We start from the raw sequence: 57,671 nt of genomic DNA, 5'->3' as shown, positions 1-57,671 counted from the left end.
GGCATCTGCGCACAGACCAGCAGCGTGTAGTGCCGCGTGGGCAGGCGGATGCCGAACTTGAAGGACAGGATGTCCAGCACATCGTCCCAATGCTTGAAGAGCTTCAGGTAGTTCAGCGGGTTCCAGGGGTTGCGCCGCAAGTCGTTCAGCACGCTGCCGACGCGTTCGCGCCGGCTGTCGCGGTAGTAGGTGGCGGCGGGCCTGAGCTGGAAGGAGACATGCATGCCACCGCGCTTGGCGACGAAAGGCAGGCGCAGGTTGCCGTCGGTACCGGGTACCCGGTAGTTCCACAGCCGATACAGCGGCACCGTCACCTCCACCTCGCCGACGAAGCCCATCGGATGGTCCTCGTAGTGGCGGCCCGCGTGCTGCAGGGCGGGCAGCGGCAGGTGCGACGCCAGTTTTTGCAGCAGCACGGGCGAGCCCAGGCCGCCAGCCGCCAGCACGAACTGGTCGCCCTGGATCTGCCGCTGCTGGCCGCCTTCCGCGACAGTGACGGCGGTGATCGCGCCGCCGGCATCCGTGAGGAAGTCCACCACATCACCCTGCACGACGTTCACACGCCCCTGCAGCTTCAGCGACTCCCAGACGTTGCGCGGCCACTGCGGGTAGTACAGCCCCTGCAGCAGCCCGTCGGGCAGGCCGAGCTCGACATAGCGCCGGCGCAGCGTGTCGACAGCTTCACGCACGCGTGCGATCGGCACGTCCGACAGCAGCGGGAATGCCTGCTCGTAGAACGGGTCCAGCTCGGCCTTGGAAATCGGCCACTGGGTGGCGAAGATCTCCTCGTCGATCTCGATCAGCCCGTTGTGCCAGAGCTGGGTGGAGCCACCCAGGCCGGCGCCGAAATGCGGCTCGGTGACCGCCGGGCGGCCGACGTCGACGACCGGGTAGCGAGGGTCGACGACCTCCGCACCCCGCTCGACGAGCGTGACCTCGTGTGTTTTCGACAAGGCGTGGGCCAGCATGCAGCCGCCCAGCCCCGCACCGACGATGACGACATGGGGCTTGTTCATCGCGCCAGCAGCCCTTCCTCGCGCAGCCACTGCGCGCACAGCACCACGCCCTGGGCGAAATCCACCTGCGGAGCCCAACCGAGCAGGCGCTTGGCCTTGTCGTTGGCAAAGGTGATGGGGAAGGTTTCGCGCATGACCCGGCCCAGCGGCGGCCATGGCGCCACGGGCGGCCGCCAGCCGGCCAGGGTCTTGAGCTTCAGCGCGACCCGTGGCAACAGGCCTCGAACCTGCAGCGGCGGATGCGCCGCCCAGTAGCGCGAAGCCTCGGCCGAGGACAGATCGACATAGCGCGGCGCCGGCTCGACCAGGCTGGCGAAGGCGCGGATGAACTCGCCCCAGGACACCGGCTCGTCCGCGTTGATGAACATCGCCTGGCCGAGCGCTTCGTCGCGGGTCAGGGCCGCATCGATAGCGGCGCAGACGTCATCGATGTAGACGGCGTTGCAGATGCCGCGGCCCTGGTCGAACAAGCTCACCTCGCCGGCGCGCGCCTGCTCGACAACCTGGCGCACGAAATGCCCGCCAGGCCCGTAGACGACAGTGGGCCGCAGGATGACGACCGGCAGATCGCCGCGGTCGGAAGCCGCCTGGACGATCTCCTCCTGTTCCGCCTTGGAATCGGAGTAGTCGTGGTCATAGCGGCCGATGCGTGCGGTTTCCTCGCGGGCCGCCTCGGGGCCCGGCACCGGGCCGTGGACAGACATGCTGCTGATGTGCACGAAACGGCGCACGCCCTGTGCGATGGCGGCATCGACCAGCACCTTCGTGGCCTGCGGCCCACGGTCGCCATGGGCGAGGTGGATGACCGCATCGCAGCCCTGCAAGGCCTGTGCAACCTGGGCTGGCTGTAGCAGATCGGCAACCACCGCCGGGCGCCCGCTCGCCTCCAGCGCAGCCGCCGCGGCCTGGCTGCGCACCATGCGCACATGGCCCTGAGCCGCCCCGGCGGTGAAGCGTTCGCACAGGCGGGCGCCGATGAAGCCCGACGCTCCGGTGATCAGGCATCGCGCAGGGCGCGGGTGGGGAGTGGGCATGCTGTGGCTGCAGGGTGGCAAGGACGCTTGGGGCACGACGACGACAGGGATCGCATGCAGACGGCAAAGCGGCGCGCATGATAGTTGAGGCACATCGCACGGCCCCTGTGCCACTGCCCAATCGTGGGGTGAGCGCCGGGGGCCGGGGCACTACACTGCGCCGCCCCCTGAGCGCTGGCTGCCAAGCCGTTTTGACCGAGCCGCAACAGGGGCCGCAGGGCGCTCTCCGGCCCCAGAACAACAGCCGTGCCCGGCAAGCGCCTGCCAACCGCGTCAGTCATGCCCGTCCACATTGCCGTCATCATCTGCACTTGGAACCGCGCTGACATGTTGTCGATCACGCTGGACAGCCTTTCCCGCGTTCCGGGCGGGGCAAGCCGGGTCGACGTGCTGATCGTCGACAACAACTCCAGCGACGACACGGCGGCCCGCGTCCGCGCACGGCAGGCCGCCTGGCCGCTCGGCCGGCTGCACTTGCTGACCGAACCGAGGCAAGGCAAGCAGTTTGCGTTGAACACCGGCATCGCTCAGGCGCGGGGCCTGGGCTGTGAAGTGCTGGCCTTCACGGACGACGACATCCTGTTCCCCACTGATTGGCTGGCGCACATCGAAGCCACGTTCCGCAGCGCCGACGTCGCGCTGGTGGGAGGCCGGACCGAACTCGAATGGCCGGCAACGGGCCGCGCCGACTGGTACGACGACTCCATGGCCGCAATCGTCGGCGGCCTGGACCTGGGGCCTGAGCGCCTGGCACCGCCCCCGCCCGGCTATGCGCCAGCAGGCGCCAACATGGTGGCGCGCGCCGACCTGTTCGACCGCGTAGGTGGCTTCTCCGAAGCGCATTTCCGGCACATGGACTTCGAGTTCGGCAAGCGCTGCCTTGCGCGCGGCGAGGTCGTGGCCTACGAACCGCAGCTGTGCGTGACGGCGCCCATCGATCCGGCCATGCTCACCAAGCGCTACTTCCGCCGCTGGTCGCTGAAGGCCGGCTTCTCGCACTGGCAACGCATGCAGCCTGGCGAGCGCCATCTGGCCTGGGTGCCGGTGTGGCTGTACCGCCAGCTGCTGCAGGACATGCTGCTGTGGCTGATCGCGCCGCTGCTGTGCGAGCCGCCGGCGGTGCGCTTCGTGCGCGAGCTGCGCATCTGGCGCGCCTGGGGCACGTTCGCGAGCCGCTGGATGTCGCGGCTGCGACCGGCCGCCTACCCTGCCTGGGTGGAGAAGCGCTCACGGAAGAGGAACCTCTACTGATGAGCACGGTGCGCCGCTCGCTTGGGTTCGCCTTCCTGGAGCGCTATCTGCTCATCGGGCTGCAACTGCTGTCGTTCACGCTGCTGGCGCGGTTGCTGACGCCGCAGCAGATCGGCCTGTACTCGGTGTCCATGGCCCTCGTCAGCATGGCCCAGGTCGTGCGCGACTTCGGCCTCGCGAACTACCTGATCCAGCGCAAGGAGCTCGGCACCGAGGACGTCGGCAGCGCCCTGGGCCTGTCGCTGCTGCTGGGCGGCGGCTTGTTCATCGGCATCAACGCGGCAGCGCCCTGGATCGCCGAGTTCTACCGCGACGACAGCCTGACCGGCATCGTGCGTGTCATCTCGCTCAATTTCCTCATCCTGCCCTTCAACTCCATCTCCATCGCGCTGCTGCGGCGCGACATGCGCTTCGACGCCCTGATGCGCATCAACGTGTCCGCCGCCGCGGTCGGCACGTTCACGACGCTGGGCCTGGCATGGCACGGCACCGGCTCGGCAAGCCTGGCCTGGGGCGACATCGCCAGCAGCCTGACCATCGCCACCGGTGTGAGCCTCACAGGCGCCTGGGGGCGGCTGGCACGGCCTCAGCTGCGACGCTGGCGTGCAATCCTGGGCTTTGGCGGCCCGGTCACCGCAGCCAACGTCGTGACTTCGGTTTCCATGGACATCAATGACCTGGCGGTGGGCAAGCTGCTGGACTTCAGCCAGGTCGCCATCGCCAGTCGCGCCCAGGGGCTGATGAATCTTTTCGCGCGCGACCTCATGGGCACGGTGCGCTCGGTGGCCTACCCGGCCTTCTCCAGGATCCACCGCGAGGGCGGCGCGCTGGAGCAGCGGCATGTGCAGAGCCTCGCCGCGGTCAGCGCCGTGGCCTGGCCGTTCTACGGCTTCGTCGGCCTGTTCGCGCTGGAGGTGCTGCGCCTCCTGTTCGGCCCGCAGTGGGACGCCTCGGCACCCTTGGTGCCCATCTACTGCGCGGCCGGCGCGGTCAGCGTGCTCAACAGCCTCGTGCCCACGGTCATGCTGGCCGCCGGCCATGCCAAGCTCGTCGCGCTGGCCGATCTCATCATCCAGCCCGTCAAGGCCCTGCTGCTGGTGGGCGTGCTGTGGTGGTGGCGGGCGCTGGAGCCGCTGGCGCTGGGGTTTCTCGCCATGGCCATCATTGCGGTGCCCTATTTCTACGCCTTCAAGCAGCGCTGCCTGCCGAGCGACTTCCCGGCGATCGCCCGCGAGCTGGGGCGCAACGTGCTGCTGGCGCTGATCTGCCTGCTGCCTTCGGCCCTTGCCGCGGCCTGGCTGAGGCCCTTGGGCGGCGCGCTGGCGCTGCCGCTGTGGCTCGGCCTAGCCGCGCTGACCAGCCTGTTGTGGCTGGCCGGCCTCAGGCTGCTCGGCCACCCGCTCTACGTTGAACTCGTCGCCCTGCTGCGCAGGCGCAGGACCGCCCCATGAAGATCCACGCCGTCATCGTGACCTACAACGGCGCCGCCTGGATTGCCAGTGCGCTGCAGTCGCTGCGTGACAGCAGCCACCCCTGCGCGGCCATCGTTGTCGACAACGCCTCCACCGACGACACGGTGGCCATCGTGCAGCGCGACTTTCCCGAGGCGCAGCTCATCAAGTCCGGTGCGAACCTCGGCTTCGGCCGTGGCAACAACCTGGGCATTGCCGCGGCGCTGCGCGCCGGTGCCGACGCCGTCTTCCTGCTGAATCAGGACGCCTGGGTGACGCAGGACGCGATCGGCCGGATGGCGGAATTCCTCTCCACCGAGCCCGGATTCGACATCGTCAGCCCGCTGCACTGCAGCCCCGACCTCGGCCGCGTGGACCCCAACACGCAGAGCGCCTACCTGCAGCGCCATGCGCCGGCCTATCTGTCGGACGCCTGCCTGGGCCAGGTTCAACCGCACTACGCCATCCGCGGCATCAACGCGGCGGCCTGGGTGCTGCGCGCCGACGTGTTCCGCCGCGTGGGCGGCTTCGACCCGCTGTTCTTCATGTACGGCGAAGACGACGATCTCATCGAGCGTTTCGCCCATCACGGCCTGCGTACCGCGCTGCTGCCGACCGCGCGCATCGTCCACCTGCGCGCCAAGGCGCCCAGCCCACCGCGAAGCTGGATGCAGCAGCTCGTCGGCCGCAGCGAGCGCAAGCGCTCCGCCCTGCTGCTGGACCTCAAACGCCCCGACGGCCGCTTGCCCGGACAATTGCTGCGTCTGGCGTCGGCAGGCTTCGTGCAGCCGCTGGCGGAACTGCTCGCCAATCACGACCTGCAAACCTTCCTGGCCAGCCTGCTCGCCAGCCTGCGCCTGCTGGGGGACATCGCGCCCGCACGCCGCCATGCCCGCCTTTGCGCCCGACCCGGCGCACATTTTCTGGATCTCGACACGCGATGAACTCTGGCCTGGACTGGCAACTCCACCCGCTGGCACCGGCGCAAGGCTTGGGCCCGCACCGCGATGCCTGGGACAGCCTCAACCAACGGCTGATGAGCGGCCACGGCATGCTGGACGGTGTGTTCGTCGATGCGCTGCTGCGTCATTTCGGCGAAGACGGCGCCCTCCTGGCCATCGCCCGCAGCAATGGCGAGACGGTGGCCATGCTGCTGCTCAGCGCCCGCACGCGCGGCCTGGGCGTGTGGTCCAGCTTTCTGCCCTCGCAGACCCAGATCGGCCCCAGCCTGATTCCGGCCGGGCTGGACTTGCGCGGTTTGTTCGCCGTGCTCCCCGGCTATGCCAGCGAGCTGGACCTGCTTTGCGACGACCCCCGCTTCGGTGACCTGCGCGAGCTGCCCGGCAAACCCGTCAACAGCGTGCCGCATGCGTTGACCATGAACGTCAACCTCAAGGACAGCTTCGACGACTACTGGGCCCAGCGGCCGCGCAAGCTCATCCAGAACATGCGCCGCTATCTGCGGCGCCTGCAGTCGGAGGCCGGCGAGGAACGGTTGGACGTCATCACCGACCCCGAGGCCATCAGCGCCGCCGTGGAGCGCTATGCGGTGCTGGAAAGCAGTGGCTGGAAGGGCCGCGAAGGCACGGCCATCAGCCCCGACAACCCGCAGGGCCGCTTCTATGTGGAAGTCATGCGCGGTTTCGCGGCGCGAGGCGAGGCCCTGGTCTACGAGCTGTGGCTGGGCGACAGCCTGCTCGCGTCGCGCATGCTGCTGCTGCACGGTGGCATGGCCGTCATGCTGAAGACGGCCTTCGACGAGAAATTCGAGCGCTTCGCGCCCGGCCGCATCCTGTTGCTGCGCACGCTGGAAGACCTGTTCAAGCGGGCGCCCGGCAGCGTCGTCGAGTTCTACACCAACGCAGACGCCGACCTGCTGGCCTGGTCGACCTCGCAGCGCTGGATCAATCACGTCAGCGTCTACCGCCACCGCGGCCTGCCGGCCCTGTACAGCCTGCTCAGGCGCGGCGCGCGCGGCTGGCTGCGGCGCGGCAAACAGCCGGTGGACACCGAGGTGATGTTCAACCGCAGCGGCGCCAGCGTCGAGACCTATGCGCACGCTCGCGAACTACCCGATGACGTGCTGGCCCTGATGCGCCGCGGTGAGCAGGCCTACGTCGAATTCAGCGCAGACTGGTTCGGCCTGTTGAGCGATACCGTGTTCCGCGAAAAGTCGCAGACGATCTTCTACGTGCTGCGCCGCCAGGGCCGGGCACTGGCCGTGCTGCCCATCGGCAAGCAACCAGGCGAGAAGGGCATCGAGGTCGGCGCGCTGGCCAACTACTACACGACGCTGTACTCGCCGCTGCTGCAAGACGATCTCACGCCGGAGGATCTCGTACCGCTGGTTCAGGCCTTGCGCCGCGGCCACCGCGCACCCGCCTACCGCTTCTGGCCCATGGACCCGCAATCGAACGAGTTCCGCCTTCTGCGCGGCGCACTGCGCCTGGCAGGCCTGCGGCCGCACGAGTATTTCGCGTTCGGCAACTGGTACCTGAAGGTCGAAGGCGACTGGGTTTCGTACCTCCAGAACCGCAGCGGCCAGTTGCGCAGCACCATCAAGCGGATGACCAAGCGGCTGGCAACCGAGCAGGGCCACCTGGAAATCATCCGTGACGAAGCCGACGCCGAGCGCGGCATAGCCGCCTACCTCGCGGTGTACAGCGCGAGCTGGAAAGTGCCCGAGCCCTACGTCGACTTCATCCCCGGGCTCATCCGGCTTTGCGCCCGCCGCGGCTGGCTGCGTCTGGGCCTGGCCTGGATAGGCGACAAACCCATCGCCGCCCAGCTCTGGATTACCAACGCCGGGCGCTCCCACATCTACAAGGTGGCCTACGACGAAGCCTTCAAGGCCATCGCGCCTGGCACGCTGGTCACGGCCCTGCTGCTGGAGGACGCCATCGACCGGGACAAGGCCCACGAAGTGGACTACCTGATCGGCGACGACGCCTACAAGAAGACCTGGATGAGCCACCGCCGCGAACGCTTCGGCATCGTGGCCTACGACCCCATGACGCCGCGTGGCCTGCTGGGCTTGGTGTACCAGGATCTGGGCAACGTCATGCGGCGCCTGCGCGCCCTCAGAAAAGCCACGCTTCCCGCAGACAATTCGGCCACCGAATTCAAAGAATCGAACAATGCAAGCCAAAGCCCTGCCGCCTGACACGCCTTTTGCCTCCGGCGCCCCCGGCTTCGCCGCGCCCAGCACGGACGCACTGGGCGCTTGGCAGCAGGCCTATGCCGAGCGAGGCGCCGGCTGCGCGGTCGACGTGGGCGGCGAGTTTGCCGTGGCGCTGGCCCTTCCTGGCGGTGGCACCTACCTTGCAGTGGACCGCTTCGCCGTGCACAGCCTGTGCTTTGCCGTTCAGGGCGGCCGCCTGCACTTCGCCACCCGCGCCGACGAACTCGCCCGCCAGCTCGGCATCCGCGAGCTGGACCCGCAGGCCCTCTTCAGCTATCTCTTCCATCACTGCATCCCGTCGCCGCGCACCATCTACGTGGGCATCCAGCGCCTGCCGGCAGCCCACTACGCGCTGTTCGAGAACGGCCAGCTGACCGTCGCGCCCTACTGGGTCGCACGCTTCGACGAGCAGAAGAGCCCGAGCTTCGACGCCCTGCGCGAGGAATTCCGCGGCATCCTGCGCACTGCCGTGCGCGAGCGACTGAGCGCCGACGGCAAAACCGCCTGCTTCCTCTCCGGCGGCACCGACAGCTCCACCGTCGCCGGCCTGCTCGGCGAGGTCACGGGCCGGCCCCCCGCCAGCTATTCCATCGGCTTCGATTCCGAAGGCTATGACGAGATGGAGTACGCCCGTATCGCCGCCAAGGCCTACGGCGCCGACCACCACGAGTACTACGTGACGCCGGCCGACCTCGTGAAGGCCATTCCCGACGTCGCCGCCCACTACGACCAGCCCTTCGGCAACTCCTCGGCTGTGCCGGCCTTCTACTGCGCGCGCAAGGCGCATGACGACGGCTACACCCGCATCCTGGCCGGCGACGGCGGCGACGAACTCTTCGGCGGCAACACGCGCTATGCCAAGGAGCGCGTCTTCCACGTGTACAGCCAGATCCCGTCGCCCCTGCGTGCCGGCCTGCTGAACCCGCTCTTCGTCAACCCGGTCACCGGCAACATCCCGCTGCTGAAGAAGGGCACGAGCTACATCCGCCAGGCCCGCGTGCCCATGCCCGACCGCATGCAGAGCTACAACCTGCTGGACCGCCTCGGCATAGCCGAGGTGCTGACGCCAGCCTTCCTGGCGGCCGTGGACACCAGCGGCCCGCGCGAGCACCAGCGCGCCACCTGGGCGGCCGGCCCGCACGAGGCCAGCCTCGTCAACCAGATGCTCGCCTTCGACTGGCGCTACACGCTGGCCGAGAACGACCTGCCCAAGGTCGTCGGCACGACGGCGCTGGCGGGCGTCGAGGTCGGCTTCCCGCTGCTGGACACGCGGTTGCTGGACTTCTCGCTCAAGCTGCCCACCAGCTACAAGCTCAAGGGCCTGAAGCTGCGCTGGTTCTTCAAGGAGGCGTTGCGCGGCTTCCTGCCCGACGAGATCCTGACCAAGAAGAAGCACGGCTTCGGCCTGCCCTTCGGCCCCTGGGCCGTCAAGGACGCGGCGTTGAACGCGCTAGCCGCCGAGTCACTGCGCGGCGTGGCGGCCCGCGGCATCGTGCGCTCCGAGTTCGTCGAGAGCTTGTTGACCCGACGCCTCAAGGAACACGCCGGCTACTACGGCGAGATGGTCTGGATCCTGATGATGCTGGAGCAGTGGCTGCGCCGGCATGCGCCGGACTACCGGCTGGCCTGAGCGCTTTGCCCTGCGGGGCAAGTGCGGCGAGCGGCCGACTGGCCCTCGTTGAACTTGCTTGCTCGCCGCCGGCAACCTCGTCCAGCTGAAAGCCGCATTCACCGGCCAGCGAATGTCTACTTCGCGGGGTGCTTGCGGAACACCCACAACCGGCCGAGGGCGAAGTTGCTGGCCAGCACGCCAACGGTGGCGATCAGCTGACTCACCACGGGGTGCAGGCCCAACGCCAATGCAACCCGCAGCAGGCCGGCATTGAGCGCGCAGCCCAGGCCAACCATCAGGATGAAGCGCAGCTGTTGCTGGCGATTGCTTACCGAGCTGGCTTGCGCGGCAAAAGTGAAGCGAGCGTTGGCCCAGTAGTTGAATATGGCGCTGAGCAGAAACCCCAGCGTTGACGCCGGCACCATGGGCAGCCAGCCGCCAAGCACCATCAACGCCGTGATGGCGTATTGCAACAGCGTCGCCAGCGCGCCGATGGACAGGAAGGACAGCAATTGGGCCATGAGGTTCAGCTAGGCACGCAAAATGCCAGGTAGCGGGCTGATCAATATCAGGGTGTCGCCGGTCGCCAAAGTACAACGTCCCAATCCCTGGGTGCATCTGGCCGCCAATCATAAGGGGCACGTACTTTGACATTGGCAGCCACCTGATGGGAATCCACCCGCCCCAGGCGCTGCGCCAGTATTTCTCGCCAGTTGCGAATTGCGCGTGGATTGTTTTCTGAAGTGACGAGCCAGGCCTTTTCCAAAACACCTTTGTCGATGCCGTTGAGCAGCTTTGTTGCCGCCGCGTCAGTGCCGGGGTAGCCGCCGCCCATCCATGCAGTTGCCACCGGCCGGCCGCCAACAATAAAAACAAGACCGGCACCATCGCCGGTGAAGTCTTGCACGGCCGTTCCGGGCGTGAATCCAGCATTTGCGGCGGCGCTTTGAAGTGCCCGGATGGAAGCACCGGTTTCTTCATCTACCAAAAGCCGCGAGGGCTTGGCGCCCACGCTGACCTCCACCGCCTGTGCACCGAGAGGGAAACGCTGCCGGTAATTGGCATCCAGGTCCGTGCTGATGCGCCATTGAGCAATGAGCGCAGGACAGGCCAGCAGCAGCAGGCAAACGGCCACGCCCGCCTGAGCGATTGGCCCCTTTTGCCCGTTTTGCCCCTTTTGCAACTGCTCCATGACGAGCAGGCAAATCCCCAACACCGCTGGCGCCGCGGAAGCCGCGCTGTGTTCCAGCACCCGCCCATTGGTTCCAAAGGAAAAGGCGAGCGGCAGGCTCATCAGCAGGAGGGCCAGCAGCTTGATCCCACTCAGTCGCGCTTTGAACTTGGCCTCGCCTCCCGCTTGCCCGACAGCCGCGAACGACCACAGCCAGCACAACACGGCCAACAGCAGCCAGACGTGCGCCCAGGCGCGAACGCTCAGTGCTGCCGCGCAGCCAAGCAAGGCCATGCCAAAAACGACTCCATGTATCCGCGCCGCGAGGGATGCAGACAACCAACGCAAACCAACGGCCAGCGCCAACAGCCCAACCGTGACGAACCAGTAATCCCTCAGTTGGCGCTGAATATCCCAGCGGAGCAAGTTGACAAGGCTCAAAGGCCCATAGCGCTCGTCGATGGTGCGAGATATGGACAGGCCTGTACTCAAGATCGCCACGGCTTTGGGCTGCAGCGCCAGCATCACGCCGCCCACAAGCGCCAAACCCAGCAAGGTGCCGAGGACCGCTTTCGAAATCGGCAACAGCCTCGGTGGCCGAACTGAAAGGCAGAAGAATGCGACGTGGAAAAAGGCAAGCAGCAGTGCGGTAGAAACCTTGGCGGTGGCACAAATACCAAGAACGACGCCGTACACCACCGAGCGAACGAAATATGCCTCACCGGCGCGTTGCGCCAGCAGCATACCCAGCATGACGCCAGTCGCTACCATCAGCGAACATACCGCGAGCAGGTTGTATGACGGTATGCGCAGGGTGCTGAAGACAGCGTAATACTGCATCGCCGAACAAGTGACAACCAGCGTGATCAGGCCCTGATATTGGGGGGCGAGGCCGCCTTCCGTTGCCGCAAACCGAACGGCTGCGCGTGCCATATACGCGCTTGAGCCCAAGAGGGCCAGCATGCCCACGACTCGAAAAACGACGATATCTTGCCCAACGACATCAAACAACCCACCGAGCGCCACGCCAAACAACGTGAATGACGAGGTGATCTCGCGCCACCAAACGATGCTCAAGAGGTAAAACGACTCATCGGTATATTCAAAACCGCGCCGCGCAAGCCACAGGAAAATAGCAACGGTGGCCAGCAGAAAACTGCCCGCCACCGCATTCCAAGTCAGCCAATACCTTCGTTCGATCGATTTCATCTCGGGCTTATATTGACGATCAGCTCTTCAACTGCAACACCGGTTGGAGGCGACGCAGCACTCATGAGGCACGGTGTTGCGCGTGGAAAGCGGCGACACGCTCCGCCTCCAGAACCTGATGGATGCCGATCTGCAGGGTGCGGCCGCTCGCGTGAGGCTGGCCGACGGGCTCCTCTGAACGGAAGCGGATGCAGCGCACGTACAGCGGCGACAGGCTGTTGACCGACGTGACCAGGCGGACAGGCCGGCGCGACACGCGCTTGAACAGGCCCACGAGCTGCGCAATGCTGGTGGCCTGCTCGGCCGCAATGATCTTGAGGACGGATTCACCTGAGCGCCCCTGCAACCCCTGCAGGGCGTCCAGCGTGCGGTCGGCGGCGTCATCCGCAAAGATGTAGTCGCGAATGGTGTCCAGCGGCACGTAGATGTGGATCACCTGGTTGGCAACGATGCGGCGCGCCAGCTGGGTGATGAGCCCCTGGGCCTTGTCGCGCGATTGGCCGACGCCGTAGAGCGTCGAGTACCTGGCGATCAACGCTGACCACCCCGGCTGCCCGTCGACCATCCTGCGGAACATCGCCTCCTGCCGGAGCTTGTGCTCGGCATAGGCCGAACCGGGTGCGACGGCGCTGGATTCGCTGACGGTCTCATCGCGCGACTGCCCGTACAAGGCGCCGGCGGAACTGGCAAGCACAAAGCTGCCCGGCAACTGCCGAAACACCGGCTGGGCGGCGAACCGCTCGAACAGCAGTTCGACGGCTTGGGCCTCCGTGCCGAGCGTCGCGGCATCACTGGACATCGCGCCCACACCCGCCGCCCAGATCACGAACCAACGCTCGGCCTTCTCGGCAACACGCGCAAATTCGGCAACCTCGCGATCCAGTTGCACCGCCAGGACATCGTTGCGACCCCAGGCGAGGCGCTGTTGCACGTCATGCACAGCGACATCGCGACGCTGACGCAGTGCCCGCACCAGCGCACTGCCCAGCAGCCCTCCCGCACCGATGACCCAGGCGGCCTCGCGCATCATTCAATGCTTGGGCGTGTCGGCTTGCTGCTGACCACGTAGAGCGGTCGTCCCATTGCGATCCCCATCGTCACGGCCAAGTACTCGGCGATCACGCCGAGGGCCATCAGCATGGTGCCGCTGAAGAAGGACACCACGATGACGAGCGACGCCCAACCCTGCACCGGGATGTCACCCATGAGCTTGCTGATGACCACCCACAGGGTCAACGCCACGGCAACGAGCACCGACAGGCCGCCGGCGAGTGTGATGAGCCGCAACGGGCGGGTACCGCTCGTCAGGACAAGCGCCCAGAAATGGGCAATGAGCCTGATCAGCGAATAGCCCGAAGGCCGCCCCGACTCCTCACGCACGACCACCGGGCAATGGCCCACGCGCGTCGTCAGCCAGGACAGGCCGACGTCCAGATACACGCCGTAGCCGCAATAGGCGGCCAGCGAGCGGCCGATCTCGCCGTCGATCAGCCTGAAGCTGTTGAAACGCCCCATCGCCTGGTTGCCCAGAAGGCGCACGCTGACGGACTTCGCGAGGCGGCTTGCCGCATTGCGCAGGGCGCCATGCGGCGGCGGATTGGTGGGCTGCGCGTAGACCAGCTGGTGCCGCCCGGTCAGCGCCACGTCCAGCATCCGGGGCAGGTCTGCCGGGTTTTGCTGACCATCCTCGTCCATCGTCACGATCCAGTCGCCGACGGCGCCTGCAATGCCGGCGAGCGTGGCGGCGTGTTGGCCGAAATTGCGCGAGAGCCAGACCGCCCGCACCACGGGATGCTCGCTCGACAAGGCCTCGATGGCCAGGTCCGAACGGTCTGGCCCGCAGTCATGCACCAGCAGGATCTCGCAGACGCGGTAAGCCACGCCCGATGGCGTCACACCGCCCTGCGCAAACGGCAGCAGCTCGTTGATCAAAGCCGGCAGGCTGTCGGCTCCACGGTAGACCGGGATCACCACCGAGATGCGCTGCGCATCCCGCACCACGACCGCTTCACTCATACAGATTCTCCGGCTTGTTCATGCAATGGCTTTGCCAGTGGGCGCCGCAGCCGCCTTGAGTTGCTGGACCGGCCGTTGGCATCATGGGCTCCTGATGGATGGGTCAGGCGATGGCAGCCGCCAGTGCGCTGACCACTTGGTCCTGCTGCGCTTCGGTGAGGTCGGCGCTCATGGGCAGGCTCATCACGCGCGCCGCGGCAGCCACGCTGTGCGGGCAGGCGTCGGCGGTGGCGTACTTGGCATAGGCCGGCTGCAGGTGCAGCGGGCGCGGATAGTGGACCGCCGTCGGCACACCGGCGGCCTTGAGCTTGGCCTGCACGGCGTCTCGGTCGTCCACGAAGACGGTGTACTGCGCCCACACGCAGTCGCGGTCCGGCCGCACGGCCAGCAACTGCAGGCTTGGGATCGCAGCCTTGAGCTTGCGTTCGTACTCGGCGCCGAGTTCAAGCCGCCGACGGACCTCCCACTCGAAGCGATCCAGCTTGCCCAGCACCACGGCGCATTGCAGCGTGTCCATGCGGCCGCCCACGCCCACGCGGGTGTGCAGATAGCGCTGGCTCTGGCCATGGATGCGGATCTCGCGGCAGGCCTGGGCCAGCGCATCGTCGTTTGTGAAGATGGCACCACCGTCGCCATAGCAGCCCAGCGGCTTGCTCGGGAAGAAGCTGGTGCAACCGAAGGTGGAGGTGTTGCAGCTCTTGTTGCCGCGGTAGGTGGCGCCGAAGCTCTGGGCGGCATCCTCGATGACGGCCAGACCGTGGCGCTGGGCGATGACGTTGATGGAGTCCATGTCGGCCACCTGGCCGTACAGGCTCACCGGCATGATGGCCTTGGTACGCGGCGTGATCGCGTCTTCGATGAGGTTGACATCGATGTTGGCCGTGTCGGGCTCGATGTCGACGAAGACGGGCACGCCGCCGGCCAGCACGATCATCTCGGCGGTGGCCGCGAAGGTGAAGGGGCTGGTGATGACTTCGTCGCCGGGCTGCAGGTCCAACGCCATCAGGCAGATCAGCAAGGCCTCGGTGCCGCTGGCGACGCTGATGCAGTGCTTGGCGCCGGTATAGGCGGTCAGCGCGGCCTCCATCTCCTTGACCTCGGGGCCGAGGATGTACTGGCCGTGGTCCAGCACCTTCTGGATGCGGGCGTTGATGTTGTCGCGCAGCGCCGCGTACTGGCTCTTGAGGTCGATGAAGTCCATTAGCTCTTCTCGATGAGTTGGAGTTGCTGGCCGGCGAGGCGATAGCGGTCGCCGGTGTGGGGGCAGGTGGTGTCGATGGGCTCGGGGCTGGCCAGGGGCAGCTCCAGGCGCTCGCCGAAGCGGCTCATCCAGCCGATCTGCCGGGCTGGCACGCCAACCATCAGCGCGAAGTCAGGCACGTCGCGGTTGATGACGGCACCGGCGCCGATGAAGGCGTAGCGGCCCACGGTGGTGCCGCAGACGATGGTTGAGTTGGCGCCCAGGGTGGCGCCCTGCTTCACGAGAGTGCGGCGGTACTCTTCCTTGCGCGTGACGGCCGAGCGCGGGTTGTAGACGTTGGTGAAGACCATGCTGGGGCCGCAGAACACGTCGTCCTCCAGCGTCACGGCGTCGTAGACGGAGACGTTGTTCTGGATCTTGACGTTGTTGCCGATGAGCACGTCATTGCCCACGTAGACGTTCTGGCCGAAGGAGCATTTGGCGCCGATGCGGGCACCCGCGCTGATGTGCACGAAGTGCCAGACGCGGCAATCCGCGCCGAGCTGGGCGCCATCGTCGACGATGGCCGAGGAATGAACGGTCGTCGCCATATCAATAGGCCAGCGGCAGGTTGATGCGTTTGCCGTCGCGGGCGCTCATGTAGAGCGCGATGAGCAGCTCGAGCGACTTCAGGCCCTCGCGGCCATCGGTCTCGGGATGGGCTTCGCCGCGCAGCGTCTTGATGACGTTGTCGTAGTACAGCGGGTGGCCGAAACCGTAGACGGAGGTGGTCTGGTAGCTGGCGTCCTTGATGAGCGCGTCCATGTCGTGGGGTGCGTCGAACTCCCAGTGCTGGATCTCGTTGACGGCCAGGCCGCCCACGCGCACCGAGCCTTTCTCGCCCAGGATGGTGATGGAGCCTTCGAGGTTCTTCGGGTAGGTCAGCATGCTGACGTTGACGGTGCCCATGGCGCCGTTGCGCCACTTCAGCGCGGCCGCACCGCTGTCCTCGACCTCGATGTTGCGGGCCAGCGTGCCGGTGTAGGCCATGACGCTTTCGACGGGGCCGCAGATCCAGTCGAGCAGGTCGATGTAGTGGCTGGCCTGGTTCATGAAGGCGCCGCCGTCGAATTCCCAGGTGCCACGCCATTCCGCGCTGTCGTAGTAGCTCTGCGGGCGGGTCCAGAAGACGTTGACGGCGATGTTGTACAGGCGCCCGAAGCGGTTCTCGGCCACGGCGCGCTTGAGCAGCTGCAGCGTGGGGTTGCGGCGGTTCTGCTTGACGACGAAGAGGCGCACGCCAGCGTCATCGCAGGCCTTGACCATGGCCAGGCCGTCCTGCCAGCGTGTGGCCATGGGCTTTTCGGTCATCACATCGATGCCGGCGCCGGCGACCTCGATGGCCTGGCGCGGGTGCAGGCCACTGGGGGTGGTGAGCACGACGCAGTCGATGTTCAGCTCCGCCCTGGCGGCGAGCAGCTCGGTGAGGCTGGCAAAACCGCGCGCGCCGGTCTTGGCGACGGCGGCAGCCAGCGCGGCGGGGTCGGTGTCGCAGACGGCCGCGAGTTCAGCGCGCTCGCCATGCTTCTTGATCGCCTCGATGTGGTTCTGGGCGATGCGGCCGCAGCCGATCAGGGCGAAGCGGACCAGGCGGCCGGTGACGGGGGGGCGGGACTGTTGCATTCGGTTCACCTGTAAGTTATTTGTCCTGGGCGGCATTGTCGGCAGGTCGCCGCGGCCAGCGCATCAAGCGCGTCAGTCTTGCAAAGGCCGGGTCGGCGGCCAACGGGTGGCGGCACCAGCTCAATGCCAGCACCCACGACACGCAGCAGCTAAGGATAGCCAGCAGGAACCAGGGGGTGGTCTGCGGCTGGCCAGCCTCGCGCGGGTGCAGCCACAGCAGCAGCGCGGGCAACGCCAGCGCCAGCAAGGCCACGGCAACGCTGCGCAGGAGCTGGCGGCGCAGCGCCAGCCAGTCATTGGGCAGGAACTTGCCCTTGACGGCGTAGACCAGCGGCAATTGCAGCAGCATGGCCAGCGCCAGCGCGGCAGCGCACGCCCAGGGCTCGCGCCAGTAGGCGGCCGCCGCCACGATGACGGCCGCACGCGCCGGCTGAAAGACGACCTCCATTCGCGTGAGCAGGTCCATGCGGCCCATGGCCACCATCAGGTTGCCGATCAGGCTGCCCGCCGCGGCCAGGGCGCCGGCCAGGCAGAAGATCGGCACCAATGGCGCAGCCGCGTCCCACTGCGGGCCGAACAGCAGCCGCAAGGTCTCCAGCGCGTACAAGGAAACAAAACCGTAGAAAGGCCAGGCCACCACGCTGACATAGGTAACGCTGGCGACGTACAGCGGCTCCATGGCCTGCTGCTCGCGCTGGGCCTTGGCATAGGCCGGGTAGGCGACGTTGCGCACCGCACCCATCAGGTCACGGTGGAAGAGGTTCATCAACCCTTGCGCGCGGCTCAGCAGCGCGACGGGCGTGAAACCCATCAACTTGCCGACGGCCAGGTCGTTGATGTCCATGGACACGGAAGTCACGACGCCGATGACCGAGCTCTGCGCACCGAACTTGAACAGGCTGCGCCACTGCGACAGGCCGGGCCGCAGCAAGCGCCGCTCACCCTGCGCCCACCAGGCCGCGAAGCCCGTCGTCGCGCTGACGACGAGCGTGCCGGCAACAAGCCCGATGGGGCCGAAACCAGCCCAGGACAAGCCCACGCTCGCGATGGCACCGGCCAATGTCGCGACGAGGTTCACCACGGCCAGGGCCTTGAAGGCCAGGCGCCGGCGCAGCAGGGCCAGCGAGATCGTCGAGAACGGCAGCAGCAGGAAGTTGAAGGCGGCCAGCCACAGCAGATCGCGCATGCGCGGTTCGCGGTAGAACTCGGCCACCCACGGCGCCACGCCGAAGACAACAAGCCCCAGGCCCACGCCGATGACCAACGTGACGCCCAGCGCCGTGCGGATATGGTCGTCGGTGAGGTCCTTCTCCTGGATCAGATAGCTCGCAACGCCGAAGTCGCGCAGCACCTGGGCGATGCTCATGACGGCCAGCGTCACCGAATAGACGCCGATCTCGGTGGGCGTCAGCAGCCGGGCGATCAGCAGGTTGCTGGCCAGGCTGATGATGATCAGCGCATACCGCTCGGCGAAGGAGAACAGCAGCGCGCTGCGCACGTTGTTCATCGGACAGCGCTCATCGCAGCGGCACCTGGGGCCGCCCGTCGGCCGCGGCGTCCAGCACCGAGGCCAGGCGCTGCGCATTCGCGGCACGGCTGTAGCGTTCGATGCCATTCGGCGGGGCGACGCGCGCCTCGCCGCGCAGCCAGCCGAGCAGTGTCTCGGCCAGGCCGGCCACATCGCCCGGCTCCACGCGCACGCCGCCACCCACCTCGTTCAGCACGTAAGAAACCTCGCTGTCTTCCGGTACGACGGCCAGGATGGGCCGGCCGCAGCCCAGATATTCGAAGAGCTTGCCCGGCAGCGAGGCCTTGGCGTAGAAGCCCGTGGGCACCGGCAGGTAGAGCAGGTCCGACTGCTTCATGAGCTCGACAGCCCGGGCATGCGAGACGGGGCCCAGCTCGCTGACCCATTCACTGACGCCCGCCTTCGCAGCAGCGCCGGGTTCGAAGCCTGCCGTCTGCACGCGCAGCCGCGCCAGCTCGGGCTGACCCTGGGCCTTGAGCAGCGCAATCGCCGCGTAAAGGTCATCCAACCCGTAGCCCGTGCGCCAGACGCCGGTGTAGCAAATGCGCAGCAGGCCATCATCGATGGCAGGCACGTCGTCGGCAAAGTCGGCCGGCTCGAAGCCGTTCGTGATCAGGTGCAGGTCGTCGCGACCGCAATCGCGGCCGATGCTGTGCACGAGGGTTCGGGTCACCGTGACGATGGCCGCCGCATCGCGGGCCGCCAGCTTCTCCAGCGCCGGGTTTTCGCGCAGCTGCTGCGGCGACGCGTGCTCCCAGGCCATGTCGCCGCTGGGGGTCCACTGGTCGCGGTAGTCGATGACGTAGGGCTTGCCGGTGCGCCGCGACACCTCCCGGGCGATAAGGAAGGCGGTCCAGGGCCAGCCGCTGGCGTAGATGGCGTCGAAGCCCACTTCATCGTGCAACTGCACGGCGCGCTCGACCGCCAGGGGCAGCCAGCCGGCGGCAAGATCCGGGACGGTGGCGCGCTCTCGCAGCCGCCAGGCCAGCGCCTCCACGCCGCGTTCGCGCCAGCGCTGCGGCAGCCAGCCCATCCAGCGCCGTGCACGGTCGCGACTCAGCAGCGGCACGCGCTCGACACGCGTACCGGGGCGCAACTCCGCCGACAGCTCAGGCTCCAGCCGCACATGCGGATCGGCCTCCCAGCTCAGCACCAGCGGCTCCCAGCCGAGGTCGGGCAGATGGTTGGCGAAGGTCAGGCTGCGCCGAGTGCCCGAATTGGGGATGGGCGGGAACAGATAGGCAATGAAGAGGACTCGGCGCATCAGTTCGACAGGTTGCGAAGCAGGCGCAGGCCGAATTTCGCCCGGCCGCGATCCCAGGGCGTGAAACGCGGGATCTGGAAGACATCGTCGCCGCGCCGGGCCGCGGCCCAACGGGTGGACACCGCAGCGTCGAAACCAAGCTCGCGCACGATGGCGGGGTGCACGTCGGGCAGGTAGTCGTTGCCGGGCTTGCCGTTGGGGTAGGCAAACATGCCCACCTTTTCACCCAGCAACGACTGCAACACGTCGCGGCTGCTGCCGATCTCGTCGGCAGCCTGGTTCGCGTCGAGCTTGGCCAGGATGGGATGGCTGACCGTGTGGGCGCCGATCTGCATGCCAGCACGGCGCAGCGCCCTCACCTGCTCGCTGCCCATCATCAGGTCGTCTGGCGGGCTGACCTCGGCGCGCGCGGCGATGGCATTCACGCAGGCCAGCCGCGGCTCGGGTGGCAGGTACTTCACGCGCTCGATGAGCCGACCCAACGCAGCGCGACGGCCGGCTGTATCGCCCAGCGCGTGCTGGCCCAGGTCCTCGCCGCGGACGTCCTGCAGGCCACGCAGATCCAGCGTGGGCCGGGCGGTGCGGCGCACGGCCTCGATCAGCGTGTCATTCCACATGCGGCCGCCGTCCAGGAAGCCGGTGGCGACGAAGAAACTGCACGGCAGGCCATGCTTCTTCAGCAGCGGCAGCGCGACGTCGTGGTTGTCGGCATAGCCGTCATCAAAGCTCAGCGCCGCGGCGCGCGCAGGCAGGCTGCCTTCCTGCAGGCGGCGGGCCGCCTCGTCCAGCGGCAGCACGTTGAACCAGGACCTGACCCAACCCAGCAGCTCGTCGAAGCGCGCCGCATCGACTTCATCGGGGAACAGCGGGTCGACCTGAGGCAGGACGCGATGAAAGATCAGCACGTTCAGGCGTGCACTGATGCCCCCCGGTGACAGCAGGCTGAACAGGGGCTTCATGGCAGCGGCACCGATTTGGACTTCTTCTTGAACCAGTTCTGCACGAACGGTGGCAGCACCAACAGCGGCTCGGGCTTTTCCTTCAGCCATTCCTTGCGCGCCAACCAGCGCCGCCCCACGACGGCCATGACCATCATGTTGTAAGGCAGGTCCCAGTAGGACAGGCTCAAAAAGGCGCCGCCCACCGCATACCCGACGAAACCCACCTGCAGCATGCCGCCCAGGTCTGACAGCCACTGGGTCTCCGGTTGCCGGCGGCCTTGCACCCGCAAATAGTTGGCAGAGCCCCAGGCGAAGCCGAACAGGGTCAGGAAAATGAACAAGCCGACGAACCCTTGTTCTCCCAGCACCATGAAGTAGATGCTGTGCGCCGCGTGAACGTCGTTGGGGTCGGGGGCGTAGATCGCGAAGATCGTGCCCGACCAGATGAAAAAGCCGCCCCCAAAGAAGTTCGACTTGGCCACGTTGAAGGCCAGCCACCAGGCATTGATGCGGCCCATCGCCGACTCATCCTGCTGGTAGGTCTTGATGGTGTTCATCCGGTCCCACCATTCGGCCGGCATGAGGGACAGCAGCGCAGCGCCAACGAGCACCATGCCGACGGCGCCGATCATCTTGTTCTTGCCTCGCCACCACAGCACCAGCGCCATGGCAGCGATGGCCAGCAAGGCCCCGCGAGAATGGCTGCCCAGCGATGCCGCCGCCATCATGACCATGCAGAAGGTCATCGTCGTCTTGGCCCACTTGGTCTGCATCTGCATCTGCAGGAAGCGCATCAGCGGAATGACCATGACGATGGCCAGGGCGACCTCGTTGTTGCCTTCGATGTAGGTGTTCTCCGGCCCCCAGATCTTGTAGCTGCCTCCGGTGAGCACCGTGAAGATGCCGCCTTTCACGCCGTAGAAGGCGATGGAAAGAACATTGACCCAGACGAAGATCAGCAAGTGCCGTTTGGAGTGCAGCAGCGCCAACGTCACGAGCACCATGAAGTCGATCTTCATGACCCGCTTGTAGAGCCCGAAGCTCTCATCCCAGATCATCGAGAACGGCAGCGTGATGCAGAACCAGATCATGAAGATCATCAGCGTGATGTTCTCGCGGTTGAGCGAGTAGTCGCGCCGGTCCTTGGACATGAACAGGCCAATCAGCGTGGCACCGCCGATGGCCGCAGCGAAAGGCATGTCGCGCAGATTCCAGCTGAGCTGGTGCGGGTTCATGATGCTGAGCCAGGTCCAGCACATGATGCCGACCCACGGCCGCTTGAAGGCGTGCAGGAAGCACCAGCCGATGATGACGACCAGGACAAGGTCACGCATGGCTGCTGCCTCCTGCGATGGTCTGGAAGAGGTTCAGCTGGCCCTGCGTGGTCTCCTGCCAACCGAAACGGCGCGCATGGCCGCACACGGCCTCACGTGCCGGCAGCGACTGCCAAAGGTTGCAAGCCGCGTCGGCCAGGCTTTGCGCCGTGCGTTCCTTGACGATGCGCCCGGTCAGCGGCGGCTCGACGATCTCCGGAATGCCGCCCACCGACGTCGCGACGACGGGCGTGCCGCAGGCCATGCTTTCCAGCAGCACATTGGGCCAGCCCTCGCGCTCGGAGGCCAGCACCAGCATGTCGGCCGCGCCATACCAGCCGGACAACTCCTCCTGCGGCAGGCCGCCCAGGAAGCGCACCTGAGAAGACAGGCCCAGACGCTCGCTCAAGGCCTCCAGCGCGGGCCGCAGCGGGCCTGTGCCGATGATGCACAGCTTGGCATCCAGCCCCTGCTGGCGCAGCAGTGCCAGGGCTTCGATGACGAGGTCATGCCCCTTGAGCGGCACCAGGTTGCCCACCGAAATGAGCAACGGACTGCCGTTGACACCCAGCCGCGCGCGTAGCGCCGCAGGGTCGGTGTCGGCTCGAAACCGTGTCAAGTCCACACCGTTGCGCAACGTCAGCTGCAGCGGGCTCGTCATGCCCAGCTCGCGCATGCGCTCGACCAGTGCCTGGCTAACGCCGATGGACGCACTCGCAACGCGCGAGGCCCAGCGCATGAAGCGCAGCGGCAGCGCATGGCGGCCAATCAGGTTGACGTCGCTGCCTCGCGCCGTCACGGCCAGCGGCTTGCCGAACCAGCGTGCCAGCAGCGCGGCGGCAACGCCGTCGGGGTAGTAGTAGTGGGCGTCGATGACATCGAAGTCGAAGCCTTCGTCGATGAGCTTGCGCACGGCGGCGCGGGCGCCCAGCGCCAGCGTCAGCGGCGCGGTCGTCATGCCCACCTTGGGGAGCAGCAGATAGCGCGGATGCAGCACGTCCAGCCCATTGCGCTGCTCGCGCGCTGGCGTGGCGGCGAACTTGGCGTAGTCGCCCCAGCGTGAGTCCGTCGACGGGAACCAGGGCACGGGCGCGATGACGCGCGACTCGACCTGGCCGCTCTTCATAAGCTCTCGCAGTCGCGTCTCGACAAAGATGCCGTGGCCGGGCCGCACGCTGCTGGGGAACAGCGTCGAGAAGGTCAGCACCTTCAGCTTCTTCACGCGGCAGCCTCCACGGCTTCGAATGCTTCCACGAGGATGCGGCCGAACACGTCGGCGGCGACACGGTGGCCAAAGCGGTCCTCCACCAGCGCACGCGCGGCACGCGACAGCTTCAGGCGCAGCGCGTCGTCGGCAATGAGCTTCAACGTCGCTTCGGCCAGGGCCTCGGCGCCGTCGGCGCGCAGGAAGTGGGTGCCATGGTCGACATCCAGCCCTTCGATGCCAATGGTCGTCGACACGACCGGCAGGCCCATGGCCATGGCCTCGAAGGCCTTGATCCGGGTACCGCCGCCGACGCGCAGCGGAATGACGAAAGCCTGGGCGTCGCGCACATGGTCACGCACGTCGTCCACGAAGCCGGTGAAGGTCACGCCCGGCACGTTGCGCTGCGTCAGCGAGGCCGGCGGATGGCGGCCGACGACGCGCAGCTGCGCGTTGGGCACCTTGGTGCGCACGCGCGGCCAGACCTCGTCGATGTAGAAGCGGATGCCGTCGACATTGGCTTCCCAGTCCATGGAACCGGTGAAGACGACGGTCGGGCTGCCGTCTGCCGGGGCCTGCCAGGAAAAGAAGTCCAGATCCACGCCTGTGGGAATGGCACGCGCCGTCTTCAGGCCGTCATTCTTCTCGAACATCTTGGCGTCGCGCTCCGACACGGCGACGACGCGCGTGAAGCGGGCCAGCGCCTCGCGCTCGAAGCGGCGCATCTTGCCCGCCTGCGAGGCCCACAGCCAGCGCAGCGGTGCGCTCGCGACCGTCTTGGCATGACGCTCGAAGATCTCGGCCTCGACGTTGTGCGTGAAGCAGACCGTCGCGCCCTTGAGGTTGTCCGGCCTCAGCACAGCGGCGTGCACGAAGTCGAAGACGACCACATCGAACGCTTCAGCAGCCAGCGCCTTCTCGACGGCGGCGACGGCCGCCGTCGTGCGGTCGTTCACCACGTTGATCGGCAGCGAGGACAGCAGGTCCGGCGCACGGCGCCAGCGTGGCTGCGGTGCGCTCGGCGCCCAGCCGATGAAGCGCTCGCACTGCTTGTCCAGCTCGCCCTGCCATTCGCGCTGCTGCTCGGGCGTGGCCGGCGACAACAGCGTCACATCGAACTGACCACTCTCCTTGAGCCCGCGCAGGATGTTGCCCGTGCGTATCTTGCCGCCGGCATCGGCCGGGAACAGGAAGACCGGCGAGACGAAGGCAACCTTCAGGGGACGGTGCAGAGCCGCGCCCTGAGCGTCCGTCGTGACAACGCCAGGCGTGGAAGCCAGGTCCATCACCAGCAAATGCCCTCGTACTGCGCAAAGCCAGCGTCGCGCAGGTCGGCATAACCATTCAGGTCCACGACACGCGCGCCCTTGCCCAGCGCGATGATGCGCTGGCGGGTCTCGGCGTCGGCGTGGCCCACGACGATGATCTCGGCGCGAGCCAGCACGGCGTCCGGCGTTTCCTGCAGCAGCTTGTCGAGGTGGGGAATCTCGCGGTCGATGTATTCCTTGTTCTTGCCCAGCAGGCGCGCGATCTTGACGAACTTGTCGTAGATCGTGAGGTCGAAGCCCTTGCCCAGCAGCTTCTCGGCCAGCACGACCAGCGGCGAGTCGCGCAGGTCGTCGGTGCCGGGCTTGAAGGCCAGGCCGAACAGGGCCACGGGCTTGCGGCCGTTGGCGGCAATCAGCTCATAGGCACGGCCGATGTGGGCGTCGTTGCTGTCCAGCAGCGCACCCAGCACGGGAATGTCCACGCCGCGCTCACGGGCGATGGTCAGGAAGCCCTTGACCTCCTTGGGCAGGCAGGAGCCGCCGAAGGCGAAACCTGGCCGCAGATAGGCCTTGGAGATGTTGAGTTGGGTGTCGCGGCAGAACAGTTCGAGCACGTCGCGCGAGTCCAGGCCCGTCTCCTTCAGCACGGCGCCAGCCTCGTTGGCGAAGACGATCTTCAGCGCGTGGAAGACGTTGCAGAGGTACTTGACCGACTCCGCCACGCCGACGTCGGCCGCCACGAAGTTGCCAGGCACGCCCGCGTACAAACGCTTCATGACCTCCACGCCAGCCTCGTCCAGGCTACCGACGATAGTCTGCGGCGGGTTGTGGAAGTCGGAAACCGATGAGCCTTCGCGCAGAAACTCGGGGTTGAAGACCAAAGACAGGCGGTCGCCGATCTTGCGGCCGGCGGCCTTCTCCAGCAACGGAGCGATGCGCGCGCGCGTGGTGCCGGGCGCCACCGTGCTGCGGATGACCAGCGTGTGCTGGCCATCTTTCTTGGCGATCTCCGCACCGATCTGGCCAACCACGGCGTCCAGCGCCGTCAGGTCAGGCATGTAGTTGGGCAGCGACGGCGTGGCCACCGAGATCAGCGAGATCTCGGTATCGCGCACCGCAGCGGCGACGTCGCGCGTGGCCGTCAGCTTGCCGGCCTTGACGGCAGCGCCGATCAGCTCCTCGATGCCCTCCTCCACCACCGGCGACTGCCCGGAGGCGATCAGCTCGACCTTGAGCGGGTTGATGTCGACACCGACAACGTCGTGGCCCAACTCCGGGAGGCAGGCACAGGAGACCGCGCCGACATAACCGAGACCGAAAACGGAAACCTTCATCTTTGTCCTTTGGAAATCAGGCGGCAGCCTGCGCCGGGGCCTGGGTCTGGGCCAGGCCGGCATTGCGCAGGAAAGCATCGAACATCAGCAGCGCCCACAGCGGCTGGGCATGGTCGAGCGCGCCACGCTCGTGCTGGTCCAGCAGGCGGGCGATGGTGGCGGGGTTGAACCAGCCCGTCTGGGCCAGGGCACCATGCTGCAGCGCCTGGCGCGTGGCCTGGCGCAGCGGGCCGCGCAGCCAGCGCGCCAGCGGCACGGCAAAGCCCATCTTGGGCCGGTACAGCACATCGTGCGGGAGCATGGGCTCCAGGGCCTTCTTGAAGATGTACTTGCCCTCCTGTCCACGCAGCTTGAGGGCCGAGGGCAGCGTGGCCACCCATTCGACGAGCTTGTGGTCCATCAGCGGCTCGCGCACTTCCAGGCTGTGCGCCATGCTGGCGCGGTCGACCTTGGTGTTGATGTCGCCGGGCAGATAGGTGTGGATGTCCAGGTACTGAACCAGCGCCAGCGGGTCGTCCGTGTTCGCGCGCTGCGCATGCTCATGGAACACCTCGCTGGCGTGCCAGCCCTGCAGCTCGCGCTTGAAGGCATCGCTGAACAGTTCCTGGCGCAGCGGGTCTCGCACCAGGCCCATGGTGTTGAAGTAGGCATCGACCGAGGTGCGGGCGATGGCCTGGAAGGTCGTCTTGGCGCGGAAGACGCGCGGCGCCCAGTCGGCCTTCGGGTACAGCTTGGCCAGCGGGCCGAAGACGCCCTTGCGCAGCGCCAGCGGGAAGGCGCTGCGCATGCGCTCTTCCATCATGTGCATCTTGTAGCGGCGGTAGCCGCCCAGGCTCTCGTCGCCACCATCGCCGCTCAGCGCCACGGTGACGTGCTTGCGCGCGAGTTCGCAGACGCGGTAGGTCGGGATGGCCGACGAATCCGCGTAAGGCTCGTCGTACAGATGCGCCAGCAGGTCGACGAGGCCGAAGTCGTCGCTGCTGACGGTCTCGACGCGATGGTTGGTGCGGTAGCGGTCCGCCACCATCTGCGCAAACTCGGTCTCGTTGAACTTGGGGTCGTCGAAGCCGATGGAGCAGGTGTTGACGGGTTGGTCGTCCAGTTGGGCCATCGCCGCGACGACAGCGCTCGAATCAACACCGCCTGACAGGAAAGCCCCCAAAGGCACTTCGGCCTTCAGACGCAGCTTGACCGACTCGGACAGCTGCCGGCGCAGTTCCTCGGCGGCTTCCTCTTCGCCGATCTTCGCGTCCAGCGTGAACTTGACGTCCCAGTAGCGCTGCGGCGTGCCCAAGGCCTGGCCGCGCTTGACGAGCAGGCGGTGGCCGGGCGCCAGCTTCTTGGCGTGCTTGTAGATGGTGCCCGGGTCAGGGACGTAGCCCAGCGAGAAGTAAGCCTCGACGGCGCGCGGGTCGATCTCCTGCCGCAGGCCGCCATGGGCCATCAGGCTCTTGAGCTCGGAGCCGAACAGCAGCCAGCCGTCCTCGGTCATCGCGTAGTGCAGCGGCTTCACGCCCAGGCGGTCGCGTGCCATGAAGAGGCAGTCGCGACGGCGGTCGTGGATCATGAAGGCGAACATGCCGCGCAGGTGGTGCACGCAGTCCTCGCCCCAGTGCTCCCAGGCGCGCACGATGGCCTCGGAGTCGCTCTTGGTGCGGAACACATAGCCGTGGCCGCGCAGCTCGTCCATCAGCTCCAGGTAGTTGTAGACCTCACCGTTGAAGACCAGAGCCACCGACTTGTCGTCGTTGAAGATGGGCTGCTGGCCGGTCGCGATATCGATGACCGACAGGCGCCGGTGGCCGAAGCCCACGCCGGGCTCGATGTGCAGGTCACCCTCATCTGGCCCGCGGTGATGCTGGGACTCGTTCATCCGGTGCAGGCGCTCGCGCTCGGGGAAGCGTTGGCCGCGGGTATCGAACAGACCGGTGATGCCGCACATGGGGTTAGGCCTGAAGGTGCATTGTTGAGACACAAGGCGCACGCGAAGGCGCACGGAAAGACGGATTCTTACCGAGGCGGCCGCCCTCACCCTGCCACCCACCCTAGGTTTGTGATTTCGCACACGATTTCTACCCTTGAACGGGGGGTACCGATAGCAGGCTCCACAATCGTCTTCCGCGATGATCCGCGGCGCATAAAAAGCCGGCCATCCAAGAGCCGCGCGCATGCGCCCCTCCCACTGACCCACGCTTCGTTCATGACGTCATCACGCCTCACGGCCCAGGATGCCAACGGCTCCACCTCACCTGTGCTGGTGTGGGTCGTCTACGGCCTGCTGGCCCTGGGCCTGCTGCTGCTGCAGTGGCAATTCTTCGTCGGCTACCAGGCCAGCGACGACGCCAACTACCTGCAGGGCGCGATGGGTTGGCTGGCGCACAGCCCCTATGTTGGCAATACCCACTGGACGCTGCGCCACACGCTGACCCTGCCGAGTGCGCTGGCCATCTCGACGCTGGGCCTGAGCCTGCTGTCCGTCGCCCTTCCCACGCTGCTCTATTTCATCGGCTTCGTCGCCGTCCAGATGTGGGCCCTGCACCGCCATCTCGGCTTTGCCGGTGCCGCCTGGTTTGGCCTGTTCGCGATCACGACGGCGGGCATGGTGGTCAACTCGACGTACCTCGCCCCCGACGTCTCCGAGCTCTTCTTCGTCGGCACCACGTTCTGGGTGCTGGTGATGGCGCTGGAGCCTGCCGATGACGGCAAGCGCGGCTCGGCCGGGATCTGGCTGCTGGCCGGCTTGATGGCGGGCCTGGCCTGGAGCAACCGCCAGACGGCCGCTGGTGCACTGTTGGCCTGCGCCATCACGGCCTGGTTGGCCGGTCGGCCGGCGCGCGCCCGCATGCCCTGGGCCGTGCTGGGCTTCGTGCTGGTGGTGGGCGCGGAGTGGGCCTACCTGACCCTGATGACCGGTGACCCGATGTACCGGATCGGCCTGGACCTGCACCACGATCCGGTGGACCGGCTGGCCGAGGTGCGGCGGGTTGCGGCCAGCGGCGCCTGGATCGACAAGGAAGGCAACCTGAGCGTGAACGTCGTGCTGGATCCGATCCTCGCGCTGTTCGTGTCCCAGAAATACGGCCTGCTGTTCTGGACCGGGCTGGCGGCGGCCTGGCAGGCCTGGCGCCTGCCCCGCGGGCGCGAACGCCAGCTCCTGATGCGCCTGCTGGGCCTGGGCACCGTGGCCTTCGTCTTCGTGGCGGCCAACCCCAAGCTTTACCTGGTGCCGCGCTACCTGCTGGTGCCCGCCTGGGTAGCCGCGGCGCTGACGGCCTGGTGGGTGGCCCGGCTGTGGGCCGCGCAGCGCCGCACGCTGGCGGGCATCGTGGCGGCAGCCGTGCTTGGTACTAACCTGCTCTGCCTGGCCGTCGAGAACACGCAACCCCGTGCCGTCGAGCAAGCCTTGGTGAGCTGGGTGCGCGAGCATCCGGCGCACGCCATCCACACGGACATCGAAACCTTCGAGCGCGCCAAGACCTTCTTCCAGATCGCAGGGCTGCCCACCCAGACGGTCAGCAGCGAACCGGCCGCCGCTGGCGACCTGGTGTTCTACAGCGCTGTGCGCGTCGAGCAATGCGCCTCGCAAAAGCGCTGCAGTGACCGAGTCGCCGCATTCCGGCCGCAGCCGGGCTGGGTTGAAACCGGCAAGTTGACGGGGCCGGAGAAGCCCGTTGGGCAGTTGCTGAAAGCCTTGCACATCGCGCAGCTGCTGCCGCCCGACATTGCCCGGCGGATTCTGGCGCCCAGCTACGAAGTCACTCTCTATCAAGTGCGCTAAGGAAAACAACATGATCGACGCCCTGGACCCCAAGCTGCGCGTGGCGGTACTCATCCCTTGCTACAACGAAGAAGTCGCCATCGCCCAGGTGGTCAAGGACTTCCGCGCAGCCATGCCCCAGGCCGGCATCTACGTCTACGACAACAACTCGAAGGACCGCACCACCGAGGTGGCCCGGGAGCACGGCGCGATCGTGCGCATCGAGCGCCGCCAGGGCAAGGGCAACGTCGTGCGGCGCATGTTTGCGGACATCGAGGCCGACGTGTACGTGCTGGTCGACGGCGACGCCACCTATGACGCCGCCAGCTCACCGAAGATGGTGAGGACGTTGCTGGACGAACAGCTCGACATGGTCGTGGGCTGCCGCGTTCACACGCAGACCGAGGCTTACCGGCCGGGCCACGTCTTCGGCAACGCGATGCTGACGGGCTTCGTCGCCAAGCTGTTCGGCCGCAGTTTCACGGACATTCTGTCGGGCTACCGCGTCTTCTCGCGTCGCTTCGTCAAGTCCTTCCCGGCGCTGTCCAAGGGCTTCGAGACCGAGACGGAGCTGACCGTGCACGCGCTGGAACTGCGCATGCCCGTAACCGAAATCGACACGCCCTACGGCGCGCGGCCCGAGGGCTCCGCCAGCAAGCTGTCGACCTACCGCGACGGCACGCGCATCCTGCGGCTGATCCTGCAGCTCTACAAGCACGAGCGCCCGCTGATGTACTTCTCCACGCTGGCCGGCCTGCTGGCCTTGCTGTCCGCCGGCCTGGCTGTGCCCATCATCCTGGAATTCTTGAACACCGGGCTCGTGCCGCGCTTCCCGACGGCGATTCTGTCCACGGGCATCATGATCCTGGCCTTCCTCTTCTTCATCGCCGGCGTGATCCTGGAGACGGTGACGCGCGGGCGCCAGGAAATCAAGCGGCTGCTCTACCTGCAGACGCCGCGATGGGAGCCCTGAGCGGCCTGCGGGCTGCCCTGATGCGCTCGCAGCTGCTGCGCTTCGGCCTGGTCGGCTGCGTGGGGTTCGTGACCGATGCCGGCCTGACGCTGCTGTTCCACAGCGTGCTCGGGCTGGGTGAGGCGACGGCGCGGGTGCTGGGCTTCATCGTGGCCGCCACCGTCACGTGGTGGCTGAATCACCAGTTCACCTTCCAGGTGCAGGGCAGCGCGTCGAGCTGGCTGCGCTACGTCGTGATCACGAGCGCAGGTGCGGCCATCAACATCGCCTGCTACCTGGGCGTGCTGCGGGTGCTGGGCACCCAGCCTCAGCACCTGCTGGCCGGCGTGGCGGTGGGCTCCATCGTGGCGATGGGCTTCAACTTCTGGGTGTCGCGCCGCTGGGTCTTCGTCGCCCGCTAATGGCTACGCAGCCAGGCGCTTTCTGTAGAAGAAAGCAACGACCAACAGCGTCATCAATGGGTCGATCATGTAGCGGGCGCGGTTGTTCTCCCAGACATCCAGCACGTTGGTGACCAGCATGGCGTAGGCCACCGTCACCGCCAGGCAGACGAGGAAGCACTCCACCGCCGCCAGCGGCCGACGGCGCACGTTCAGCGCCTGCCAGCCGAAGTAGGCGCAGGCCGCGATGGCCGCGGCGAAGAACAGCAGCTTCACGACACCCATCTGCAACAGCGGCGACGTCGGCCGCGCTGGATCGTTGCTCAGTCCCCAGATCGCCACCGGCTGGCCTTGCACCAGCAGGTTGTAGAAGCGGTCGAGCTGCGCGATGTGCACGACGTTGGAATCCAGGCCCTTGAACTCGCTGGGCGGCCGGTTGAAGTGATAGAAGGCCGTCCCGACCCGCTTCAGGAAACCTTGCGGGTAGGCGAGCAGGGCCTGCTTCGAGTCCTTGGCCAGCACCGGGTTGACGCGCAGGAAGACCTCCGCGTTGTAGTTCGGGAAGCCGCCCACCTGCTTCTTCATCTCGTCCAGGACGACGACACCGGTGGGCTTGGACGCCCCGAGCAATGCGATGTAGCGCTCGGGCTTCTCGAACACGTCGATGGACGACAGCGGCGACAGCTTGCCGCTCTTGAGCATGTCGGCCCGCATGTCGGCCGGCAGGGTCTCCACCGTCATGCGCGCCATGTTGGAGCCGAGCCACGACGAAAAGCCGGGCGCGCCAAACATCAGGAAGTTCTTCACCAGCAGCGCACCGACGACGAGGCAGGGGATGGCGGCAACCAGCACCGTCCTGCGCAGCACGGCCCGGCCCATCAGCAGCGGCACGACCGCCAGCAGGATCAGCCAGGCCGGATGGAAGGCGGTGCGCAGCAGCACGACCACGGCAAAGATGGCAAAGGCCAGCATGCCCATCCAGGCCTTGCGACTCTGCAGGTAGTCGTAAAAGCAGAAGAAGCCGCACACCAGCAGCGGCGCCACCAGCCCTTCGTAATACAGCTTGTTCTCGTAGAGGATGCTGGCGGGCGCGAAGATCAGGAAGGCCGTCAGCAGCAAGGACAGCTGGCGCGACCCGAACAGCCGCAGCGCCAGCAGGAAGAAGCAAACCACGCCCGCCAGTCCGACTGCCATGTAGACGACGCCCATCCAGGCATCGAAGCGGGCCTCACCCACCAGGATCAGCAGCCCCCCCACCAGCATGTTGAACAGCGGTGGCTGAGCGTGCAGGTGGTTGATGCTGGTCCAGAAATTGGTCTGCAGCTCATGCAGATCCAGGATCTGCATGAAGTGCCTGATGTTGCTGGAGTCGAACTGGATGCCGGCGGCCTTGTACAAGACCCGGCTGATGGCAAACAGCAGGACGACGAGGCCGACATCCCTGGCAACCACGGAACGGCTGCGCGACACGGTGGGCTGGATCATGGCGGCGTCAGGTCCTGGCGATCAGCACGACGCCGGAGCAGATGAGGGCGACACCGCCCAGCCTCACCAGCGAAACCTGCTCACCCAACAGCATGCCCACGATCGCCGTCATCGCGAACCCCAGGCCCACCAGCGGATAGGCCTTGCTGACTTCCCATTTGGAAAGCACACCCAGCCAGACCACGGCGCCAAGGCCGTACAGCAGGAAGCCCAGCAGCACGAACTTGTTCGTGAACGTGGCGATCAGGCTGGCCGGTTCCAGCCCGGCCTTCACGCTTGACATGCCGGCCTTCAGCGAGAACTGTGCCGCGACGGAAATCATGACGCTGACGATCGCCAGCAGCAGCGTATTCACTGGGGAACCTCCAGGGCACAGAAACGGGCGATCAGCATGACCGCCAGCATGAACACGACCACGATGCGGCTGCCGCCGTCGGAGAACGCGTAGATGATGGGGTCGTCATGCATCTCGCCGCGGGACGTCTTGATCCACAGCCGCGACAGCCAATAGACCAGCGCCAGGGCCATGAACCACAACAGCGACGGCGTCGCGTACTGGGCTTGCGTCTCGGGGGCGCTGATGAACAGGCCGAACACCACCACCGCCGACAGCGCAGCACCCATGCCCATGGGCCAAAGGATCGCGAGGTCGGTAACGCGGTAGTCACGGCCTCGCGTCGCCGTTTGGCCGCCCTCCCCCAGCGACACCAGTTCCGAGCAGCGTTTCACCAGCGCCAGGCTGAGGAAGACGAACACGGAAAACGCCAGCAGCCATGAACTCGTCGAGACATGGATCGCGACGGCACCGGCAAAGATGCGCAGCGTGTAGAGCATCGCCAGCATCAGCACGTCGATCAGCACGTATTCCTTGAGCATCCAGCTGTAGGTGGTCGTCAGTACCACGTACAACGCCAGGATCAGCACGAAAGCGGGGGACACCGTCGCCGCCAGCGCGAACCCGATGCACATCGACACGAACGCCCCCAGGATGCCCTTGAGGATGGGGATCTGCGCACTGGCAAACGGTCGCATGCGCTTGCGCGGATGCGCGCGGTCGTTGTCCAGATCCCAGAGGTCGTTCATCAAGTAGGTGGCCGACGCGCAGAACGAGAACGCGAAGAACGCCAGCACCGTCTTGAAGATGCTGTTGACGTCGAGGAAAGAGTAGGCCGTCAGCAGCGGCACGAAAAGCAGCAGATTCTTGGCCCACTGGTGCACCCGCAGTGCCTTCACCCAGGTCTTGAGGCCAGCCTTGCCGTGCTGGAACTCCTTCTCGATGGGAACGCTCTTGGGAATGGCGTCGGCCACCGAACGCGAGACCCCCACCAGCACGGCCGCCTGCGCGCTCTTCCAGATCGGCAGGTCCGCCCGATGGTCGCCGGCGTAGACAAAGCGGCTGTCGATCTGCTGCTGGATGGCTTGCAGCTTGGTGCTGCCCTTCAGGTTGGTACCGTCTTTGCTGGACAGCACGCCGTCGAACAGGCCGAGATGCGTGGCCACGCCCTGTGCGATGGACTCGTGGGCGGCCGTGGCCAGGAAGATCTTGCGGCCACGCTGCTTCTCGGCGCGCAGATAGGCCAGCAGCTCGGCGTTGTAAGGCAGCCCTGCGGCGGACAGCGTGACCCGCGCGGCGACCTGCTGCTTGAGCGCGGCACGCCCCTGCAGCAGCCACACCGGCAGCAGGAACAGGTTCAGGAAGGACTGCTTCAGCAACCGGACGACCGACTCCACCAGCGTGTCGGTGGGTGTCAGCGTACCGTCCAGGTCAACGACGAGAGGAGGCCCTGCAGCGATGGTCGTTTCAGTTTCAGGCATGCCAGCCACTCCGTCGTTTTGCTTTCGTCATGCACACAGGCACGCCAGCCAACCCCAGCCACCCGTCATCGGGCGGCGCAGGGCTCATCGGCTAGACGCGCTCGGCCCTCGATAGTCGGTCGTTGATCGGCCCGGGTCGATGCCCGACGTGTACAGCGCCTCGTAGGCCGAAACCATGCGCTGCAGGCTGAATTCATCGCGTGCACGAGCCAGCGAGGCCTGCGCCAGCTGCAAACGCAATGGCGGCTCGTCCACCAGGCGCGCCAGCGCCCGGGCCAGGGCTACGCTGTCAGAAGGCGGCACCAGCAGGCCATTGACACCATCACCGACCAATTCCGGATTGCCGCCCACCGCCGTGGCCACAGGCGCGCAGCCGCACGCCATGGCTTCCAGCAGCGTGTTGCTGATGCCCTCCGCCTGGGAGGGCAGCGCAAAGACGTCGAACTGCGGCAGCAAGGCGGCGACGTCGCTGCGGTCGCCCGGCAACCAGGCCTGGTCTGCCGCACCGGCGTTGGCGAGGCGCTCGCGCGCGGCCTCCAGCAGCGGGCCGCCACCCAGCATGGCGAGGCGCAGGCGCGGCCAGTCGGCGGGGCAGAGTTCACGCAGGCCCAGGAAGGCATCGACCAGGTTGAGCGGGTCTTTCACCGCCTGCATGCGGCCCACCGCGCCGATCACGAGGTGCTCGCCGCGGCGGTAGGGCCAGGATTCCGGCACTTCGGTGGACGGCGCAAAACGCTGCGTGTCCACGCCGTTGCAGATGCGCTGCACACGCTCAGGTGCGAAGCCCACCGGCCCCGTCAGATAGGTCTCGATGGCCTTGGACAAGGCCACGAAGCGATGCACGCCGGGGCCGTAGAAACGGCGCAGGCGCTGGTTCGTGCGGCTGACGCCACCGAGGTCGTTGACGTCCCAACCGTGCTCGCTGTGCACGCGCAGCGGCACGCGCGCAGCCCAGGCCGGCAGCTGGAACTCCATCGCACCCAGGTTGCGGGTGTGCACGACGGCCGGGCGCAATTCCCGCAGCAGACGGTACACGCGCGGATAGAGCCAGAAGCCCTGACCCGGTGGCTTGTTCAGCGCGATGAACTGCGTCTGCGGCGCCTTCACGCGATCTTTGAACGCGGCGATTTCCGTCACTGCCACCACCGCATGCCGCAGGTCCGGCAGGTGGTTGATGAGGTTGACGACGCCGTTCTCCAGCCCCCCCGTGTCGAAGCGGTGGACCAGATGGACGACGAGGGGCCGGGCGTCGTTCACGGCGTGCGCAGCGCGTCGACGCCGGCCTGCATGACCAAGCCGATGCCCAGCCGGTTGAGGTGGCCGTCATAAGGGCCCACGTCCAGCGACAACGCGGACTGCGCCGCATGCCGGGCGTAGAGCAACTCGAGGTCCACGACCTCGGCGCCGCCCTGGCGCAGTTTGTCGATCAGATAGGCACGCTGGAACTCGTCCGGCCCGTCCGGCCGGTTCGCCGGGTTGCGAACACCGTCCACGAGGATCACGAGCCGGCCCTGCACGTGAGGCTTGGCAACGCGGAAGAATTCGCCGACCGATTCGTCGATCACATGGCGCTCCGTGCTCAACGCTTCTGCGGAGGGCGCTGCGCGCGGCCGGCGAGTCGACTCCGCCATCGGCGCCTGGCGCGTCAACATTTCCGTCAGGAAGCGCTGGGTATCAAGCTTGATCTGGCTGAAGACGTACTGCAACAGCGCGCTGTGCCGGGCCAGGCGCTTGAGCAGCCCGGGCTCGGGGAAGCGCTGCGTTCTGGGCTGCAGCGTGGCCGGATCCAGGCAGCGGCTGTGGATGTTGCCGGAGTTGCAACGGGTCTGACGCGCATCGCCGCGCTCGACAAGCAGCACCATGTCGCGCACGCCGAACTGCTCGTGCGCCCAGCGGATGCGCTGGGCATAGTCCAGCAACGCGGTGCCGGGGCTGCCCATGGCATAGACCCGCCGGCCAGGCAGCAGGCGCTCCAGCTGGGCACCGGCCCGGGCGTCCGCGTCCAGCATGCTGCCTTCGACGTAGCTGTCGCCGATCAGAGCCACGGCGTTCGGGCCCCGCTCGAAGTCATGGTCTGCCAGGAAACCCTGGGCGTTGGCCTGCAGCCGCTGCGGGTTGCGCAGGTCCCAGCCGGTGGAGGTGACCCAGCGATGGTTGGGCGGGTAGGTCAGCAGGTCGGGGTCGCCGTAATAGCCCGTCAACGTGGCGGTGGACACCGGCAGCAGGCGGAACAGCAACTCCAGGCACACCAGCCCCAGGAGCATGCCGGCCACGATGCGCAAGCTGGTGGTGGTCATGCTCAGAAGTTGAAATAGATGAACGCGCTGACCGCCTGGCGCGCCGAATTGACGACCACCAGAAAGACCGCCACGAGTACGGCGGCCGCGCCACCGATCTCGCGCCAACCCACCGATGCGGCAAAGCGCGCCTGCACGGCTTCACCGATGCGGTTGCTGTTGGGCGCCAGCAGCACCAGCGCCATCAACACGGCAGACCAGAGCCAGCCCGCCGACGGCTGCAGGCCGGCGTTCCAGAGCAGCACCGCGGGATCGGCCGGCCCGGTGTGCGCACCTGCCATCGCGCCCAGCATGCGCCAGGCCCCGTCCAGCGTGACCGAACGGAAGAACACCCAGGCCACCATCACCGCGAGGAAGGTCAAGGTCCAGCTCAACGCCGCGCCGACACGAGCAAACGCCCAGGGCATGGCCTTGTCTGAGCGGTCCAGCAGCGCACGCCAGCCGTGGTTGATCATCAGGTACAGGCCGTGCAGGCTGCCCCAGAGCACGAAGGACCAGCTCGCACCGTGCCACAAGCCACCGAGCACCATGGTTGCGGCCAGATTCACGTAGCGCCGTACCGGGCCTTTGCGATTGCCGCCCAGCGGCACGTACAGGTAGTCGCGCAGGAAGGTCGACAGCGAGATGTGCCACCGCCGCCAGAAGTCGCTGATGCTCAGCGCCTTGTAGGGCGAATCGAAGTTGAAGGGCAGCCGGATGTTGAACATCCAGGACAGGCCGATGGCCATGTCGGAATAGCCGGAAAAATCGAAGTACAGCTGCAAGGTGTAGGCCAGCGCCCCCAGCCAAGCCTCGGCGCCGCCCGGCACGATGCCGTGGTCCGCGCCGGTGAAGACGGCGTCTGCAAACGGCGCGATGCCATCGGCCAGCACCACCTTCTTAACCAGCCCCAGCGCGAAGATCGCGCAGCCGCCGAGGAACTTGGCCGAATCGAATCGATAGGTCGACGCCTGCGCGAACTGCGGCATCATTTGTGCGTGATGCAGCACCGGCCCGGCGATCAGATGCGGGAAGAAGGTGACGAACAGACCATAGTGAACGGGCCTGACCTCATGCACCTTGCCCTGCCAGGTGTCGACGAGAAAGGCGATCTGCGTGAAGCTGTAGAACGAGATGCCGATGGGCAGGATGATGCCCAGGGCGCCCCAGTGCGCGCCCAGCAACGCGGCCAGGTTTTCTGCGAAGAAGTTCGCGTACTTGAAGTAGGCGAGCAGGCCGAGGTTGAAGACCAACCCAGCCACCAGCCACGATTTGCCGCGGGCCATGCGCTGGTCGCGCCGCGCCGCCTGGATGGCCGCCCCGACACGGAAGTTGACGGCAATCGACGCCAGCAGCAGCAGCGTGAATTCGGGCATCCAGTACCCGTAGAAGAACACCGAGGCGGCAAACAGCCATGCCGCAGCGACGTCCATCGAGCGTCGGCCGATCCAGTAGTAGCCCAGCAGGACGATCGGCAGAAACAGGAAGGCAAACGTCGACGTCGTGAAGAGCATGGCGTGGCGCGGCAGGCGTGGTCAGGCCGGTCCTCGGCCTCAGCTCACAAGCGCCAGAGGCGGAAGCCCGCGCCCAACAGCGCCTTGGCGTCGAAGGCTGCCTTCACGTCGATGAAAGCGCCGCCCTTGACGAGTTTCTTGCCGATGTCCTCGGCGCTGAGGCTGGCGTATTCGCGGTGCGACACGGCGGCCACGATGGCGTCGGCCTGCGGCAGATCATCGAAAGGCATCAGGCGAACGCCGTACTCGTGCATGGCCTCTTCGGCCTCGGCCTGAGCGTCGGTCACGAAGATCTCGACACCATAGGTCTTGAGCTCGTTGATAATGTCGATGACCTTGGAGTTGCGCAGGTCGCCGCAGTTCTCCTTGAAGGTCAGGCCCAGCACGTTGATGCGGGCGCCCTTGACAGGGCTGCCGCTGGCGATCATCTGCTTGATGGTCTGCTCGGCGATGAACTTGCCCATGCCGTCGTTGATGCGACGGCCCGCCAGGATGACCTGCGGGTGGTAGCCCAGCATGTCGGCCTTGTGGGTCAGGTAGTAGGGGTCCACGCCGATGCAGTGGCCGCCGACGAGGCCCGGCTTGAACTTCAGGAAGTTCCACTTCGTGCCGGCAGCCTCCAGCACCTCGGAAGTGTCGATGCCGAGCTTGTCGAAGATGATGGACAGCTCGTTCATCAGCGCGATGTTGAGGTCGCGCTGGGTGTTTTCGATGACCTTGGCAGCCTCGGCGGCCTTGATGCTGGATGCGCGATGCACACCCGGCTCGACGATCATCTCGTAGACCTTGGCGACCGTGTCGAGCGTCTCGGGCGTGTCGCCGGAAACGATCTTCAGGATCTTGGTCAGCGTGTGTTCCTTGTCGCCCGGGTTGATGCGCTCGGGGCTGTAACCGACGAAGAAGTCCTGCTTCCACTTCAGGCCCGACTCACGCTCCAGCACCGGGATGCAGACTTCCTCGGTCGCGCCGGGATAGACGGTGCTCTCGTAGACGACGATGGCGCCCTTCTTCATGTGGCGGCCGACGCTCGTGGACGAGCCGATCAGCGGGCGGAAGTCGGGAATGTGCGCTTCGTCCACCGGCGTGGGCACGGCGACGATGATGACGTCGGCTTCGGCCAGCATCTTGGGGTCGTCGGTGTAGACGGCGTGCGTGGCGGCCTGGACTTCCTCATCGGTCAGCTCGCGACTCGGGTCGGTGCCACGCTGGCAGGCTTCCACCTTGTTCTTGGCGATGTCAAAGCCGATGGTGCGGACCTGCTTGCCGAACTCCACCACCAGGGGCAGGCCGACGTAACCGAGGCCGATGACTGCGAGCGTCTTCATGGTCATTTCTCGTTGCTGTGAATTCTTGGAGGGCGCGTGATTGTCACTGCTTGTGTGTGACGCCACGGTCGCGAACGTCCCGCAAAGCAGTGTCCAGCGAGGTCCAGTGCGTGTGCAGAAAGTCGCGCAGCAGCGTGTCGTCCGGCCCGGCGGCAGCCTTGTCGGCATAGACGATGACGATGGCGGCATCGTCGCCGTGACCCTGCAGCGCTTGCCAGACCCCGTAGAGCTTGGCTTGCCAGTCGACGGTGAAGAAGCGCCCGTTGATCCAGTAGGCATGCAGGACGCGCAACCGCGGTGCCTGGCTGCCACCGCCTGCGACCTGGTTCAGCGCCTGCCCACGCAAGTCGGCCGTACGCCAGGGCTGCCCGTCGATCTGGTCGATCCCGGAGGCGGTGCGTGACCACCCCTTGCCGTCCTCGTTGTCGGTGAGCACGTTGACCGATGTGACGAGCTGGCGGCCATAGCGCTGGTCGCGGTAATAGCCGATGTACAAGCCCACCGGCGCACCGCCCGTGGGCGGCTCGAAGCGGCCGTGCAGTGATGCCATCGGGTTCAGGAAATGGGGCTGCCAGTTGCTGGGCGGCTCGGCCACCCAGGTCCAGCCTGGCAAAGCAGGCGCTGCCAGCAGCGGCTGGCCGTGGGCTCCGGCGCGTTGGACCTGGGCGCGCATGCCGGTCGGCAGGGCCACCAGCAGCAGAGCCGCGATCAGCGTCGTTGCAAAGCGGCCGGGCGATTGACCCTGCGCTGCATCGTCGGCTGCCGCCAGCACCGGCTCGGCATCGGGGTCGGCCCAGCGCGCGCCGATCATGAACATCGCCAGCATGATGATGCCGAAGAACACCCAGCCGTAGATGATGTGATCCACCCCCACGGCCAGCTTGTTGCCGGACAGGTGCCCCAGCATGACGATCATGTAGGCGCGCAGCCAGTTGGCCACCAGCGGCGTGACGATGGCGAAGGCGACGAAAGCCCAGCGCTTTTTGTTGGTGCGGTAGTTCAGGTAGGCGAACAGCGTGCCCACCATGACCGAGGCCATCATGTAGCGGATGCCGCTGCAGGCTTGCACGACGGACCACGAACCCGACGGGATGACGAACTCCAGCGCCTCGCGGAACACCGGAATGCCGGTGGCGCGCAGCGCAATGACGGTGAAGTCGGCCGTGCGCTCCATCAGCCATGGCGTCAGGAAGTCTCCGAAGGGAACCGCGAAGAAAAGGAAACCCAACGGAAAGGCCATCCGGCCAGCGACGGCAGTGCCAAGCAGCGCCGGCACCAGGGCGACACCCATGCCCAGCAGCGCAAACTGGGTTGCGGCATTCGCGGCGGCCAGATCGCCCACCAGCCACAACAGCCCCACGGGCAACAAGGCCAGCAGCCACAGCGGCGCCGGGCGCGGCGCCATCGATGCGAGTTCGGCGCGCATGCGCCAGACCAGCCAGGCCGAGATGGGGGGCACCACCCAGGCGTGGGCGAAGGTCTCGGAGCGGTTCCAGATCTCGACCATGGCCGCGCCGGTGGCGAAATAAAGGGCCGCAAGCAGCCCCCATGCCAGGACCAGGGCAAGCAACGGCAGTCGCCAGGGCTTGGGCAGGTGGATCATGCAGTCTCCAGATAGCGGTCCAGGCCGGCCAGATGGGCGTCCCAGCTGTAGTCACCGAGCACGAAGTCGCGGCCGGCGCGGCCAGCGGCATTGGCGGCTTCTGCATCGGCCAGCAGCGAACTGACGCGCTCGACGTAGTCGTCTTCGGTTTCAGCAGGCTGCAGGCCGGCCAGCGCTGCGCCCGTGATCGCGCGCACGCAGGTGCCTGCCGCGACGACCGGCCTGGCCATGGCCATGGCCTCCAGCACCTTGTTCTGGATGCCCCGCGCCAACCGCAGCGGCGCGACGACGGCCGCGGCGTGCTGCAGATAGGGCCGCACGTCAGGCACGGTGCCAGTCACGTTGACGGCGTGGCCGGCCAGAGCCTGCACGGCCGGCGCCGGGCTGCGGCCGACGATGTGGAAACGCAGCGCAGGGAAGCGCTCGCGCAGCGCGGGCAGGATGTCGTTCACAAACCAGGTCACGGCGTCAACATTGGGCCAGTAGTCCATGGCGCCAGTGAACACCAGCGGCAGCTCGTCCGCCGCAAACGGATTGGCGCGAGCCGCATCCGGCGTGAAGAAGTCGGCGTCAACCCCATTGCCCAAGGCTGCAAGGCGCAGATCGCGGCCCGGGCTCAGCTCGCGGAACAGCGCGACCTCGTTGTCCGTGACGAAGAAGCTGCAGGCCGCCGAGTCCGCGACGCGCTGCTCGAAGCCCAGCAGCTTGGCAAACTCGCGGCGGTAAAGCCAGGACATCGGCCAGGCATGCTCGGGCGCGTAGTCGCGCCACTTGGCCGAATCGACATCGACGAAGTCCACCAGCGTCTTCACGCCCGTCAGGGTGCGGGTGTACTGGGCCATGACGCCGCTGAAGACGACGACGGCATCGAAGCCCACGCGGGCCGCTGTCTCGTCCACCCAGGCCTGCAGACCGGCGTTGCGGTAGTAGGGCAGGCTCAGCGCCTCACCGCTCAGAAGGCCGCGCAGGCTCAGCAGCTTGGCCGTGCGCGGGCTCAGTCGCGCAGCATGCATGCTCTTGCAGAGTTCGCTCACTCGCGGCAGGTGCTGCTCGTCGTCCGGGTCGTCGATGAAAGTGCCCAGATGCACCTCGTGCCGCGCCGCCAAGTGCTTGAGCAGATGGTAGGAGCGCACCTTGTCGCCCTTGTTTGGCGGGTAAGGCAGGCGGTGGACGAGGTAGAGGATCTTCACCGCGTGCCCACTTACCCGAGGTTCTTCACGATGAAGGGGCCGAGCCAGTTCGCGACGCCGATGGGCAGCTTGCGCCATGCCTTGATCATCAGCTGGTACTTCGGATTGTTCGGGTTGTTCTGTGGAATCGAGTCGCGCTTGAACAGGCGGTACTCGTAGCTCAGCGGCTGCGGCTCGAAGCCCCAGTTCTTCTTGAAGGCATATGGGCCGGTGCCCTGCTTGCTGCGGCCGTAGTCGAAGACCTTGAGGCCGCGCGCGCAGGCGCGGCGCATCAGCTCCCAGTACTTGAAGTCGTTGGCGGCGAGATCGCGTGCGGCCTCGTCGTCGCCGGCGTAGTAGGGCAGCACCTCGTCGCGGAAGTAGAAGCTCAGCACGGTGGACAGCGGCTTGCCGTCAGGGGCGGTGACGGTCAGCACCTCGGCATCGGGGCCGAACTCGTCAAGCAGCGCCTGGAAGTACTTCTTGGGCATGGCCGGCGTGCCGTGGCGATGCACGTTGTCGGCATAGAGGTCGAAGAAGCGATCGACGTTCGCATCGATCTCGGCCTTCAGCTCGTTCTTGATGCCCTTGCGAACCATGGCCCGCTGCTTGCGTGGGATGGCCAGCATGTTGGCCTCCTCGTCGGGCAGGATCTCCTTGCGGAAGGTCACGTAGAGGTCTTGGCGCGGCCAGTCGGCGTGGCGGGTGGGGCCGAGGTTGCGGTATTCGAGGTGCTCGGCGCCCTGCCCTTTCGCGATCTTCTCGGCCTCGGCTTCAAGCGCTGCAGCGGCCTCGTCGTTCAGCGCCGCGACGCCGCCATAGACGGCAAACGGCAGGCTGGTGACGGAATGGCCGAACAAGCGACTCTTGACCTCGGCCAGCGGCAGCACGCCCTCGATGGCGCCATTGCGCTCGGCGTAAAGGAAGAAGCCCTTGTGGCCGAAGACCGACTGGATGACACGCAGCCAGCCGCTGCGGTGGAAGAAGGTCGCCTGCGGGTGCGCCAGCACGAATTCGTCCCAGCGTGCGGACAAAGCCTTGTCTTGCGCGTCCAGGCGCGCAATGCGAATCGAAGCATCCATTCAGGCCGGGCTCAGCGAGGGCGCCGGAGCGCGCGGGCTGGCCTCGCGGCCGAGGAAGATCTCGTCCATCCGGCCCCAGCGGAAGTCTTCCAGCAGCCGCGCGATGCGGCCATGGGTGCGGGGGATGTTGACGTAGTGGCGGAAACGCGTCTTGGCGTCGATACCGGGCACGCGAGGCTGCTCGGCGTCGATCTCCCACGGATGGAAGTAGAAGACGGCCGGTTCGCCATCGGTCTCGTTGACCCGGCGGATCATCCAGCGCGACAACGCGTACGGCAGCAGGCGGAAATAGCCGCCGCCGCTGCTGGGCAGGTTGCGCGAACCAACGCGCAGCGTCGTCACGGGGATCTCGAGCAGGCCTTCGCGCACCGGGTAGGCGAAACGCGGCGAGTCGGGCATGCCGTAGTGGTCGTGGGCGATGGGGTAGACGCTGCTCGAATAGCGATAACCCGCTTCGCGCAGCACGTCGAAGGCCCAGAGGTTGTCCTTGCCGATCGAGAAGCTGGGGGCGCGGTAGCCGACGACGGGCACGCCGCCGAGGTCTTCCAGCAGCTTCTTCGCGCTGGCAATGTCTTCGAGAAAAGCGGGCGGGCTCAGGTCGCTGGCACGCTCGTGGCCATAGCCATGGCTGGCCAGTTCGTGGCCACCCGCAACGATGGCCTTGACGAGCTGCGGGTAGCGCTCCGCGATCCAGCCCAGCGTGAAGAAGGTGGCTTTCACCTGCTTGTCGGCCAACAGCGCGAGGATGCGGTCGATGTTGCGCTCGACTCGACATTCCAGGCCGTTCCAGTCGTCGCGGCGGATGTAGGGCGCGAAAGCCGAGACCTGGAAGTAGTCTTCCACGTCGATGCTCATCGCATTGCGCAAGGCCGGGGTTTTGGTGGGCATCAGCATGATCGACAACCTCAGTGCTGTTTGACAGCGTCAACCAGCTTCTGCAGCAGTGCCAGCGTCTGCAGGTTGATGCGCTCCAGCCGCATCATGCTGCGCTCCAGGCGCTGCAGGCGGTCGGTGTGGTGATCGGCATTCAGCGCTGCGATCTCGGTCGACAGGCCCTCGACCTCGGCCACGCTCATCTTCAGCCGAGAAACGTCCAAGGCACCGGGTGCGCTGTCCAACGGACCAGGGCGGCTGTCCGGCAGCTTGGCGGGCGTGCTGTCGAGCGGGCTGACATCGCTGTTGCGCGGAATCTCGCTCTCCTGCGCGATGTCGCGCAGCACTTCCTTCACGTCGGCCAGCGCCAGATGACTGCGGCCCTGCATGAAGCCGAGCAACAGCAGGCGGTCGCACAAGCGGTTGATGCGGCGCGGGATGCCGTTGCTGGCCTTGTGGATGGCCGGGAAAGCGTCGTGATCGAAGGTGGGCTTGCCGGTGGAGCCCGCGCACTTCAGGCGGTGCTCCATGTAGCGCTGCGTCTCGTCCTCGTCCAGCGGGCCGATGTGGCAGGTGGCCGCGACGCGCTGGCGGAACTGCTCCATCTCGGGCTTTTGCAGGATGCCGCGGAACTCGGGCTGGCCGACCAGGAAGGTCTGCAGCAGTGACTGGTTGCTGAACTGGAAGTTGGACAGCATTCGCAGTTCCTCGACCGCGCGCGGCGTCAGGTTCTGAGCCTCGTCGACGATGAGCAGGCAGCGCTTGCCCTGGGTGACCTGATTGACAAAGAAGGCCTCCAGCGTCATCAGCAGCTCAGACTTGGGCGCGTCCTTCACGCGCACGCCGAAGGCGGCGCCGACCATGCGCAGCGTGTCTTCGGCATCAAGCTGGGTCGTGACGACATTGCCGATGACGACGTTGCTGCGGTTCAGGCTGTCCAGCAGGCCGCGCAGAAGCGTCGTCTTGCCGGCACCGATCTCGCCGGTGATGACGATGAAGCCGTCATTGCGCAGCACGCCATAGTCCAGATACGCCTTGGCCCGGCGGTGCTGCTTGCTGCCGTAGTAGAAGTTGGGGTCAGGGCTGAGCTGGAACGGCTTGCTGCTCAGGCCGTAGAAGGCTTCGTACATGTCAGTAGCACCTAGACGCCAGTAGCCACGAGCGCGCGCCCTCGGGGCGGTGCTTGCAACACGAGCGCAGGTGTTGTTTCATTGATCAGAACTGTTGGTTCAGGTTGGCGTAGACCGCATTCTCGGAATAGGACGTGACACCTTCAAAGCGACTGTGGCGTGCGCCGAGTTGCATCGAGAGGCGTTGCCCGAGGCGGCCGCTCCAGTTGGCCACCAGGCTGTTCAAGTGCGTGGCTGCGCCGTTCGCATCGCCTGCGGTCTCCTGCCGCGAAGCCGTCAGCGTTAGGCCGGACACCGGAGAGAGCTGGTAGCTGGCCGACAGTGAATACGAGCGCTGCTCGACAAGCGCATGGGTGGCAAGATCGCCCTGGTTCTGATTGTTGCCCAGGCGGCTTGTGGTGGAGCGGTTGATCTGGGCCGTGAGGCTGGTGCGCACGCCTTGCAGCGCGGCCATCAACGACTGGCCGTGCAACTGACTCGGGCCTGCCGACAGGAAGCCGGTCGCAACCGGTGCGTCAGGCGACAACCCCAGCGAAAGCAGCTCGGCACGCACCAAGGCGTCGCGCTTGATCGGGTCGGGCTCTCGCGATGCGTACATCAGAAAGAACAGGTCGTAGACGGTACGCACACCGCCGGCCGCACCGGTGTTGCCCAGCGTGACGCTGCGGGTGTCCGACAGGGTCCACACCGAATTCGCCATGCGGTGTGAGAAGTTCAGGCCATGGCTGTTGCCGTATTGATGGCGCTGCCAGTTGCCGCTCAGGCGCGTGCGCGGGGTGGGTGTCCAGTCGGCAGTGACACCGCCCGTGACCCCACTCTGGGAACTGTTGCTGCCAGCGCCGAGGTAGTCGCTGCGCTCACGGCCTGCGTTGGCGCTGAAGATCCAGTCCGGGTCGGGCCGATAGTTCAGACCCACCGTCACCGAAGTGCTGCGATTGGGTGTCACGCCGTAGGACTTGGTCTGCTGCGTGCCGAGCTGCGTATACCAACTCACCACGCCCGGAGCCAGTTGGCTGATGCGCAGCGTGCCACCGCTGCTGCGACCGTCACCGACGCCACTGCCACGCACCTCGGTGATCGAGAAATTGCCACGCAGGTCAAAACTGGCCAACCCGGCCAGTTGGCCGCGCAGGTTCGGCGAGACGTTCAGCACGCCCGTCTCACGCCGGTTAGGGTTGTCCAGCGTCGACACAGCACTTTGCGCGCCCAGAGTAGGCATGGACTGCTGGCCAAAAGCCGACGCATTCTGCTGGCCGATGGTCGCCCGCGCATCGATGTAGAAGGTGCCGGGGAGAACCTCAGCCTGGGCATTTGCGCTCAGCGCATTCTGGATCTGCGAACTCTGGTTGGTCTTCAGGTAGGTGACACCGTTGAGCGCGTAGTCCAGGCTGCCGCGCAGCGATCCACTTCTCCGCGAGATGCTGATACCTGGCGATACCGTCGTGATAAACGCGGCATCCTTGTTCTGGTCGCTGAGGTGCAGGTTGTCGGTAAAGGTTTGCGAGAAACCGAGCCGCGGCTGAATAGCCGACCCACTGCCATCACCCTGCTGGGCATGGGCCGCCATCGCAAGGATGGCAAAAGCCAGGGGCAAATGGCGCGGCTCAGGTCTGAGCCGAGTCATTGCTGCCATAGCCGTAACCGTAGCCGTAGCCGTAGCCGTAGCCATACCCGTACCCATAGCCGCCGGCGGCATTTGGGCTGGCTTGGTTGAGCAGCATCATCTTGACCGGGCACGTCTCGATCGCGGCCAGCGCCTGCTGGACCGCGCTCTGCGCCGTTTTTTCGGCGTGGACGACGATGATGATCTGGCCCATGTGCGAGGCCAGCACGCGCGATTCCGTCGTCAGCAGCAACGGCGGCGAGTCGAAGATGATGATGCGGTCCGGATAGCGCTTGGCCATGGTGTCGAGCAGATGGCGCATCGCATCGCTGGCCAACAACTCCGTGGCCCGCGGATGCGGCGTGCCGCTCGGCAGGATGGTCAGCTTCTCGACATTGGTGCGCAGCAGCACCTCGGACATCTCAACGCGCTCTTCCAGCACGTCAAGCAGACCCGGGCCCTGCGGCAGGCCCAGCATGCGCAGCACCGATGGTCGCGCCACGTCGGCATCGACCAGCATGACGGTGTTGTCGAGTTCGGCGGCGATGCTGAGCGCCAGATTGATCGAGGTGAAGCTCTTGCCTTCCCCCGCCAGGGCACTCGTCACCATCATCAGATTGGCGTGGTTGATCGTCGCGGCACCCTTGCCCATCGCGTTCTTGATCAAGGGGCGCTTGATGACACGGTACTGGTCGCCCGTCTGCGAGCGCGGCGTATGCGGCATCAAGAAGCCCTGCGCCGCCAGGGCGACGACGTCGAGCTCAACACGCTTGGACGATGGATGGTGTCCATCGTCCTGGATCGAGATACCCACAGAAGTCGGCTGCGCTTCCACAACCGGTGCGGCCATCACGGCCGGACTGGGCGCCGCGGTTGGCAACGGAGCGGATTCGACCGACCGAGCCTGCTCGTCCCCTGGCAGGACAACACCGGCCTGGCGCAGTTGCTCGAGCCTCTGGGCGGCTTGTTCAATCAAGCTTGTCATGTCAAACCACCTGCCGGCTCAGTTGCACAGCCAAGACCGTCAAGGCAACGGCAAACATCGCCAGCAATCCTCCGGCCCCTGCAGAAAAACGGATCAACTCAACGCGCAAGCGTGCGCGGTCCGCGTCCGTCACGAGCCGGGTAACGACACCCAGGATAGGCAGCTCCACTCGGGCACGCAGGTCGTTCGCATCGTGGAAGACCGGACGCAACTGGCTTGCCGCAAAAGTCGTGAAGAGCCCGACACCCAAGGCCGCTGCCATCGCACCCGCAAGCAGCAACAGGCGGTTGGGAGCCACGGGCTTGGGGTTGGCTCGCGGCGGGTCGATCACGCGAAAGTCCGCCACACCAGAGGCGACGTCGAGTTCACCGGAGATCGAGGCCTGCTCGCGGCGCTGAACCAGGTCTTCGTAGTTGCGCTTGTGAATCGCATAGTCACGATTCAATTGAGCAGCCTCTGCCTCGACCTGAGGCGCCGTCTTCATGGCTGCCAGCGCCTGCGAATAGCGACCCGAATACTCGTCGACACGCGCCTTGAGCGACGCCACCTGGACCTCGGTCGTCGCAACGATACGCACCAGTTCCTGCATGGCCAGGCTGCCGCTTGTCTGACCCACTGAAGCCGTGGGCACATTCATCGCTGCCTTGCGCAGCTCGGCAATCTCGCGCTTTCGTTGCTCCTCGAGATCCTTGATGAGCTTGCGGGTCGCAATGATGTCCGGATGCTGGTCGGTATAGCGTTGCAGCAGCGCGTCGAGATTGCGCCGATGTTCTGCGAGCCGAGCATCGAGCTCCGGGGTACTGACGTTGGCCGCTGACTCCTGCATCAGGCTCTGCGCCGTCGTCTGAGCACCGCCTCGGGACTTCTCGGCCTCGAGCTGACCCTTCGCTGCGTCGCGCGCATTGACGGCTTCGCGGAATTCGAGGCGAGCGCGTTCCAGTTGGGCACTGAGTTCCGCGATATGCGCCGCCGAATCCTTGCCGTCTCCAGCCATGCTGGACAGATTCTTGAGCCTGAATTCCTTGAGCCGGGTTTCGGCTTCTTCCAGCTTGGTCTCGTAGGTCTTGATCTGCTCGTTGATGAAGGTCGTCGCTGTCGATGTGCCCTGACGCGTCTGGCCGAGGCTGGATTCGACAAAGATGGACACCAAAGCCTGCACGACACGCTTGGCCGTTTCAGGATCACTGTCGCGGTAACCGAGGATGTAGAGGTTGTCGCGGCCGCTGCTCTGGATTGAGAGGCTGCTCGTCACCGTCTCAATGGTGGCTTCCTGTTGTGCCTTGGACTGATTCTTCAGATCCAGGTCGGCCATGCGCACGAGTTTCTCGACGTTGGGGCGGCTGATCAGCGTGCGGCTCAACATCGTCACCTGCTGCTCGACGTTGGGCTGCACAGCGAGCCCCGACATCAGCGGCTTCAGGATGGACTGCGTGTCCACGTAGATGCGGGCGCTGGCCTCGTAGCGGTCAGGCAGCACGAACACAACCACGGCGCCGACCACGCCGGCCACCCAGGCTACGACCAGGCCGACCCAGCGGTACTTCCACATCCGCCGAACGATGATCAGCAACTGACCAATCAGCAATTCCATCGAAAACAGTCTCAGTTAGGGCTATTTCGGAGGCAGGTGCGATTCCAACTGCGCACCGGCCGGAAATCAGAACAGGCTTTGCGGAATGATCAAGATGTCACCGGGGCGCATCTCGACATTGGCCGACACATCGCCGCGCTTGATCAGGTCCTTCAGGCGCACCGAATATTGCTTGTTGCCCTCAGCCGTGCGAAGAATGCTCGCGCTGTTGCCAGAAGCGAAGTCCGTCAACCCGCCGACGGCAATCATGACGTCAAGCAACGTCATCTTCTGCTTGTACGGCAGGAATTGTGGCCTGGCAGCTTCACCGACGACGCGGATCTGCTCGCTGTAAGGCCCGACAAAGCTCGTGACAATGACCGTTACGACCGGATCACGCACATATTTGCCGAGTTGCTTCTCGACCTCACGCGCGACCTGTACCGAAGTCTTTCCGTGGACAACCATCTCGTCCACCAGCGGTGCGGCGATCTTGCCGTCCGGCCTCACCGGCACCGACATCGACAATTCAGGATTACGCCAAACCTGGATGTTTAGGTTGTCGCCGGCGCCGATGATGTAGCTGTAATCATCCGAACTGGCGAGTGCGGGCGCAGGCGCCAAGTTAGGGGACGAAAACGACGCACATGCTGACAGCAACAGGCTCACTGTCGTCACAGCCATCAGTCGGCACAAGGCAGCAGGGCAAAACCCAGTCGAAATAAGCTTCACATGCGTCTCCATGACATTCAATCTCGCGGAGCCTGAACGGACGTTGGCCCACCCACGGACTACCATCCGCGCTCCGACATGAACGAGTCTCTCATGATGCCATAGGGTCACCGGCCAAAAGCCTCGTACCCCTTGACTGGATGACAATGTCCACGAACCTACCGAACCCAGGGAGCCCCATGTCTTCGCCGTCCTTGGTCGCTGCCCAGCAAGCCTGGCAGCAATTGCTCGGTTCAGACCGCGTGCACCTGAGTGGCAATATTCCCGGGCATTTCACGGCTGACACGAGTGGCACTCATCGCGACGTACCCACGGTGCTGAAAGTCAGTCAGGCTGCACAGATTCCTGAAGTGCTTCGAATCGCACGAATAAACGGCGTTCCCATTCATCCCATCAGCACAGGAAACAACTGGGGATACGGCAGTGCACTCCCCCCCGCCCATGGCGCCACCATCCTGGACCTGAGCGGACTGAAGTCCATCTTGCACTTCGACGAGCATCTTGGCGTCGTCACGCTGGAGCCGGGCGTCACCCAGGGCATGCTGGCCGACTTCCTGGATCGTCACAACCTCCCCTACTTGGTGCCCGTGACGGGCGCCGGCCCAAGCTGCAGCGTGCTCGCGAACGCGCTGGAACGCGGCTATGGCGTCACCCCCTATGTCGATCACTTTGGCGCCGTCACCGATCTTGAGGCCGTGCTGGCCGACGGCAGTCTCTACAGGAGCGCATTGCGCGAGGCAGGAGGCGAAGACCTGGCGCGACTCTTCAGATGGGGCATCGGCCCGTATGTCAACGGCCTGTTCTCCCAAAGCGGATTCGGCGTCGTCACGCGCGCCAGCATCCTGCTGGCACCTCGCCCCGAATGCTGCAAGGTGTGCATCTTCACGCTCCGCAGCGACGATCTTCTCGAAGAAGCCGCGACCCGCATTCGCAGCTTACTCAGCGGACTCCCCGGCATATTGGGTGGCATCAATTTGATGAACCGGCACCGGGTCCTGGCAATGTCCGCGCCCTACCCGCCAGCGGAACAGCGAGATGCCCAAGGCCTCATGCCGCCCGCGCTGGTGGCAGACCTGGGAAGCCAATACCAAATTGGCCCGTGGACCGGGTTTGCAACGCTCTACGGCCGCAAGCGCATCGTTGCCGCCGCACAGAAAGAAATCAGGCAGGCACTCAAGGGTATTGCGAGCCGCCTCCTATTTCTGTCACCGACGCAGGCGCGATGGCTGTCTACGATCGCAACGCATCTGCCGGGACAGCTTGGTGTACGCCTCGGCAAGACAGCAAGCACACTGAATTCATCCCTTCAGCTCGTACAGGGCAGACCCAACGAAACAGCGTTGCCATTGGCATACTGGCGCGCCGGAACCTCACAACCGAGTGACGGGCGCGACCCCGCCCGAGACGGTTGCGGCCTGCTCTGGTACGCGCCACTCGTTCCGATGCGCGCCGAAGATGTCCGCCGCTTCATCGAATTTGCAACGGCAGAGCTGGCTAGGCACCGCCTTGAGCCCCTCATCACGCTGACCAGCCAGGGGGACCGCCTCTTTGACAGCACCATCCCACTGCTCTTCGATCTCAAGGATCCGGATGCCTGCCAAGCAGCACACGCGTGCCTCGCCAGGCTGACCGAGGGTGGGCGGGCTCTAGGCTTCTACCCCTATCGTCTCCACGTGGACGGCATGAAGGCTCATGCAGAACGCCACCCGCTCTCCGCGCACGTCGTCCAGCGGCTGCGCAATGCGTTGGATCCGGACAACCTGCTTTCGCCCGGTCGCTACACCTGACTTGCCCTCGGCGCACCAACACCGCTACGGGAGTAACGGGCTCGCGCTTCACAGAGTGACTCTGCTCACACGCATTCCAGATATGCAGGCCAAGTTCGCCGACATGGAGGGCGCCCATCTCCCGGCCACAGTGACCTGAGCGGCCTCTGGGGCCTGATGGCTCAAGCCAAAGCCCCCCACGCCTCATCACCAACCACGGAGGCACTGCGCTCAAGCGAAAAAAAGCGCCCCTAGGGGCGCTTTCTTCAGTTCAGAAGTGCCGCCTTTCGGCAGCACCCTCTTCATGCAATTTACTTGGAAGCCGAACGGCGACGGCGGCTCAGCAAACCGGTGATGCCAAGGCTCAGGCCAACCAGGGCCAGCGATGCCGGCTCCGGAACGGTCAGGATGGTGCCACGCAGATTCGTCGTGCCCTGATAGCACCAAGCACCAGCAAGGGCGGTACCGTTTTGGCAGCCATTGGCCAGACCACCAGACACGTCGTTTGCATTCAGGACGAAGTTGCTGAACGAAGAGTTCAGTTCGACGTCAGCGAAGCCACCGATAGCGTCACCCACAGTGTTGGTGTCAAAGGCCGTCTTGACGGCGGCAAGACCCGCGCCACCCAGGTTGACGTCAAACAGACCGCGGCCAAAACCATTGAGCACCGAACCAGTCAGCGCGCCAGCGCCGATCAGCTGAACGGCATTGGAGGAAGCAGTGCCACCCAGATTGCCGTGACCCGTCAGCGTCAACCACGACGCCATGCCCGTGATCGTCGCCAGGTTGGCAACCGAATTCTGGCCGAGCAGATTCACGAAGCTATTGTTGAAATAGATCGTGGTGGTGGACGACAGGAATTCCACGGAGGCGCCCGTGAAGTTCTGCGAGTTGTTGAGCGTGGTGACGTAGTACAGGCCGCAGGAGCCGCCGCCAGCGCAGTAGGTCGTGCTGCCGTTCACCGTCGAAACGTAGCCATAGCTGATGGCGTTCTGGCCATTGCCATTGACGAAGGTCTGGGCCAGCGTCGCGGTTTCCAGGTGGGCCGTACCAAGGGACGTACCGAAATCGACGCCCCCGACAACGTAGGCGTTGGCCGACATGGCACCGGCGATGCCGATAGCCGCGCCGAGAGCTTTCAAACTTTGCTTCATGATCGACATGGTGAACTCCTTGGAGGGAAATGATTGGACTCGGCAGTAAGTTAGCAAACCCCATGCCAACCCGCTTTTTTTTTGCTAACTCATTGAAAACAAAGAGGGATTCCAATGCGCCGAAGCCGCCGCCAGCACCCGCTGTAAAGTATTTCGACATCCTTTGGCGGGACTGGCCGGGTGCTAAGGCAGATGAAGGCACTGCGAAGTCCAGCGGGTGCAGGAGACCAACGAGATCCCGCGAAACGGCAGCTAGCGCGCCGCAGCATCCTTCAGCATCTGGGCCGCGAATCGAGTGGGAATCGCATAGCTGATGCCACTGGGCGCACTGAGCGCGGCCTCTTTGGTGCCTTTGACGAGCACCATGCTGACCACGCCAACGACTTCACCGGTTTCGGCATCCAGCACCGGGCCGCCGCTGTTGCCGGGGTAAGCCGTGGCATCGAGCTGCAGCACGTCGAAGCTGCCCTCGCGCAACTGCTTCACGGACCGCTCGCTGAGGCCCTGGGCGCCGGTCGCAGGCGGCACGATGGCAGTCCGCGAGGAGACGATACCCCGGTGTGTGACGTGCGAGTAGCCCAGGGCACCGCCTAGCGGGAAACCCATCAGCACAACGGGCAGCCCTTCCGGGGCCTCTTGGTTTGCCAGTCGCAATGCCGGCACCGCTGGCCCATCAATCAGCAGCAGCGCCAAGTCTCGCTCCGGTCTTCTAGCGATCACCTTGGCGCTGCGGAGCTGCCATTGCGACGCAGCGCTCCACACCTGAACGGCCACGCTGCGGTCGATGCGGCTTGGCTCTTCCGGCGGAATCACATGCGCGTTGGTGAGCACGTGCAGGCCATCCGCAACGACGAACCCCGTTCCACGGAACCCAAAGCGGGGGCTGTCCATCAGGCCGTAGCTGCCGACCAGCACAACCGAGGGCTTCGCCTGAGCAACCAGTTCCGGCAAGGTGGCGGCTTGGGCGCCTGCGCCTGCAGCGGCCCAGCAGGCTGCAAGGATGAGCAACGATCCGCGGTCCGGGCCAATGCTCACAGATCGCCCGCGACGTACTCGGTCTCCAGCGCACTAACGGCGCGACGCCAGACGTCGTCGGGCTCATCCACTCGGAAGCCATAGAACTCGTCGGTATCCGTGTGGTGATGTCGCATCACCTTCACATCCAGCGAAGCCTTGTCTTGCAGTCCGAGCTCCACCCGGACCGAGCCGTTAGCACCCACCGGAATATCGAGTTTGGATTGGGCCTGGAAACCCGACAGCGAAATCTCGATGACAGTCATCACAATGGAGCGCTCGCCGCCATCAACCCGCAGGCGCAACTCCGCCGGGCAGCGCAGCGAGAAGCGCTGATGGCGACGCATCGGATGAAAACCCGTCAGCGAGCCGCTCATCATCGGAAGCACGGCACGAAACTCGGGTTGGTCGTAGATGGACCACAGCAGCGCCTTGCGGCGGTCGTCAAGCTCTGCGAAGACCTGGCTGCGCTGATTGAAAAAGTGGTCGAGGATGGCCGGCGTCAGCACCGGATCATTGGTCGTGAAATAGCGGCGCTTGGGCAGCTTGATGTTGGGCAGGCGCAGTTGGACGAAGTAGTTGTAGAGGTTCTTGCGTTCCTTGCGCTTGCCATAGACGCGCCGGAATATCTCTTTCGCAATCGGCAGATCCAAGGCCGCACCGACGGCCGGCGCGCCATTGGCGAAGTCGTAGTTGTCCACGACCGTCTCCTGCAGTCTTCCGAAAAACAGCAGTGATTCGTAGAGCTCGATCTTGTCTGGGTTGACCGCGATGACGAGGTGGCGTGTGTCGAAGTACTCGGTGCAGTACTCGTACATGAACTTCATCAGCGGAAACAGGATGGCGCCACCCGTCTTGCGGAAGTCAGGATGCACGGCGAGCGCTGAGATCTCGGCAATCTGGCCCTGCTTGGCCCGCACCTCGCTGAGGTCGAAGACCGATTGGAGCGGAAAGCCGAACACACCCTCCCGGATCATGGACATGGTGCCCACAACGCGGCCGTCGTACTTCGCACACAGCGTCGTCGTCGTGGGCAGCGCGTGATACATCGTGACGCGCAGCCCCGACGGCGAAGGCTTCATGAAACCACTGGCGACATAGGCGTCGTGCAGGATGCGAAAGCAATCCTCCAACTCCTCGCGGGTCTCGGCAACCTTGAGCTCCAGCAGGGGATCGGGCGCAGGATCGCAGTCGATCATGCCGCGATAGATGGCGTGACGCGTATCGCGAGGCAGTCGACCGAATGCACGGCGCATCAGCTGGTGCATGCGCTTGCGAAGACTCGCTTGCTTGATCTGCATTCAGGTCAGCTCTTGAAGGTAGGCCCGCCAGATCCGTTACAGCGAGGCGAGAAGTTTCTGAACTTCATCTTGCGCCCCAAAGCCGCTGCCCAGTGCGACCAGGCGCTCCAACTCTGCGCGCGCTTCCGGCTTCTGTCCATTCTTGATCAGGTACTGCGCCAAGTGCAGGCGGAGTAGGGGCATATTGGGGCTGCGCTCCAACGCGCGCTTTTGCAAGGTTAGGGCCTTGTCCAGCTTCCCTGAATCCGCAAGGATCTCGGCTACCGTATCGAGGATCGCTTCCGAATCGGGTGCCAGGGCCAGGGCCTTCTCGCTCATCTCCAACGCACCGGGCTTGCCAGCGCGGTACAACACCCAGGCGAGGTTGTTCAGCACGAGGGCATTGGACGGCTGACTGGCAACCGCCTTGCGCAAATGCTGCTCGGCGCGAGCATAGTCACGCTGGCCGATGGCCAGCTCGCCGAGATAGATGTTGAATCTGGGCGAGTCCGGATGCTTGGCCAGCCAGTCGTCCGCGAGCTTGTCGGCTTCAGCCACCTGGCTGGCAGCCCTCATCGCGTTGTGCAGCTTGAGGACAGTCTCGTCGGAGGGGCGTTTAGCGAGCGCCATCTTCAACGCCGCCACGGCACCGACACGGTTCCCCTTTAGCGCCAGCAAATCAGCCTCCAGGGCCCAGCCTGTCGGGTCATTCGGGAATTGTTTCTGAATACCCTTGGCAACGCCCATGGCCTCGTCACTCTTGCTCAAACGGGCGAGCAGCGAAACCAGGCGTATCTGCGCAGGCGTGTAGTCAGGCTTGAGTGCGAGCACCTTGCGCAATTGGGCCAGGGTCGCCGGCACGTCCTTGCGCGCCATCTGCACGTCCACCATGTACATCAGCGGCTCGACCGCGTTTGGCTGCAGCGTGGTGGCTTTCGAGAAGGACTGGACGGCCTGGTTGAGGTTCCCTAGCGCGAGTTCCGCCAGCCCCTGGCCTTGGATCAGGCCAAAACTGTCAGGGAACCGCGTCAATCCGTCGCGTGCAGCCTTCAGTGCGGCCTGGGCATCGCGCTGATCAAGCAGAGTACCGACGAGCGTAATGCGGGCCGACTCGGAGTCAGGAAAGAGCCTGACAGCCTCTTCAAGCTGGGTCCGTACTTCGTCAGGCTTCGCACCTGCACGCACACGGGCCGCAATCAGGCCCAGGCGAGCGCCCACATCCTTCGGCGCTGCGATCACGAGCTTCTCGTAGCGAGCCACCGCACTGGCGGGCTTGCTGTCATCCAGATCAAACGTCGCAAGCGCAACGACGGCAGGCACGTAGGCGGCGTCACGGCCGACTGCTTGCTCATACAACTCGCGGGCCTTGTCGCGATGCCCGCGCATTTGCTCGATACGGCCGCGGAGAAATGGGGTGCCGGGCTTGTTGGGCTGCTTGCGCTCCAGGGCATCGAGAACTGCGAGCGCATCGTCGAGACGATTGCCGCGCACGTGCGCCATGACCATGGCGATCTCAGCGTCAATGCCGGATGCAGAGCCGGCAATTGATTTCAGCTCGGACATGCCCTGCTCGGTACGACCATCGTTCAGCGCCGACAACGCCAAAACGGTTCGCCCACGTTCGTCCGCCGGATTGATCTCCACCGCCTTGGCATACATCTTCTTCGCGGCTTCGCCATCGCCCTTTTGCAGATAGCACTCCGCGGCCAGCGAGTAGACCTCTGCGGGGGCTCGGCGAGTGCCATCGAGCAAAGGCTGCAGGAAGCTCAATGCCTTGGCCGGGTCGCCAGCCCGCAGTTGCGCACGAGCCAGCAGCACACGCACGGCAACCGGCGACTGTGAATCGGACAGCGCCTTGCCCAGATGCGCAACGGCCTGCAGGTAGCTGCCGCGCTCGTAGTCAATCGCGCCAGCAAGGTGCAAGAAGCGCGAGTTGTCTGGTGCAACACGCAGCAACTCCTGCGCGGACTCGAAGGCGGTCTTCAGGTCTCGCTTCTCGTACGCCAGCATCGTCGCGAAGTAGCGCCCCTGCAAGCTTTTGGGCTGAAGCTTTTCCAGCTGGGCCAGCTGACGCTGCGCGCCGTCGAAATCCCGTTGACGAATCAGTTCTTGGGTGAGGCCGACATGGATCCGAACGTTCTCGGGCATGCGCTGAAGTGCCTCGCGATAGGCGGCGAGCGCGCTGGCCGGATCTCCGCTGGTGCTTAGCAGTTGTTCAGCCTTGGCCAGCCAGGGTGCGCCAGATTCCGGTGCTTTCGCGATGGTTCGTTCGATCTGAGCCATCGCGCCGGCATTGTCACCAGCGATACGCAGCAACTGCGCCACCAGCAGGTTCGCCGTGACGTTGCCGGGATCGGCCTGCAGTGCTGCATCAGCCGCTTCGCGAGACTGCTGATACTTACGCTGTAGGCCATAGGCCGTCGACAACGTGGCCTTGAACTCGGCGCGCATCTTGGGTTCGTCGATCTGCACGCCCGCATACTCGGTAACGAACTGGTCGACCTCTCCGCGAGCCATCATTGCCGAGCC

Annotated in this window: 46 protein-coding genes (2 of these 46 only partly in view); 9 read left to right on the top strand and 37 right to left on the bottom strand. The window is 65.6% G+C overall.

The window, feature by feature from the left end:
• Both AC07V5_RS21540 and AC07V5_RS21535 read right to left on the bottom strand, forming a co-directional pair.
• On the bottom strand, nucleotides 1–1,016 hold the 5' portion of the coding sequence (locus AC07V5_RS21540) for a GMC oxidoreductase (protein ID WP_495117753.1). It extends 391 nt beyond the left edge of the window; the window shows 1,016 of its 1,407 coding nt (coding positions 1–1,016); the start codon lies at nucleotides 1,014–1,016; the stop codon falls past the left edge of the window.
• The gene (locus tag AC07V5_RS21535) at nucleotides 1,013–2,050 is read right to left on the bottom strand and encodes an NAD-dependent epimerase/dehydratase family protein (protein WP_495117752.1); all 1,038 of its coding nucleotides are present in this window, start codon (nucleotides 2,048–2,050) and stop codon (nucleotides 1,013–1,015) included. Before AC07V5_RS21535 ends, AC07V5_RS21540 begins: the two co-directional genes overlap by 4 nt.
• A 279-nt stretch (nucleotides 2,051–2,329) precedes the next feature.
• Between AC07V5_RS21535 and AC07V5_RS21530 the strand changes: the two genes are divergently transcribed.
• The 5 genes from AC07V5_RS21530 to AC07V5_RS21510 are packed head-to-tail and all read left to right on the top strand — an operon-like array spanning nucleotide 2,330 to nucleotide 9,563.
• Nucleotides 2,330–3,301 (top strand): glycosyltransferase family 2 protein, encoded by a 972-nt coding sequence (locus AC07V5_RS21530; RefSeq protein ID WP_495117751.1) that lies wholly within the window; start codon nucleotides 2,330–2,332, stop codon nucleotides 3,299–3,301.
• Nucleotides 3,301–4,752: a lipopolysaccharide biosynthesis protein gene (locus AC07V5_RS21525; RefSeq protein ID WP_495117750.1), complete on the top strand. Its 1,452-nt coding sequence runs from the start codon at nucleotides 3,301–3,303 to the stop codon at nucleotides 4,750–4,752. The genes AC07V5_RS21530 and AC07V5_RS21525 overlap by 1 nt, the downstream gene beginning before the upstream one ends.
• Nucleotides 4,749–5,696, top strand: coding sequence for a glycosyltransferase family 2 protein (locus AC07V5_RS21520; protein ID WP_495117749.1), 948 nt, complete (start codon nucleotides 4,749–4,751; stop codon nucleotides 5,694–5,696). The genes AC07V5_RS21525 and AC07V5_RS21520 overlap by 4 nt, the downstream gene beginning before the upstream one ends.
• Nucleotides 5,693–7,915 (top strand): GNAT family N-acetyltransferase, encoded by a 2,223-nt coding sequence (locus tag AC07V5_RS21515; protein ID WP_495117748.1) that lies wholly within the window; start codon nucleotides 5,693–5,695, stop codon nucleotides 7,913–7,915. Before AC07V5_RS21520 ends, AC07V5_RS21515 begins: the two co-directional genes overlap by 4 nt.
• Nucleotides 7,890–9,563: an asparagine synthetase B family protein gene (locus AC07V5_RS21510; RefSeq protein ID WP_495117747.1), complete on the top strand. Its 1,674-nt coding sequence runs from the start codon at nucleotides 7,890–7,892 to the stop codon at nucleotides 9,561–9,563. The genes AC07V5_RS21515 and AC07V5_RS21510 overlap by 26 nt, the downstream gene beginning before the upstream one ends.
• A gap of 116 nt (nucleotides 9,564–9,679) precedes the next feature.
• On the opposite strand, the gene AC07V5_RS21505 is transcribed toward AC07V5_RS21510, so the two are convergent.
• From AC07V5_RS21505 to AC07V5_RS21435, 15 genes are all read right to left on the bottom strand, one after another.
• Complete coding sequence (locus AC07V5_RS21505; protein ID WP_495117746.1) at nucleotides 9,680–10,066, bottom strand: GtrA family protein; 387 nt, start codon at nucleotides 10,064–10,066, stop codon at nucleotides 9,680–9,682.
• A gap of 47 nt (nucleotides 10,067–10,113) precedes the next feature.
• On the bottom strand, nucleotides 10,114–11,925 hold the full coding sequence (locus AC07V5_RS21500) for a hypothetical protein (RefSeq protein WP_495117745.1): 1,812 nt from the start codon (nucleotides 11,923–11,925) through the stop codon (nucleotides 10,114–10,116).
• Between the two features lie 61 nt (nucleotides 11,926–11,986).
• Nucleotides 11,987–12,952, bottom strand: coding sequence for an NAD-dependent epimerase/dehydratase family protein (locus tag AC07V5_RS21495; protein WP_495117744.1), 966 nt, complete (start codon nucleotides 12,950–12,952; stop codon nucleotides 11,987–11,989).
• Entirely contained in the window at nucleotides 12,952–13,941 is a 990-nt protein-coding gene (locus AC07V5_RS21490; protein ID WP_495117743.1) for a glycosyltransferase, read from the bottom strand. The genes AC07V5_RS21495 and AC07V5_RS21490 overlap by 1 nt, the downstream gene beginning before the upstream one ends.
• A 103-nt stretch (nucleotides 13,942–14,044) precedes the next feature.
• Complete coding sequence (locus AC07V5_RS21485) at nucleotides 14,045–15,142, bottom strand: DegT/DnrJ/EryC1/StrS family aminotransferase (RefSeq protein ID WP_495117742.1); 1,098 nt, start codon at nucleotides 15,140–15,142, stop codon at nucleotides 14,045–14,047.
• Nucleotides 15,142–15,732, bottom strand: a complete 591-nt coding sequence (locus tag AC07V5_RS21480) for an acyltransferase (RefSeq protein WP_495117741.1) — start codon at nucleotides 15,730–15,732, stop codon at nucleotides 15,142–15,144. The genes AC07V5_RS21485 and AC07V5_RS21480 overlap by 1 nt, the downstream gene beginning before the upstream one ends.
• A gap of 1 nt (nucleotide 15,733) precedes the next feature.
• On the bottom strand, nucleotides 15,734–16,804 hold the full coding sequence (locus tag AC07V5_RS21475; protein WP_495117740.1) for a Gfo/Idh/MocA family protein: 1,071 nt from the start codon (nucleotides 16,802–16,804) through the stop codon (nucleotides 15,734–15,736).
• 16 nt (nucleotides 16,805–16,820) lie between these two features.
• Nucleotides 16,821–18,311, bottom strand: a complete 1,491-nt coding sequence (locus AC07V5_RS21470) for a lipopolysaccharide biosynthesis protein (RefSeq protein ID WP_495117739.1) — start codon at nucleotides 18,309–18,311, stop codon at nucleotides 16,821–16,823.
• A gap of 10 nt (nucleotides 18,312–18,321) precedes the next feature.
• The gene (locus AC07V5_RS21465; protein WP_495117738.1) at nucleotides 18,322–19,596 is read right to left on the bottom strand and encodes a glycosyltransferase; all 1,275 of its coding nucleotides are present in this window, start codon (nucleotides 19,594–19,596) and stop codon (nucleotides 18,322–18,324) included.
• Nucleotides 19,596–20,555: a polysaccharide deacetylase family protein gene (locus AC07V5_RS21460; protein ID WP_495117737.1), complete on the bottom strand. Its 960-nt coding sequence runs from the start codon at nucleotides 20,553–20,555 to the stop codon at nucleotides 19,596–19,598. The genes AC07V5_RS21465 and AC07V5_RS21460 overlap by 1 nt, the downstream gene beginning before the upstream one ends.
• Entirely contained in the window at nucleotides 20,552–21,871 is a 1,320-nt protein-coding gene (locus AC07V5_RS21455) for a putative O-glycosylation ligase, exosortase A system-associated (protein ID WP_495117736.1), read from the bottom strand. The genes AC07V5_RS21460 and AC07V5_RS21455 overlap by 4 nt, the downstream gene beginning before the upstream one ends.
• Nucleotides 21,864–23,063, bottom strand: coding sequence for a glycosyltransferase family 4 protein (locus AC07V5_RS21450; protein ID WP_495118020.1), 1,200 nt, complete (start codon nucleotides 23,061–23,063; stop codon nucleotides 21,864–21,866). The genes AC07V5_RS21455 and AC07V5_RS21450 overlap by 8 nt, the downstream gene beginning before the upstream one ends.
• Nucleotides 23,064–23,068: 5 nt before the next feature.
• Nucleotides 23,069–24,340, bottom strand: a complete 1,272-nt coding sequence (locus tag AC07V5_RS21445) for a glycosyltransferase family 4 protein (RefSeq protein ID WP_495117735.1) — start codon at nucleotides 24,338–24,340, stop codon at nucleotides 23,069–23,071.
• A complete protein-coding gene (locus AC07V5_RS21440) occupies nucleotides 24,340–25,656 on the bottom strand; it encodes a nucleotide sugar dehydrogenase (RefSeq protein WP_495117734.1) in 1,317 nt (438 codons plus the stop codon). The genes AC07V5_RS21445 and AC07V5_RS21440 overlap by 1 nt, the downstream gene beginning before the upstream one ends.
• 16 nt (nucleotides 25,657–25,672) lie before the next feature.
• Nucleotides 25,673–27,598, bottom strand: a complete 1,926-nt coding sequence (locus AC07V5_RS21435; RefSeq protein ID WP_495117733.1) for an XrtA/PEP-CTERM system amidotransferase — start codon at nucleotides 27,596–27,598, stop codon at nucleotides 25,673–25,675.
• A 258-nt stretch (nucleotides 27,599–27,856) separates the two neighbouring features.
• Here AC07V5_RS21435 and AC07V5_RS21430 point away from each other — a divergent pair, with 258 nt between their 5' ends.
• From AC07V5_RS21430 to AC07V5_RS21420, 3 genes are read left to right on the top strand one after another with little or no spacing between them, the layout of a single operon-like run.
• Nucleotides 27,857–29,434 carry an ArnT family glycosyltransferase gene (locus AC07V5_RS21430; protein WP_495117732.1) on the top strand — a complete coding sequence of 526 codons (1,578 nt, stop codon included), beginning with the start codon at nucleotides 27,857–27,859 and terminating at the stop codon, nucleotides 29,432–29,434.
• Between the two features lie 10 nt (nucleotides 29,435–29,444).
• On the top strand, nucleotides 29,445–30,386 hold the full coding sequence (locus AC07V5_RS21425; protein WP_495117731.1) for a glycosyltransferase family 2 protein: 942 nt from the start codon (nucleotides 29,445–29,447) through the stop codon (nucleotides 30,384–30,386).
• Complete coding sequence (locus AC07V5_RS21420) at nucleotides 30,374–30,787, top strand: GtrA family protein (protein ID WP_495117730.1); 414 nt, start codon at nucleotides 30,374–30,376, stop codon at nucleotides 30,785–30,787. Before AC07V5_RS21425 ends, AC07V5_RS21420 begins: the two co-directional genes overlap by 13 nt.
• Before the next feature lie 3 nt (nucleotides 30,788–30,790).
• On the opposite strand, the gene AC07V5_RS21415 is transcribed toward AC07V5_RS21420, so the two are convergent.
• The 16 genes from AC07V5_RS21415 to AC07V5_RS21340 all read right to left on the bottom strand — a co-directional run bounded on the left by AC07V5_RS21415 (nucleotide 30,791) and on the right by AC07V5_RS21340 (nucleotide 49,880).
• Nucleotides 30,791–32,251: a hypothetical protein gene (locus tag AC07V5_RS21415; protein WP_495117729.1), complete on the bottom strand. Its 1,461-nt coding sequence runs from the start codon at nucleotides 32,249–32,251 to the stop codon at nucleotides 30,791–30,793.
• A 7-nt stretch (nucleotides 32,252–32,258) separates the two neighbouring features.
• Nucleotides 32,259–32,606 carry a DMT family transporter gene (locus tag AC07V5_RS21410; RefSeq protein WP_495117728.1) on the bottom strand — a complete coding sequence of 116 codons (348 nt, stop codon included), beginning with the start codon at nucleotides 32,604–32,606 and terminating at the stop codon, nucleotides 32,259–32,261.
• Nucleotides 32,603–34,066, bottom strand: a complete 1,464-nt coding sequence (locus AC07V5_RS21405) for a UbiA family prenyltransferase (RefSeq protein ID WP_495117727.1) — start codon at nucleotides 34,064–34,066, stop codon at nucleotides 32,603–32,605. Before AC07V5_RS21405 ends, AC07V5_RS21410 begins: the two co-directional genes overlap by 4 nt.
• 84 nt (nucleotides 34,067–34,150) lie before the next feature.
• On the bottom strand, nucleotides 34,151–35,323 hold the full coding sequence (locus AC07V5_RS21400) for a TIGR03088 family PEP-CTERM/XrtA system glycosyltransferase (protein WP_495117726.1): 1,173 nt from the start codon (nucleotides 35,321–35,323) through the stop codon (nucleotides 34,151–34,153).
• Nucleotides 35,320–36,363, bottom strand: coding sequence for a hypothetical protein (locus tag AC07V5_RS21395; RefSeq protein ID WP_495117725.1), 1,044 nt, complete (start codon nucleotides 36,361–36,363; stop codon nucleotides 35,320–35,322). The genes AC07V5_RS21400 and AC07V5_RS21395 overlap by 4 nt, the downstream gene beginning before the upstream one ends.
• Before the next feature lie 2 nt (nucleotides 36,364–36,365).
• Entirely contained in the window at nucleotides 36,366–37,856 is a 1,491-nt protein-coding gene (locus tag AC07V5_RS21390) for an MBOAT family O-acyltransferase (protein ID WP_495117724.1), read from the bottom strand.
• A gap of 44 nt (nucleotides 37,857–37,900) precedes the next feature.
• On the bottom strand, nucleotides 37,901–39,181 hold the full coding sequence (locus AC07V5_RS21385; RefSeq protein WP_495117723.1) for a nucleotide sugar dehydrogenase: 1,281 nt from the start codon (nucleotides 39,179–39,181) through the stop codon (nucleotides 37,901–37,903).
• A gap of 43 nt (nucleotides 39,182–39,224) precedes the next feature.
• Entirely contained in the window at nucleotides 39,225–40,784 is a 1,560-nt protein-coding gene (gene xrtA / locus AC07V5_RS21380) for an exosortase A (RefSeq protein ID WP_495117722.1), read from the bottom strand.
• On the bottom strand, nucleotides 40,781–41,974 hold the full coding sequence (locus tag AC07V5_RS21375) for a TIGR03087 family PEP-CTERM/XrtA system glycosyltransferase (RefSeq protein ID WP_495117721.1): 1,194 nt from the start codon (nucleotides 41,972–41,974) through the stop codon (nucleotides 40,781–40,783). Before AC07V5_RS21375 ends, xrtA begins: the two co-directional genes overlap by 4 nt.
• Nucleotides 41,975–41,985: 11 nt before the next feature.
• Nucleotides 41,986–43,035, bottom strand: a complete 1,050-nt coding sequence (locus AC07V5_RS21370) for a FemAB family XrtA/PEP-CTERM system-associated protein (protein WP_495117720.1) — start codon at nucleotides 43,033–43,035, stop codon at nucleotides 41,986–41,988.
• On the bottom strand, nucleotides 43,036–43,929 hold the full coding sequence (locus AC07V5_RS21365) for an XrtA system polysaccharide deacetylase (protein ID WP_495117719.1): 894 nt from the start codon (nucleotides 43,927–43,929) through the stop codon (nucleotides 43,036–43,038).
• Between the two features lie 11 nt (nucleotides 43,930–43,940).
• Complete coding sequence (locus AC07V5_RS21360) at nucleotides 43,941–45,038, bottom strand: XrtA/PEP-CTERM system-associated ATPase (RefSeq protein ID WP_495117718.1); 1,098 nt, start codon at nucleotides 45,036–45,038, stop codon at nucleotides 43,941–43,943.
• A gap of 85 nt (nucleotides 45,039–45,123) precedes the next feature.
• Nucleotides 45,124–46,605, bottom strand: coding sequence for a TIGR03016 family PEP-CTERM system-associated outer membrane protein (locus AC07V5_RS21355; RefSeq protein WP_495117717.1), 1,482 nt, complete (start codon nucleotides 46,603–46,605; stop codon nucleotides 45,124–45,126).
• Between the two features lie 37 nt (nucleotides 46,606–46,642).
• Nucleotides 46,643–47,626: an XrtA-associated tyrosine autokinase gene (locus AC07V5_RS21350; RefSeq protein WP_495117716.1), complete on the bottom strand. Its 984-nt coding sequence runs from the start codon at nucleotides 47,624–47,626 to the stop codon at nucleotides 46,643–46,645.
• A 1-nt stretch (nucleotide 47,627) separates the two neighbouring features.
• The gene (locus AC07V5_RS21345) at nucleotides 47,628–49,217 is read right to left on the bottom strand and encodes an XrtA system polysaccharide chain length determinant (protein ID WP_495117715.1); all 1,590 of its coding nucleotides are present in this window, start codon (nucleotides 49,215–49,217) and stop codon (nucleotides 47,628–47,630) included.
• Nucleotides 49,218–49,283: 66 nt separating this feature from the next.
• The gene (locus AC07V5_RS21340) at nucleotides 49,284–49,880 is read right to left on the bottom strand and encodes an XrtA/PEP-CTERM system exopolysaccharide export protein (RefSeq protein WP_495117714.1); all 597 of its coding nucleotides are present in this window, start codon (nucleotides 49,878–49,880) and stop codon (nucleotides 49,284–49,286) included.
• A 227-nt stretch (nucleotides 49,881–50,107) separates the two neighbouring features.
• On the opposite strand from AC07V5_RS21340, the gene AC07V5_RS21335 reads away from it, so the two are divergent.
• Complete coding sequence (locus AC07V5_RS21335; protein WP_495117713.1) at nucleotides 50,108–51,715, top strand: FAD-binding oxidoreductase; 1,608 nt, start codon at nucleotides 50,108–50,110, stop codon at nucleotides 51,713–51,715.
• 290 nt (nucleotides 51,716–52,005) lie between these two features.
• Here the strand turns inward: AC07V5_RS21335 and AC07V5_RS21330 are convergent, their stop codons facing one another.
• From AC07V5_RS21330 to prsT, 4 genes are all read right to left on the bottom strand, one after another.
• Nucleotides 52,006–52,857: a PEP-CTERM sorting domain-containing protein gene (locus AC07V5_RS21330; RefSeq protein ID WP_495117712.1), complete on the bottom strand. Its 852-nt coding sequence runs from the start codon at nucleotides 52,855–52,857 to the stop codon at nucleotides 52,006–52,008.
• A 243-nt stretch (nucleotides 52,858–53,100) separates the two neighbouring features.
• A complete protein-coding gene (locus tag AC07V5_RS21325) occupies nucleotides 53,101–53,799 on the bottom strand; it encodes a S1 family peptidase (RefSeq protein WP_495117711.1) in 699 nt (232 codons plus the stop codon).
• An 80-nt stretch (nucleotides 53,800–53,879) separates the two neighbouring features.
• Entirely contained in the window at nucleotides 53,880–55,163 is a 1,284-nt protein-coding gene (locus AC07V5_RS21320) for a GNAT family N-acetyltransferase (protein WP_495117710.1), read from the bottom strand.
• 36 nt (nucleotides 55,164–55,199) lie between these two features.
• A protein-coding gene (gene prsT / locus AC07V5_RS21315) for an XrtA/PEP-CTERM system TPR-repeat protein PrsT (RefSeq protein ID WP_495117709.1) crosses the window boundary here: on the bottom strand, nucleotides 55,200–57,671 show its 3' portion. The gene runs 306 nt beyond the window's last position; the window shows 2,472 of its 2,778 coding nt (coding positions 307–2,778); its start codon lies beyond the right edge, outside the window; its stop codon occupies nucleotides 55,200–55,202.

Source organism: Roseateles sp. GW821-FHT02E12, assembly GCF_059421665.1.
The sequence above is the reverse complement of the archived record's forward strand: the minus strand, read 5'-3'. Positions and strand labels throughout refer to the sequence as shown.

Bases quoted from the DNA above. Each gene is read 5' to 3' on its own strand.
- AC07V5_RS21440 (WP_495117734.1), bottom strand. From the start codon at position 25,656: ATGAAGGTTTCCGTTTTCGGTCTCGGTTATGTCGGCGCGGTCTCCTGT.
- AC07V5_RS21335 (WP_495117713.1), top strand. From the start codon at position 50,108: ATGTCTTCGCCGTCCTTGGTCGCTGCCCAGCAAGCCTGGCAGCAATTG.
- AC07V5_RS21480 (WP_495117741.1), bottom strand. From the start codon at position 15,732: ATGGCGACGACCGTTCATTCCTCGGCCATCGTCGACGATGGCGCCCAG.
- AC07V5_RS21330 (WP_495117712.1), bottom strand. From the start codon at position 52,857: ATGTCGATCATGAAGCAAAGTTTGAAAGCTCTCGGCGCGGCTATCGGC.
- AC07V5_RS21360 (WP_495117718.1), bottom strand. From the start codon at position 45,038: ATGTACGAAGCCTTCTACGGCCTGAGCAGCAAGCCGTTCCAGCTCAGC.
- AC07V5_RS21420 (WP_495117730.1), top strand. From the start codon at position 30,374: ATGGGAGCCCTGAGCGGCCTGCGGGCTGCCCTGATGCGCTCGCAGCTG.
- AC07V5_RS21455 (WP_495117736.1), bottom strand. From the start codon at position 21,871: ATGCGTGACCTTGTCCTGGTCGTCATCATCGGCTGGTGCTTCCTGCAC.
- AC07V5_RS21405 (WP_495117727.1), bottom strand. From the start codon at position 34,066: ATGCCTGAAACTGAAACGACCATCGCTGCAGGGCCTCCTCTCGTCGTT.
- AC07V5_RS21485 (WP_495117742.1), bottom strand. From the start codon at position 15,142: ATGGACTTCATCGACCTCAAGAGCCAGTACGCGGCGCTGCGCGACAAC.
- AC07V5_RS21435 (WP_495117733.1), bottom strand. From the start codon at position 27,598: ATGTGCGGCATCACCGGTCTGTTCGATACCCGCGGCCAACGCTTCCCC.
- AC07V5_RS21465 (WP_495117738.1), bottom strand. From the start codon at position 19,596: ATGCGCCGAGTCCTCTTCATTGCCTATCTGTTCCCGCCCATCCCCAAT.
- AC07V5_RS21510 (WP_495117747.1), top strand. From the start codon at position 7,890: ATGCAAGCCAAAGCCCTGCCGCCTGACACGCCTTTTGCCTCCGGCGCC.
- AC07V5_RS21470 (WP_495117739.1), bottom strand. From the start codon at position 18,311: ATGAACAACGTGCGCAGCGCGCTGCTGTTCTCCTTCGCCGAGCGGTAT.
- AC07V5_RS21350 (WP_495117716.1), bottom strand. From the start codon at position 47,626: ATGACAAGCTTGATTGAACAAGCCGCCCAGAGGCTCGAGCAACTGCGC.
- AC07V5_RS21525 (WP_495117750.1), top strand. From the start codon at position 3,301: ATGAGCACGGTGCGCCGCTCGCTTGGGTTCGCCTTCCTGGAGCGCTAT.
- AC07V5_RS21395 (WP_495117725.1), bottom strand. From the start codon at position 36,363: ATGACCACCACCAGCTTGCGCATCGTGGCCGGCATGCTCCTGGGGCTG.
- AC07V5_RS21445 (WP_495117735.1), bottom strand. From the start codon at position 24,340: ATGGACCTGGCTTCCACGCCTGGCGTTGTCACGACGGACGCTCAGGGC.
- AC07V5_RS21370 (WP_495117720.1), bottom strand. From the start codon at position 43,035: ATGGATGCTTCGATTCGCATTGCGCGCCTGGACGCGCAAGACAAGGCT.
- AC07V5_RS21515 (WP_495117748.1), top strand. From the start codon at position 5,693: ATGAACTCTGGCCTGGACTGGCAACTCCACCCGCTGGCACCGGCGCAA.
- AC07V5_RS21535 (WP_495117752.1), bottom strand. From the start codon at position 2,050: ATGCCCACTCCCCACCCGCGCCCTGCGCGATGCCTGATCACCGGAGCG.
- AC07V5_RS21340 (WP_495117714.1), bottom strand. From the start codon at position 49,880: ATGGCTGTGACGACAGTGAGCCTGTTGCTGTCAGCATGTGCGTCGTTT.
- AC07V5_RS21505 (WP_495117746.1), bottom strand. From the start codon at position 10,066: ATGGCCCAATTGCTGTCCTTCCTGTCCATCGGCGCGCTGGCGACGCTG.
- AC07V5_RS21430 (WP_495117732.1), top strand. From the start codon at position 27,857: ATGACGTCATCACGCCTCACGGCCCAGGATGCCAACGGCTCCACCTCA.
- AC07V5_RS21355 (WP_495117717.1), bottom strand. From the start codon at position 46,605: ATGGCGGCCCATGCCCAGCAGGGTGATGGCAGTGGGTCGGCTATTCAG.
- AC07V5_RS21500 (WP_495117745.1), bottom strand. From the start codon at position 11,925: ATGAAATCGATCGAACGAAGGTATTGGCTGACTTGGAATGCGGTGGCG.
- AC07V5_RS21460 (WP_495117737.1), bottom strand. From the start codon at position 20,555: ATGAAGCCCCTGTTCAGCCTGCTGTCACCGGGGGGCATCAGTGCACGC.
- AC07V5_RS21425 (WP_495117731.1), top strand. From the start codon at position 29,445: ATGATCGACGCCCTGGACCCCAAGCTGCGCGTGGCGGTACTCATCCCT.
- AC07V5_RS21390 (WP_495117724.1), bottom strand. From the start codon at position 37,856: ATGCTCTTCACGACGTCGACGTTTGCCTTCCTGTTTCTGCCGATCGTC.
- xrtA (WP_495117722.1), bottom strand. From the start codon at position 40,784: ATGATCCACCTGCCCAAGCCCTGGCGACTGCCGTTGCTTGCCCTGGTC.
- AC07V5_RS21320 (WP_495117710.1), bottom strand. From the start codon at position 55,163: ATGCAGATCAAGCAAGCGAGTCTTCGCAAGCGCATGCACCAGCTGATG.
- AC07V5_RS21345 (WP_495117715.1), bottom strand. From the start codon at position 49,217: ATGGAATTGCTGATTGGTCAGTTGCTGATCATCGTTCGGCGGATGTGG.
- AC07V5_RS21365 (WP_495117719.1), bottom strand. From the start codon at position 43,929: ATGCTGATGCCCACCAAAACCCCGGCCTTGCGCAATGCGATGAGCATC.
- AC07V5_RS21520 (WP_495117749.1), top strand. From the start codon at position 4,749: ATGAAGATCCACGCCGTCATCGTGACCTACAACGGCGCCGCCTGGATT.
- AC07V5_RS21495 (WP_495117744.1), bottom strand. From the start codon at position 12,952: ATGCGCGAGGCCGCCTGGGTCATCGGTGCGGGAGGGCTGCTGGGCAGT.
- AC07V5_RS21385 (WP_495117723.1), bottom strand. From the start codon at position 39,181: ATGAAGACGCTCGCAGTCATCGGCCTCGGTTACGTCGGCCTGCCCCTG.
- AC07V5_RS21475 (WP_495117740.1), bottom strand. From the start codon at position 16,804: ATGCAACAGTCCCGCCCCCCCGTCACCGGCCGCCTGGTCCGCTTCGCC.
- AC07V5_RS21530 (WP_495117751.1), top strand. From the start codon at position 2,330: ATGCCCGTCCACATTGCCGTCATCATCTGCACTTGGAACCGCGCTGAC.
- AC07V5_RS21490 (WP_495117743.1), bottom strand. From the start codon at position 13,941: ATGAGTGAAGCGGTCGTGGTGCGGGATGCGCAGCGCATCTCGGTGGTG.
- AC07V5_RS21415 (WP_495117729.1), bottom strand. From the start codon at position 32,251: ATGATCCAGCCCACCGTGTCGCGCAGCCGTTCCGTGGTTGCCAGGGAT.